This window comes from Rossellomorea sp. YZS02, assembly GCF_033963925.1.
Taxonomy (GTDB): Bacteria; Bacillota; Bacilli; order Bacillales; family Bacillaceae_B; genus Rossellomorea.
Genome location: NZ_JAXBLY010000001.1, coordinates 115,343 through 173,013 on the forward strand (window position 1 = coordinate 115,343; position 57,671 = coordinate 173,013).

The 57,671-nt window shown below is 44.5% G+C and carries 53 protein-coding genes, 1 other RNA gene, 1 pseudogene and 1 other annotated feature (2 of these 56 running past the window's edge); of the genes and pseudogenes, 5 read left to right on the top strand and 50 right to left on the bottom strand.

Annotated features, from left to right (window positions below):
- From SLH55_RS00595 to cymR, 17 genes are all read right to left on the bottom strand, one after another.
- On the bottom strand, nucleotides 1–675 hold the 5' portion of the coding sequence (locus SLH55_RS00595) for a peptidase U32 family protein (protein ID WP_219166927.1). 255 nt of this gene lie to the left of the window's left edge; only the first 675 of its 930 coding nucleotides appear in the window; its start codon is at nucleotides 673–675; its stop codon lies off the left edge, out of view.
- Nucleotides 675–1,319: an O-methyltransferase gene (locus SLH55_RS00600; RefSeq protein WP_219166882.1), complete on the bottom strand. Its 645-nt coding sequence runs from the start codon at nucleotides 1,317–1,319 to the stop codon at nucleotides 675–677. Before SLH55_RS00600 ends, SLH55_RS00595 begins: the two co-directional genes overlap by 1 nt.
- A 195-nt stretch (nucleotides 1,320–1,514) precedes the next feature.
- Nucleotides 1,515–2,657 (bottom strand): endolytic transglycosylase MltG, encoded by a 1,143-nt coding sequence (mltG, locus tag SLH55_RS00605; protein ID WP_219166881.1) that lies wholly within the window; start codon nucleotides 2,655–2,657, stop codon nucleotides 1,515–1,517.
- Nucleotides 2,658–2,821: 164 nt separating this feature from the next.
- The gene (locus tag SLH55_RS00610; protein WP_098439785.1) at nucleotides 2,822–3,112 is read right to left on the bottom strand and encodes a DUF1292 domain-containing protein; all 291 of its coding nucleotides are present in this window, start codon (nucleotides 3,110–3,112) and stop codon (nucleotides 2,822–2,824) included.
- Nucleotides 3,113–3,126: 14 nt separating this feature from the next.
- A complete protein-coding gene (ruvX, locus tag SLH55_RS00615) occupies nucleotides 3,127–3,543 on the bottom strand; it encodes a Holliday junction resolvase RuvX (RefSeq protein WP_219166880.1) in 417 nt (138 codons plus the stop codon).
- Between the two features lie 3 nt (nucleotides 3,544–3,546).
- Complete coding sequence (locus tag SLH55_RS00620) at nucleotides 3,547–3,813, bottom strand: IreB family regulatory phosphoprotein (protein ID WP_034757362.1); 267 nt, start codon at nucleotides 3,811–3,813, stop codon at nucleotides 3,547–3,549.
- Nucleotides 3,814–3,896: 83 nt separating this feature from the next.
- Nucleotides 3,897–6,530: an alanine--tRNA ligase gene (gene alaS, locus SLH55_RS00625; protein WP_320322281.1), complete on the bottom strand. Its 2,634-nt coding sequence runs from the start codon at nucleotides 6,528–6,530 to the stop codon at nucleotides 3,897–3,899.
- 352 nt (nucleotides 6,531–6,882) lie between these two features.
- Complete coding sequence (locus SLH55_RS00630) at nucleotides 6,883–7,959, bottom strand: AI-2E family transporter (RefSeq protein ID WP_320322282.1); 1,077 nt, start codon at nucleotides 7,957–7,959, stop codon at nucleotides 6,883–6,885.
- A gap of 321 nt (nucleotides 7,960–8,280) precedes the next feature.
- Complete coding sequence (locus SLH55_RS00635) at nucleotides 8,281–8,412, bottom strand: YrzQ family protein (protein WP_219166877.1); 132 nt, start codon at nucleotides 8,410–8,412, stop codon at nucleotides 8,281–8,283.
- A 15-nt stretch (nucleotides 8,413–8,427) separates the two neighbouring features.
- A complete protein-coding gene (locus tag SLH55_RS00640) occupies nucleotides 8,428–8,613 on the bottom strand; it encodes a hypothetical protein (protein WP_034757353.1) in 186 nt (61 codons plus the stop codon).
- Nucleotides 8,614–8,804: 191 nt separating this feature from the next.
- Entirely contained in the window at nucleotides 8,805–9,812 is a 1,008-nt protein-coding gene (gene bioB / locus SLH55_RS00645; RefSeq protein WP_320322283.1) for a biotin synthase BioB, read from the bottom strand.
- A gap of 15 nt (nucleotides 9,813–9,827) precedes the next feature.
- Entirely contained in the window at nucleotides 9,828–10,424 is a 597-nt protein-coding gene (locus tag SLH55_RS00650; protein WP_219166875.1) for a biotin transporter BioY, read from the bottom strand.
- Nucleotides 10,425–10,586: 162 nt separating this feature from the next.
- Nucleotides 10,587–12,983: an ATP-dependent RecD-like DNA helicase gene (locus SLH55_RS00655; protein ID WP_320322284.1), complete on the bottom strand. Its 2,397-nt coding sequence runs from the start codon at nucleotides 12,981–12,983 to the stop codon at nucleotides 10,587–10,589.
- Between the two features lie 17 nt (nucleotides 12,984–13,000).
- Nucleotides 13,001–13,672 carry a tetratricopeptide repeat protein gene (locus tag SLH55_RS00660; protein WP_320322285.1) on the bottom strand — a complete coding sequence of 224 codons (672 nt, stop codon included), beginning with the start codon at nucleotides 13,670–13,672 and terminating at the stop codon, nucleotides 13,001–13,003.
- 159 nt (nucleotides 13,673–13,831) lie between these two features.
- A complete protein-coding gene (gene mnmA, locus SLH55_RS00665; RefSeq protein WP_219166872.1) occupies nucleotides 13,832–14,947 on the bottom strand; it encodes a tRNA 2-thiouridine(34) synthase MnmA in 1,116 nt (371 codons plus the stop codon).
- A gap of 42 nt (nucleotides 14,948–14,989) precedes the next feature.
- Nucleotides 14,990–16,132 (bottom strand): cysteine desulfurase family protein, encoded by a 1,143-nt coding sequence (locus SLH55_RS00670; protein WP_320322286.1) that lies wholly within the window; start codon nucleotides 16,130–16,132, stop codon nucleotides 14,990–14,992.
- 13 nt (nucleotides 16,133–16,145) lie between these two features.
- Complete coding sequence (cymR, locus tag SLH55_RS00675) at nucleotides 16,146–16,565, bottom strand: cysteine metabolism transcriptional regulator CymR (protein ID WP_044339554.1); 420 nt, start codon at nucleotides 16,563–16,565, stop codon at nucleotides 16,146–16,148.
- Nucleotides 16,566–16,759: 194 nt separating this feature from the next.
- Between cymR and SLH55_RS00680 the strand changes: the two genes are divergently transcribed.
- Together SLH55_RS00680 and SLH55_RS00685 are read left to right on the top strand one after the other, a co-directional pair.
- Entirely contained in the window at nucleotides 16,760–18,037 is a 1,278-nt protein-coding gene (locus SLH55_RS00680) for a replication-associated recombination protein A (protein ID WP_257474933.1), read from the top strand.
- 425 nt (nucleotides 18,038–18,462) lie between these two features.
- On the top strand, nucleotides 18,463–19,182 hold the full coding sequence (locus tag SLH55_RS00685; protein ID WP_320322287.1) for a protein-glutamine gamma-glutamyltransferase: 720 nt from the start codon (nucleotides 18,463–18,465) through the stop codon (nucleotides 19,180–19,182).
- Nucleotides 19,183–19,265: 83 nt separating this feature from the next.
- On the opposite strand, the gene SLH55_RS00690 is transcribed toward SLH55_RS00685, so the two are convergent.
- From SLH55_RS00690 to SLH55_RS00735, 10 genes are all read right to left on the bottom strand, one after another.
- A complete protein-coding gene (locus SLH55_RS00690) occupies nucleotides 19,266–20,216 on the bottom strand; it encodes an ABC transporter permease (protein ID WP_219166869.1) in 951 nt (316 codons plus the stop codon).
- Nucleotides 20,209–21,135 (bottom strand): ABC transporter ATP-binding protein, encoded by a 927-nt coding sequence (locus tag SLH55_RS00695; RefSeq protein ID WP_219166925.1) that lies wholly within the window; start codon nucleotides 21,133–21,135, stop codon nucleotides 20,209–20,211. Before SLH55_RS00695 ends, SLH55_RS00690 begins: the two co-directional genes overlap by 8 nt.
- Nucleotides 21,135–21,845, bottom strand: coding sequence for an ABC transporter ATP-binding protein (locus SLH55_RS00700; protein WP_320322288.1), 711 nt, complete (start codon nucleotides 21,843–21,845; stop codon nucleotides 21,135–21,137). The genes SLH55_RS00695 and SLH55_RS00700 overlap by 1 nt, the downstream gene beginning before the upstream one ends.
- Before the next feature lie 2 nt (nucleotides 21,846–21,847).
- Nucleotides 21,848–22,222, bottom strand: coding sequence for a GntR family transcriptional regulator (locus tag SLH55_RS00705; protein ID WP_219166867.1), 375 nt, complete (start codon nucleotides 22,220–22,222; stop codon nucleotides 21,848–21,850).
- Between the two features lie 2 nt (nucleotides 22,223–22,224).
- Nucleotides 22,225–23,004 (bottom strand): hypothetical protein, encoded by a 780-nt coding sequence (locus SLH55_RS00710; RefSeq protein WP_219166866.1) that lies wholly within the window; start codon nucleotides 23,002–23,004, stop codon nucleotides 22,225–22,227.
- Nucleotides 23,005–23,446: 442 nt separating this feature from the next.
- Nucleotides 23,447–24,211: a ThiF family adenylyltransferase gene (locus SLH55_RS00715; RefSeq protein ID WP_219166865.1), complete on the bottom strand. Its 765-nt coding sequence runs from the start codon at nucleotides 24,209–24,211 to the stop codon at nucleotides 23,447–23,449.
- A 199-nt stretch (nucleotides 24,212–24,410) separates the two neighbouring features.
- A non-coding RNA gene (gene ssrS, locus SLH55_RS00720) (6S RNA) lies at nucleotides 24,411–24,600 on the bottom strand.
- Nucleotides 24,601–24,670: 70 nt separating this feature from the next.
- Entirely contained in the window at nucleotides 24,671–26,437 is a 1,767-nt protein-coding gene (aspS, locus tag SLH55_RS00725; protein WP_320322289.1) for an aspartate--tRNA ligase, read from the bottom strand.
- A 31-nt stretch (nucleotides 26,438–26,468) separates the two neighbouring features.
- Complete coding sequence (hisS, locus tag SLH55_RS00730; protein WP_226673222.1) at nucleotides 26,469–27,743, bottom strand: histidine--tRNA ligase; 1,275 nt, start codon at nucleotides 27,741–27,743, stop codon at nucleotides 26,469–26,471.
- Between the two features lie 68 nt (nucleotides 27,744–27,811).
- Nucleotides 27,812–28,042, bottom strand: a binding site (T-box leader).
- 70 nt (nucleotides 28,043–28,112) lie between these two features.
- Entirely contained in the window at nucleotides 28,113–28,289 is a 177-nt protein-coding gene (locus SLH55_RS00735) for an RNA polymerase subunit sigma-70 (RefSeq protein ID WP_098353229.1), read from the bottom strand.
- A 246-nt stretch (nucleotides 28,290–28,535) separates the two neighbouring features.
- Here SLH55_RS00735 and SLH55_RS00740 point away from each other — a divergent pair, with 246 nt between their 5' ends.
- Complete coding sequence (locus SLH55_RS00740) at nucleotides 28,536–30,260, top strand: SH3 domain-containing protein (RefSeq protein ID WP_320322470.1); 1,725 nt, start codon at nucleotides 28,536–28,538, stop codon at nucleotides 30,258–30,260.
- A 54-nt stretch (nucleotides 30,261–30,314) separates the two neighbouring features.
- On the opposite strand, the pseudogene dtd reads toward SLH55_RS00740, so the two are convergent.
- From dtd to SLH55_RS00780, 8 genes and pseudogenes are all read right to left on the bottom strand, one after another.
- Nucleotides 30,315–30,746: pseudogene (gene dtd, locus SLH55_RS00745) on the bottom strand (D-aminoacyl-tRNA deacylase); the annotation flags it as partial.
- Between the two features lie 28 nt (nucleotides 30,747–30,774).
- Nucleotides 30,775–32,964, bottom strand: a complete 2,190-nt coding sequence (locus SLH55_RS00750; protein WP_320322290.1) for a bifunctional (p)ppGpp synthetase/guanosine-3',5'-bis(diphosphate) 3'-pyrophosphohydrolase — start codon at nucleotides 32,962–32,964, stop codon at nucleotides 30,775–30,777.
- A gap of 918 nt (nucleotides 32,965–33,882) precedes the next feature.
- Complete coding sequence (locus SLH55_RS00755) at nucleotides 33,883–34,395, bottom strand: adenine phosphoribosyltransferase (protein WP_219166860.1); 513 nt, start codon at nucleotides 34,393–34,395, stop codon at nucleotides 33,883–33,885.
- Nucleotides 34,386–36,749 carry a single-stranded-DNA-specific exonuclease RecJ gene (recJ, locus tag SLH55_RS00760; RefSeq protein ID WP_320322291.1) on the bottom strand — a complete coding sequence of 788 codons (2,364 nt, stop codon included), beginning with the start codon at nucleotides 36,747–36,749 and terminating at the stop codon, nucleotides 34,386–34,388. The genes SLH55_RS00755 and recJ overlap by 10 nt, the downstream gene beginning before the upstream one ends.
- Nucleotides 36,750–37,066: 317 nt before the next feature.
- Complete coding sequence (locus SLH55_RS00765) at nucleotides 37,067–37,402, bottom strand: lipopolysaccharide assembly LapA domain-containing protein (RefSeq protein WP_219166858.1); 336 nt, start codon at nucleotides 37,400–37,402, stop codon at nucleotides 37,067–37,069.
- A 15-nt stretch (nucleotides 37,403–37,417) separates the two neighbouring features.
- Entirely contained in the window at nucleotides 37,418–38,344 is a 927-nt protein-coding gene (locus tag SLH55_RS00770) for a cation diffusion facilitator family transporter (protein WP_320322292.1), read from the bottom strand.
- Between the two features lie 104 nt (nucleotides 38,345–38,448).
- Nucleotides 38,449–40,713, bottom strand: a complete 2,265-nt coding sequence (gene secDF / locus SLH55_RS00775; protein ID WP_320322293.1) for a protein translocase subunit SecDF — start codon at nucleotides 40,711–40,713, stop codon at nucleotides 38,449–38,451.
- A gap of 129 nt (nucleotides 40,714–40,842) precedes the next feature.
- Nucleotides 40,843–41,163, bottom strand: a complete 321-nt coding sequence (locus SLH55_RS00780) for a post-transcriptional regulator (RefSeq protein ID WP_219166855.1) — start codon at nucleotides 41,161–41,163, stop codon at nucleotides 40,843–40,845.
- A 125-nt stretch (nucleotides 41,164–41,288) separates the two neighbouring features.
- Here SLH55_RS00780 and spoVB point away from each other — a divergent pair, with 125 nt between their 5' ends.
- Nucleotides 41,289–42,839 (top strand): stage V sporulation protein B, encoded by a 1,551-nt coding sequence (spoVB, locus tag SLH55_RS00785; protein WP_320322294.1) that lies wholly within the window; start codon nucleotides 41,289–41,291, stop codon nucleotides 42,837–42,839.
- A 47-nt stretch (nucleotides 42,840–42,886) separates the two neighbouring features.
- Here the strand turns inward: spoVB and SLH55_RS00790 are convergent, their stop codons facing one another.
- Together SLH55_RS00790 and SLH55_RS00795 are read right to left on the bottom strand one after the other, a co-directional pair.
- Entirely contained in the window at nucleotides 42,887–43,531 is a 645-nt protein-coding gene (locus SLH55_RS00790) for a DUF421 domain-containing protein (RefSeq protein ID WP_219166853.1), read from the bottom strand.
- A gap of 68 nt (nucleotides 43,532–43,599) precedes the next feature.
- The gene (locus SLH55_RS00795; RefSeq protein WP_320322295.1) at nucleotides 43,600–44,895 is read right to left on the bottom strand and encodes an ArsB/NhaD family transporter; all 1,296 of its coding nucleotides are present in this window, start codon (nucleotides 44,893–44,895) and stop codon (nucleotides 43,600–43,602) included.
- A gap of 162 nt (nucleotides 44,896–45,057) precedes the next feature.
- On the opposite strand from SLH55_RS00795, the gene SLH55_RS00800 reads away from it, so the two are divergent.
- Nucleotides 45,058–45,429: a TIGR04086 family membrane protein gene (locus SLH55_RS00800; protein WP_219166851.1), complete on the top strand. Its 372-nt coding sequence runs from the start codon at nucleotides 45,058–45,060 to the stop codon at nucleotides 45,427–45,429.
- A 62-nt stretch (nucleotides 45,430–45,491) separates the two neighbouring features.
- On the opposite strand, the gene yajC is transcribed toward SLH55_RS00800, so the two are convergent.
- The 13 genes from yajC to nadB form a co-directional block, all read right to left on the bottom strand.
- Nucleotides 45,492–45,764, bottom strand: coding sequence for a preprotein translocase subunit YajC (gene yajC, locus SLH55_RS00805; RefSeq protein ID WP_219166850.1), 273 nt, complete (start codon nucleotides 45,762–45,764; stop codon nucleotides 45,492–45,494).
- Nucleotides 45,765–45,806: 42 nt separating this feature from the next.
- Nucleotides 45,807–46,946 (bottom strand): tRNA guanosine(34) transglycosylase Tgt, encoded by a 1,140-nt coding sequence (gene tgt, locus SLH55_RS00810; protein ID WP_226673232.1) that lies wholly within the window; start codon nucleotides 46,944–46,946, stop codon nucleotides 45,807–45,809.
- Nucleotides 46,947–46,996: 50 nt separating this feature from the next.
- On the bottom strand, nucleotides 46,997–48,022 hold the full coding sequence (gene queA, locus SLH55_RS00815; protein WP_320322296.1) for a tRNA preQ1(34) S-adenosylmethionine ribosyltransferase-isomerase QueA: 1,026 nt from the start codon (nucleotides 48,020–48,022) through the stop codon (nucleotides 46,997–46,999).
- Nucleotides 48,023–48,061: 39 nt separating this feature from the next.
- Complete coding sequence (locus SLH55_RS00820; protein ID WP_219166848.1) at nucleotides 48,062–48,268, bottom strand: DUF2905 domain-containing protein; 207 nt, start codon at nucleotides 48,266–48,268, stop codon at nucleotides 48,062–48,064.
- Nucleotides 48,265–49,266 carry a Holliday junction branch migration DNA helicase RuvB gene (ruvB, locus tag SLH55_RS00825; protein WP_219166847.1) on the bottom strand — a complete coding sequence of 334 codons (1,002 nt, stop codon included), beginning with the start codon at nucleotides 49,264–49,266 and terminating at the stop codon, nucleotides 48,265–48,267. Before ruvB ends, SLH55_RS00820 begins: the two co-directional genes overlap by 4 nt.
- A 24-nt stretch (nucleotides 49,267–49,290) precedes the next feature.
- Entirely contained in the window at nucleotides 49,291–49,902 is a 612-nt protein-coding gene (gene ruvA, locus SLH55_RS00830; protein WP_226673235.1) for a Holliday junction branch migration protein RuvA, read from the bottom strand.
- Nucleotides 49,903–50,113: 211 nt separating this feature from the next.
- Nucleotides 50,114–50,662 (bottom strand): intercompartmental signaling factor BofC, encoded by a 549-nt coding sequence (locus tag SLH55_RS00835; RefSeq protein WP_219166845.1) that lies wholly within the window; start codon nucleotides 50,660–50,662, stop codon nucleotides 50,114–50,116.
- 162 nt (nucleotides 50,663–50,824) lie between these two features.
- Nucleotides 50,825–51,562, bottom strand: a complete 738-nt coding sequence (locus SLH55_RS00840) for a YhcN/YlaJ family sporulation lipoprotein (protein ID WP_219166844.1) — start codon at nucleotides 51,560–51,562, stop codon at nucleotides 50,825–50,827.
- A 102-nt stretch (nucleotides 51,563–51,664) separates the two neighbouring features.
- Complete coding sequence (locus SLH55_RS00845) at nucleotides 51,665–52,534, bottom strand: phosphotransferase (protein ID WP_320322297.1); 870 nt, start codon at nucleotides 52,532–52,534, stop codon at nucleotides 51,665–51,667.
- A gap of 106 nt (nucleotides 52,535–52,640) precedes the next feature.
- Entirely contained in the window at nucleotides 52,641–54,149 is a 1,509-nt protein-coding gene (gene safA, locus SLH55_RS00850; protein WP_320322298.1) for a SafA/ExsA family spore coat assembly protein, read from the bottom strand.
- A gap of 159 nt (nucleotides 54,150–54,308) precedes the next feature.
- Nucleotides 54,309–55,415, bottom strand: a complete 1,107-nt coding sequence (gene nadA, locus SLH55_RS00855) for a quinolinate synthase NadA (protein WP_320322299.1) — start codon at nucleotides 55,413–55,415, stop codon at nucleotides 54,309–54,311.
- Nucleotides 55,399–56,262, bottom strand: coding sequence for a carboxylating nicotinate-nucleotide diphosphorylase (nadC, locus tag SLH55_RS00860; RefSeq protein WP_320322300.1), 864 nt, complete (start codon nucleotides 56,260–56,262; stop codon nucleotides 55,399–55,401). The genes nadA and nadC overlap by 17 nt, the downstream gene beginning before the upstream one ends.
- Nucleotides 56,231–57,671, bottom strand: partial view of an L-aspartate oxidase gene (nadB, locus tag SLH55_RS00865; RefSeq protein WP_320322301.1) — the 3' portion only. It continues 149 nt past the right edge of the window; 1,441 of the gene's 1,590 nt are visible here — the last part of the coding sequence; its start codon lies off the right edge, out of view; it ends in the stop codon at nucleotides 56,231–56,233. The genes nadC and nadB overlap by 32 nt, the downstream gene beginning before the upstream one ends.

Here is a 57,671-nt window from a genome sequence, read left to right on the forward strand (position 1 = left end):
GTTTGGGCTCATGATATGCGTGCCGTTTTCGTCTTCAAAGATTGGGTATTTATTATGGCGCTCTTCATCGTGTAAGAACATATTTCGCTGTTCTTTCCGATTCTCGATTTCCATCGTTTTCCCCCGATATTCGAAATAGTTACCGAGCAGTGAACGTTTTGATTGGAACATACAGGTCATTCCGTGGATTTGCACCTCAATTTCGACCTCTGCATTCTCTTTCATCTCCAGAATTGTCTCCATACTCAATTCCCGTGCCAATACAGCACGTTTAGCGCCTTTTCGTCCCCAGTAATTGCATGTGTACCAGTTTGTGGCCGTCGTTTCCGTATTCCAATGAAGCTTCATCTTAGGAGCTACTTCCCGTGCAGCCATCAACACAGCGGGATCACCGAATACGATGCCGTCAGCCCCCGCTTCATCAAGAGCAGCAATATAATTATCCAGTTCTGGAATTTTATCATTATGAAATAGGGCATTCATCGCCACATACACTTTTTTGTTGAGTTTGTGAGCAACTGTTATCGCTTCACTAACGTCTTCCAGTGAAAACTCTCCGGCAAGTCTCAATCCATACTTCTGTTCACCGATCATGAAGGCATCGGCTCCTGCAGCTGCCAATGGTTCAATGTCGGATATGCTTGTAGGGGTTACGAGTAATTCCGGCTTTTTCATCATGAATCACCTCTTTTCTTACTGATGGCGATACCATCACCGACAGGTAAAATAGATGTATCGAATTGTTCATGATTCATCAGCCAGGTATTATAATTCTGCAGCTTCTTCACCATGTTCCGTATTCTTTTCTGCTCAACCTGTTCCTCGGCAACCAGACCTTTGAATAATACGTTATCCGAGTAGACGACCCCGTTCTCTGTAAGCATGGCAGAGTATAGGTCAAAGAACTTCAGGTACTGACCCTTGGCAGCATCTATAAAGATGGCATCAAACGGACCATGCTTTTCCACTTCTTCAGAGAGCTCTAGCGCATCACCGAAAATCGTAACAATTCTATTGCCATCTTTGGATCGGGAGAGGAAACGTTGCGCAGCCTCGAACCGTTCTTCATCCCGTTCAAGGGTGACAACTGTCGTCTCAGGGAGAGCTTCAGCCATCCTAAGGGATGAATATCCTATAGCTGTTCCGATTTCAAGGATGCGCTTTGGCTGTTGGATCCGTAACATGCCCAAGAGCGCTTCGATTCCGACCAGCTCCATGATGGGAACGCCATGAACTTCTGCATATTGTTCCATCTCTGAAATTAAGGCAGGACGTTCTTTTACAATTGATTCTATATAGCCAATCACTTGTTCATTCATATATTAGCCTCACGATCATGATCATAAATGGGTTCGGGAAACGCTTCTTTCTTAGACAACATGAAAAGAAGAAAGCTGCAATGAGCTTTCTACTTCACACGACTATCAAGATAACGCCCGTATATAAAAATAACTTGTACTATTTTACCACATAGAGAAGAGGAAAGCGAATGTTTCTTTCCTCTTCTCCTGAAGCTATTCTTTCTTGTTGGTGATATATTTTGCTTTTTTCTCGTTATGCTCATCCAGAGTTTCGGAGTAATAAACCGAACCATTGGAAGCAGCCAGGAAATAATAATACTCCGTATCCTCCGGCTGCAGGGCTGCTTCAATGGAAGACACACCTGCATTCGCAATTGGTCCAGGCGGCAGCCCCTTCACCTGATACGTGTTGTAAGGTGAATCCACTTCCAAATCCTTGTATACAGTTTTTGCTTTATGCTTCCCAAGTGCATATAGGACCGTTGGATCTGTCTGAAGGGGCATCCCTTCCTCCATGCGATTATAGAAGACGCTTGAAATTTTCCCTCTGTCCGCTTTTTCCGTTGCTTCTTCCTCAATCAGGGAGGAGAGCGTAAGAAGCTCGTGAGGAGTATAATCGTTTGCCGCCATGGCTTCCTGATACTGCGCCAGTACTTCATTCGTTTGCGCGATCATTTTCTTCAGAATGGTGTCTAAAGAAGGCTTCTTTTCATAAAAAGGGTACGTGGCAGGATAAAGATATCCTTCCAACGGACGCTTAATGTCTTTGTTCAGGATTTCATCTGTGATCAATTCCGGATATTCCTCTTTTAATTGCTCGAGCCATTTCTTATCGTTTAATTTCTTTTCAATCTCTTCTTTTTTATATGGGGACTTTTCTGCAATGATCTCTGCGATCTGATCTAATTGTAGCCCCTCTGGAATGGTAATCTTAAACTCTGCTTTCCTCATGACCTTCCCTGTCTTTAAGCTGTTGACAATTTCATTCAAGGTCATCGAAGGCGTCAAATCATATGAACCTGCCTGGAATCCTGCCTCATTGTTGAATTTCACATAATACTTAAAGACCGTTGAATTCTTTACAATTCCTTTATCCTCCAAGATACTACCAATACTAGTCACACCGGAGCCGATGGGTATATCCACTTTTACGGGCTTTGTATTTTCAGGGTCAACCGGTTTCAAGGCGGAATTCACATACAGGTATCCACCGATTGCCGTTCCCCCTATGACAATGACAAGACAAAGGATGACAAGACCTACTATTTTTCTGATGACCTTTGCCTCCTCTTGTCTTTCAAGCAATTTCTTCATAAGTGTCTCTTTTATCTTTTTCTTTTCTTCCAAAGCTTTCATTTCCCCCTTTCGAGCAAAAAAGCGGGCTATCCGTTATGCGCAATTCGACATCATCTCCACTATTATACAATATTTCGCACAAAGTGAAACAGGGACCTGCAAAAAGGGTGAATTTTTTGTCCCTTTTTGCGGTCCCTGTCTTTATATTATGCTATATCTTCTGCTTATTCAGCGTCTTCTTCTTCGTCAAGGAAAGTGTTTAACATTTCTTCGATCATGTCCCACTCTTCTTCTGTTTCAATCGGCTTTAATTCGCCTTCCTGACCTTCGTCTCCAGCCATGAATGCAGATGCATGAATTTCGATTTCTTCTTCATCGTTCTCATCTGCTCCAAGTGGATAATAAAGAACATAAGATTTATTGAATTTATCTGATTCAAATGTGAAAAGGACCTCGCATAATTGCTCATTTCCTTGTTCGTCAACTACTGTAATTTGTTTTTCTCCGTGTTCCATGAACATTCACCTCATTATTTTTGGCTGTCTAAGTATCCTTGAAGGATCATCATTGCAGCCATTTTATCGATTACTTTCTTACGCTTCTTCCTGCTTACATCGGCTTCTAAAAGGACTCTCTCAGCAGCCATCGTGCTTAGTCTTTCATCCCAATATTTAATGGGAAGGGATAACTCCTGTTGAATCAATTCCCCATAAGCTTTAGACGCTTCCCCACGTGGACCGATTGTGTTATTCATGTTTTTAGGCAATCCGACCACAACGGTACCCACCTGGTATTCTTCGGCAAGTTCCTTTATTCGATCCATCCGGAACACACCGTGATCTTCGTCGATTTTTATGGTTTCAATTCCTTGAGCTGTCCAGCCAAGCTCATCGCTGATGGCGACTCCGACTGTTTTAGAACCAACGTCTAAACCCATTACACGCATCTATTATCCCTCTTTGTGCTGTTTCAAATACGATTTGACTAATTCTTCGATGATCTCATCACGTTCCAAACGGCGGATGATATTTCTGGCATCTTGATGTCTGGGAATGTAAGCCGGATCTCCAGATAATAAGTATCCTACGATTTGATTGATCGGATTGTACCCTTTTTCCTGCAGAGCATCATGAACCTGTAAGAGCACTTCCTTCACATCATGTTCGAACGGCTCCTCTGAAAAATCAAACCGCATCGTTTTGTCAAAAGAACTCATTTTTAGCACCTCTCTTTAGGCTTGTCTTTTTGACAACCGAATTGTTAATCGTTACCTACATTGTACACCACTTTCACCCGGAGTTAAACGGATTTGACCCATTCTTCTACAAATTGAAGGGCTTCTTCCACTTTTTCAGGGTTTTTCCCTCCAGCCTGCGCCATGTCCGGACGGCCTCCACCGCCTCCGCCACAGCGTGTAGCGACTTCTTTGACCAATTTTCCTGCATGATATCCTTTTTCGACTAAATCACTAGTAACTCCTGCAATGATGGTCACTTTATCTTCTCCAGTTGTTGCCAGTACAATAACCCCGGATCCAAGTTTCTGTTTAAGTTCATCCATCATCGTGCGAAGTCCGTTGCTGTCCCCGGCTGCAACCTTCGCAGAAAGGACGTTCACCCCATCGATGACCTTCACTTGATCCGTTAAGCTTCCTGCTTCTATGTTAGACAACTTTGCAGCTAATGATTCATTTTCACGCTGAAGCTCTTTCATCTCAACTAACAATGAATCCACCCGACTGACAACTTCTTTAGGATTTGATTTGAGTTTACCAGCCACTTCTTGCAGCTGGGAAACCTGATCATTCAACACTTTGTACGCATTCTCTGCCGTAACCGCTTCAATCCTTCTTGTACCTGCACCGATCCCGCTTTCAGAAAGGATCTTGAAGAGCCCGATCTCAGACGTATTGGATACATGACAGCCTCCGCATAGCTCTAAACTGTAATCTCCAATCGATACGACACGAACTTCTGAACCGTATTTCTCCCCGAATAATGCCATGGCACCCATCGCTTTTGCTTCGGATAACGATTTAAGGGCGGTGTTCACCGTCATCGCTTTCCATACTTTCTCATTGACGATCGTTTCGATCTGTTCGATTTCTTCCGGTGAAACAGAACCGAAATGGGAGAAGTCAAAACGCAGGCGATCCGGCTCTACTAGTGAACCCGCCTGGTTAACATGATCCCCAAGGACATCTTTCAAAGCTTGATGAAGGATGTGCGTCGCTGTATGGTTTTTCTCGACCTTGGTTCTCGATTCACGGGACACTTTAGCGAGGACCTTCGCATCTTGCTCGAGCGTCCCCTCTTCTACGACTGCCGTATGAAGGTTTTGGCCATTAGGCGCTTTCTTCACGCTCTTTACCCATACTTTTACGCCTTCTGCTTCAATGTATCCTTTATCTCCGATTTGTCCGCCGCTCTCTGCATAGAATGGAGTCTGATCCAGGATGAATTGGCATTCCTGCCCTTTATCAACTTTCGGCTGGCGTTCGTTATCCACCAATAATTCAAGAATCGTTGCCGTGCTTTCCAATGTGTCATATCCCACAAAGCGGCTTTCCACTGTAATATCACTAAGGATTCCACCCTGCACCTGCATGCTTCCTACATCCTGGCGTGCAGATCTCGCTCTTTCTCGCTGACCTTCCATTTCTCTTTCAAAGCCCTCATAATCAACTGTCAATCCTTCTTCTTCTGCATACTCTTCCGTCAATTCAACCGGGAAACCGTATGTGTCATAGAGTCGGAAAACATCTTCACCAGGAATAACAGTGCTTCCTGCAGATTTCTGAGTTTTGATGATGGATGAAAGGATGGATAGACCTTCATTCAGAGTTTCATGGAAACGATCTTCTTCATTTTTCACTACTTTTTGAATGAATTCGGCTTTTTGCTTTACTTCCGGATAGAAATCCACCATGATTTCAGAAACGACAGGAACCAATTCGTACATGAATGGACGATTGATTTCAATTTGCTTGGCAAAACGTACTGCACGGCGAAGCAGTCTGCGTAATACATAGCCTCGACCTTCATTTGATGGAAGAGCTCCATCACCAATCGCGAAGGAAACCGTTCTGATATGATCGGCAATCACTTTGAACGCCACATCGGTTTCACTGTCTTTACCGTATGATTTGCCTGAGATTTCTTCCGTTGCTGCCATGATCGGCATAAATAAGTCAGTGTCAAAGTTCGTCGGTACTTCCTGAACTACACACGCCATACGCTCAAGTCCCATCCCTGTATCGATGTTCTTCTTGGGAAGTGGTGTATATGTTCCATCAGGATTATGATTGAATTGTGAAAATACAAGATTCCATACTTCAAGGTAACGGTCATTTTCCCCGCCTGGATACAATTCCGGATCTTCCGGATTGTCTCCATATTCGGGTCCGCGATCGTAGAAGATTTCTGTATTCGGGCCACTTGGACCTTCCCCGATATCCCAGAAGTTCCCTTCGATGCGGATGATGCGCTCAGCGGGTACGCCCACTTTTTTGTTCCAAATATCAAATGCTTCATGATCTTCAGGGTGGATCGTAACGGAAAGCTTTTCAGAATCAAAGCCAACCCACTTTTCATCCGTGAGGAATTCCCATGCCCATTCAATTGCTTCTACCTTAAAGTAATCACCGATCGAGAAGTTCCCTAGCATCTCGAAGAATGTATGATGTCGTGCTGTCTTACCAACGTTTTCAATGTCATTAGTACGGATCGATTTCTGTGCATTCACGATTCGTGGATTTTGAGGGATCACACGGCCATCAAAATATTTCTTTAATGTCGCTACCCCGCTATTGATCCATAATAGGGATGGATCTTCATGGGGAACCAATGAGGCACTCGGTTCTACACCGTGTCCCTTTTCCTGAAAGAAATCTAAAAACTTCTGACGAATTTCTGCGCCTGTTAATTTGTTCATGTGAAACTTCCTCCTTTATATGTATGGTTAAAAAAGAATACAAAAAAGCCCTCATCCCTAAAACAGGGACGAGAGCTGTTTCTCGCGGTACCACCCTGGTTATGAATAAACATACGTTTATCCATCCCTCAAAACACCTTAACGCGGCTGGACGGCAGGCTTTACCTGCACTCAGGATTAGCATTCCGTTATCCTTCATCTGAATTCCCTTGCAGCCTAAAGGGGATTTCTCTCTGATAGATGGACTATAACGTACTCGGGTCCTTCACTGATTTTATTTATTAGAATACTTGTATATGTTGGATTATAGAAATATTCATTGTATTTGTCAATGACCATTGCCACTTTTCAGCTATTCATCGATCTTTGTATGAAGAAAATGGGTCCTTCCGTGTAAAATGGCCACTTTAATGACGGCAAGAAAGGGCACTGCTACAATCATGCCGATCACACCACCTACCTCGCCTCCCAGGATTAAAGCACCCATGATGAATAAAGGGTGCATATGAAGACTTTTACCGACGATGAGTGGTGATAGAATGTTCCCCTCCAAGAACTGCAGGACCACCACCATAATGACAACATAGATCACCATATTCGTGGAGATCGTACTTGCGATGATGGCTGCCGGAACAGCCCCGATGATCGGGCCGAAATACGGGATCACGTTCGTCACACCAATGATCAAGCCAAGAATCAAGGGATACTTCATCCCGATCAGCCACAAAGTGACAGCTGAAATTCCGCCAATGATCAAGCAAACCAGAAGCTGTCCCCTGATATAGCCACCAAGGGACTCATCCACGTCTCTTAAAAATGAAATGGCACTTTTCCTCCATTTTTTTGGAGTGAGCTGCCACATAAATGTCTTTACCTTTGTGATATCTTTCAATAGGTAGAAAGATACGAAGGGAATGATGGCAACGATAAGCAGGCTGTTCATGAATTTCATGACGGTCGCCAGAACAACGGCCACAAGACCCGTCACCCAGGCCTCAAGGCCATCGATTCGTTTCTCGAGCTGTGACTGGATCCCGTCCGGCCAAGTTGCCGTTTCACTCTGAACAATCTTAAGCCACCCCTGATACTGCTTCGTGAAAACGGGGGCATTCTCCGATAAATCCCTCAGCTGATGGATGATGGCAGGGGTCCCTTTGTATATGGCATAGCCCAATCCCCCAAAGAAGAGGAGATAGATGAAGAGGATAGCGATTCCCCTATGAATGCCAGCCTCATGAAGTTTTTCCACTACCGGATGAAGCAGGTATGCGATGAACCCTCCTATGACGAAAGGAAGCAGGGAAAAGAATAAGACCTCCAGTACGGGATGCCACACCGGCTTCAATAAATACAGAACATAAAGGAATAGTGCAAGAATAAGGGCCATTGAAAGCCTGTATATCCACTTGGCATAGAGTCTCTTCTCCATCAGGGGCACCTCCTACTTTTCTTCTCTATTGTTTGAAAATAGGAGGTGGTTTTATTCAGAAAATGATGTATTTGGTATGTTTAATCGCTGTATTTCGAAAGCATGGAACGTAAGAAAGGATTCATTCCTTTTTTAGGAATGGGGAGGATGGGATATACTTCGTTCTGGAGTTTATTGCGTCAATATTGGGTATGATTGCGTCATTTTATTTTTATTCGCGTCAAAAACAATCGTAATTGCGTCATTTATTCTTGTATTACGTCAATTACCAATTATTTCCTCAAAAAAAGACTGACCCTTAAAGGTCAGCCTCTCTTTAGCTTAAAAAAGTTTCTTTACTTGTTTACGGATTCGTTTCATTTGTTTCTGGCTCATCATATTGGATCTTTGCGAATAAATGGAAGCCGCAACTCCTGCTCCGAAACCGACAATGGATGCAAATGTTTTATTCAAGAAAGACACCTCTTCCTAGCTTAATCGGCGTTCTTCCTCATCAAACAAGTCATCTAAGGAGCTGAGTGATCCATCTTCCTCCACTTGGTGGGTATGAATGACTCCCTTAGATAAGGAAAGCTCTATATAACATCCCCAACAATAATATTGGTTGATGCCGATCTTTCCGATATCTTTGCTCTGACAATTTGGACACTTCATGGGTACGTTCACCTCAGGCTACACCAGAAATGGTGATTATTCCCTACCATCATGTCCGATTCATGCCTGTTTTATACTTGTTTAATGGGAAGAGACGCACAAACGGTGAATCACCGTTCTTATATAGTGTAGGTCATTTTCCCGAAAACATAAGACGAAACCTTTTCCATAGCATCCATTGAATATTTCTCTTATGATAAAGTGAGCGTTTGTCCGCTTCCTTCTTTTACATAATCGATTTCAAATCCTAAATCTTCAAGCATCTGGTGATCGGCCGTCCCTTCCTGTCCTGCCGTCGTCAAGTAATCCCCCACAAAAATCGAATTAGCGGGATAAAGACCAAACGGCTGCAAGCTGCGAAGGTTCACTTCACGTCCTCCTGAAATCCGGATTTCCTTTGTCGGGTTGATGAAACGCATTAAACAAAGCACCTTTAAACAATAACGCGGGTTTAGCTCATTTGTCCCTTCAAGAGGCGTACCATCAATGGCATGTAGGAAATTGACCGGTATCGAGTCGGCGTCGAGGACCTTTAAGCTGTTTGCCATGTCCACCACATCCTGGAGCGTTTCTTTCATACCGACGATAATGCCTGAGCATGGTGATATCCCTTGTGCCTTAGCCTGTTCCACTGTATTGATCCTGTCTTCGTATGTATGGGATGTGGTGATGTTTTCATGGTGGTTACTGGATGTGTTGATGTTATGGTTATAACGATCCACTCCCGCTTCTTTTAAACGTTTTGCCTGATCTCCTTTTAGTAATCCGAGACATGCGCACACTTTCAAATTATACTGATCCTTAATTTCTTTCACCGCTGAAACGACATGGTCCACTTCCCGATTGCTCGGGCCTCGTCCACTCGCTACGATGCAATAGGTGCCGACATTCAGCTTATGTGCATTTTCGGCTCCCTTCATGATCGTGTCTTTATCGACCATGCGGTACTTTTCGATCGGTGCATCAGACACACTCGACTGTGAACAGTACCCGCAATTTTCAGGACACAGTCCCGATTTGGTGTTGATGATCATATTTAATTTGACCTTATTGCCGTAATAATGTTTTCGAATCTGGTAGGCTCCGTGCAATAACTCTAAGAGTTCTTCATCCGGACTTTCCAAAATCGATAATGCTTCTTCGTTTGTTAGTTCCGCTCCCCCAATGACCTCTTCGGCAAGCTCCTTCCACGTTTTCATCTCGTTTCCTCCCCTTTATGCTGCTCGATTTAAGTTTCTGAATGCACTCTTTGAAAGTACCGATTTCTCCAGTCGATGAGCCATCATACCAGCACAGACAGCTAAAATGATGTCTTTAGGCAGCGGCACGACCATCCATGCCCATGCTAATTTATAGGTGAAGCCTTCCGGGGCTTGTGCCCACAACTTATACGCTGCGTACATCCAGTTCGTGCCGAACACATAATTGACTATCATGCCGACTATTGCAGCGAAGATATAGGTCTTGACCCCTTTGTGTTTTTCTACGATTTTCCCCGTAATGTAAGCTGTAAAAATAAATGAAACGATAAATCCGAAAGTAGGGCTCACAATAGAAGATAAACCTGCCCCGAATCTTGCAAAAACAGGAACACCCACTAATCCCACCAGTGCGTACACTGTCATGGATATGGCCCCGACCCTGCTTCCAAGAATGGCTCCTGCTAAAATGGCGAAAAACGTTTGTAATGTAATGGGTACACCGCCCACTACCATAAAAGGTGCGAATGTCGTGATGTTTGCACCTATCGCCATAAGTGCAACAAACATTCCTGCGAGTGTAAGATCGATCGTTCGTAATTTTCTGTTCATCTGTCTTCCCCCATCTGTCGTTTCTTGTACAAGATAAGGATATCGCTTAAAATGATTATATGTCAACTCAAATATTATTTAAGTTAACATAAATAGCTCGTTACATAAAAAAGGTTGACGAATGAACCATTTCCAAATTAGGAAAATCTTCATTCGTCAACCTTATGCTTTCATAAAATCGTATGGTGTGATGCCTTCCATACCAATCATAGGATCTTCATTGAGCAGAAGTTCCTCAATCGGCATGGTTTCGTCAAGTGAATCCTTTTTCGTACTGACTTCAAAATCCAGTAAGCCCCTTAACTTCTCACTCAAGGTCGTCTTTCTAAGAAAATCATCTTCCCTTTCAACGCCCAGTCTAAATGCATCCAGCTCCCCGCAAAGAATGAGAAACTGTTTACTGCGTGTGATGGCCGTATACAACAGGTTTCTTCGCAGCATGCGGTAATAGCTCTTCACAACCGGTAAAATCACAATGGGAAACTCGCTGCCCTGGGATTTATGAATTGAGCAGCAGTACGCATGGGTAATTTGCATGAGGTCCTGTCGGGTATACGTGACCTCATTCCCTTCGTATGAAACGATGATCATGTCCTGTTTTTCAGTGTTTTCTTTTGCGTAAAAAATCGAAACGATTTCACCGATATCCCCATTGAATACATTGTTTTCAGGCTGATTGACAAGCTGAAGAACCTTATCTCCAATGCGGTATTTCACATCCCCGAATGCGAGCTCTTTCCGTGTGCCATCATTGGAATTGAAGATCTCCTGAAGAAGTTCATTCAAACGGTCGATACCTGCCGGGCCCCGGTACATGGGGGCAAGTACCTGTATATCCTTTGGTGTGTAGCCTTTCTTCTTTGCGTTTTCCACCACTTTTTGAACAACGTCGGAAATCTGATTGGTTCTGCACGGGAAGAAGGAACGATCCTCTTGCTGTTTCGTCAAATCGGCAGGGACCTGTCCCTTCTTCATATGGTGAGCCAGTTCAATGATCGAAGAACCTTCTTCCTGTCTATAGATATCCGTCAACCTGACAGTCGGGACCACTTCTGAATTCAGTAAGTCCTTCAATACCTGACCGGGACCGACAGAAGGGAGCTGGTCTTCATCACCGACAAAAATCACTTGAATGCCTTCAGGCAGAGCCTTCAGCAATTGATGGGCGAGCCAGGTATCGACCATTGACACCTCATCCACAATCAAAAGTTTTCCTTCAATCGCCCGTTCTTCATCGCTTTGGAATCCTTCCTGGCCGTTCCATCCAAGGAGCCGGTGAATGGTCATGGCGGGAAGGCCGGTGGATTCAGTCATTCGCTTAGCCGCACGTCCTGTAGGGGCCGTCAGCAATACCGGGAACGGTTCGTCTTTATAGTCCTTCGGATCCAGGGAGCAGCCGTGAAGATCGGCGAACAGTTCGACGATTCCCTGAATGACGGTCGTCTTACCGGTACCGGGTCCTCCCGTCAATAGAAGCATAGGGGACATCAACGCCGTTTCGATGGCCTCTTTTTGGGATGGTGCATACTGTACTCCCAACCTGTCTTCAAGTGCCCCCAATGATAAAAGAAATTCCGATTGGGGGAATTGATCTTTATACTGGGTCTGCGAGAGAAGCTTTTCAATATTTGTCACTATCCCCTTTTCGGAAAAATACAGGGATGGCACATACACCTTCGTTCCTTCCCCCACGACCTTGCTCTCTTCCTCCAGGGAGACTAGTTGACTGGAAATATCAGTGTAGTCGATTTTTTCAGGCTGACTCTTCTCGAGCAGTTCCTTCACCGTTACAATCAGCTCTTCTGCTTCCAAGTATACATGGCCCTGCTTGACGCACGTTTGTTCCAATGTATATAAACAGCCCGCTTTGATTCGGTCCGGGTGGCTGCCTGTCAGTCCAATCTTCGCCCCCAATTCATCCGCCCGGGTAAAGCCGATCCCCTCGATATCTTCCACAAGCTTATAGGGATTATTCTGGATGATTTCAAGTGCCTGTTCCTTATAAGCCTGGTAGACCCTCATGGAGATTTGAGGACCGAAGCCCATGTCATTCAGCATGATCATGACACGCTCAAGGCCCTGATGCTCGGAAAGCGTATCATAGATACTCTTCGCCTTTTCCTTTGGCAGCTTTGGGATTTCATCAAGGAGGCCGGGGTTTTCGAGGATTTTGCCAATGGCATTTTCCCCGATATGCTCCACAATCTTCTCAGCTGTCTTTTTCCCTATCCCTTTGAATAGATCACTGGATAAATAATGGACGACCCCCTGTGTGGTTTGGGGGATTTCCTTCTTGAAATGCTTCGCATGAAACTGCATGCCAAACCTTGGATGCTCCTGGAATCGCCCATAAAACACATATGTCTCATCTTCATGAATCTTAGGGAAGTTCCCGGTTACGACCGCTTCTTTATCCTCATAAGAATCATTTGTTTCATCAACACGAATTCTGACCACCGTGTAGAGATTTTCTTCATTATGAAAAATGGTGACAAGATGCCTTCCTTTAATATAGGTTTCTTCCTCACCAAACAGCTTTAAAGAGTCTTGCTGGCTCAAGGCAGTGAACCCCCTAACTATTCACTTTGTTCATTTTGAAGCTTTTCGATCATCTTGATGCCATAGCCTGCTAGCATATGATCCGGTTGCACTTCGATTGCTTTATTGAAATACTTCTGTGCCGTGTCTGCATCATCCTTGTGACCTGCATAAGCAACCCCTAAGTTGTAGTAAGCATCTGCGTGCTCGGGATCAGCTTCCACTACTGTGGTCAATTGATTGATCGCCTCTTCATATGCTTCCACTTTGGCAAGACAAAGTCCCAATTGGAAACGCGCCTCTACGTCTTCTTCATTCAGTTCCACACTTCGCTGTAAGTACGGCAGAGCCAGTCTCGGCTGCTCTAATTGAAACAGGCTGATTCCAAGCATAAAGTAGACGTCGGCATTCTCCATCCCTTTAGTAATCGCCTTTTCGAATTGATCCTTTGCTTCGTCAAAATGATTCTCATTGAAATACAGATTTCCAAGGGAGTAATAAGCAGCTCCTGCATTATCATCAATAGAAATTGCACGTTCAAAAAACTTTTTCGCTTTTTCGTTGTCGCCAACCGACATCAGTACATTCCCAAAATTGATATATCCAACCGGATCCTTCGGGCTTTCTTCTATGGCTTCTGTAAATAGTTTTACCGCCTCTTCTACCTTTCCTTCTTGCAATAACTCGATTCCTTTTAAATTCTTATCCAATATAAACACCTCTATATAGTCTATTAGTTATGTATATAATCCCACTTATCGTTACTAGTATAACATAAGGGACGCTCCACAATGGAATACATCCATGATGAAAAAAAGGACTGAGAGATAAGAGTTAAGCCCCCTCTATTTCTCAGTCCTTTAATAGCATTAACCTACGTATGTCAGTTTTTTCTCATCTTTGAAAATTGTATCGATCGTTCCTCCACCCAGGCACTCATCTCCGTTGTAGAAAACAACCGCCTGACCCGGTGTGACCGCTCTGATCGGTTCATCAAAGATCACTTTCACCTTACCGTCTTCCAGCGGTACCACCGTGACTTTATTGTCATCCTGACGGTATCGGAATTTTGCCGTGCAAGCAAATTCAGAAGGTTTATCCCCGTTCGATGTCCAGTGAACATCCGTTGCAAGGATGGAATCTGAATAAAGCGCAGGATGTTCAAAGCTTTGACCAACGTATAGGACGTTTCTTTCAAGGTCCTTCCCGATGGCAAACCACGGTTCACCAGCACCACCGATGCCAAGGCCATGACGTTGACCGATAGTATAGTACATGAGGCCGTCATGCTTGCCCATCACTTTTCCATCTAACGTCTCCATCTTCCCGGGTTGTGCCGGAAGATAATTACTCAGGAAATCTTTGAAATTGCGTTCGCCAATGAAGCAAATACCCGTACTGTCTTTTTTAGTTGCAGTAGCAAGACCGGCTTCCTTTGCGATTTCACGCACCTTTTTCTTGTCGATGCCCCCAAGCGGGAACATGACTTTCTCTAATTGGTCCTGTCCCAGCTGATTGAGGAAATACGTTTGATCCTTATTGTTATCGACCCCGCGCAGCATTTTATACTCACCGTCGCGGTACTCAACCTGGGCATAATGACCGGTTGCCAAATAGTCCGCACCTAATTTCAGTGCATGATCAAGGAATGCCTTGAACTTGATTTCCTTATTGCACATCACATCCGGATTCGGTGTTCTTCCGGCTTTATATTCATCCAGGAAATATGTGAACACTTTATCCCAGTATTGTTTCTCAAAATTCACAGCGTAGTAAGGGATCCCTATTTGGTTACAAACTCGAATGACATCATTGTAGTCTTCCGTTGCGGTGCAGACTCCGTTTTCATCTGTATCATCCCAGTTCTTCATGAAAATCCCGATGACTTCATAGCCCTGCTCTTTTAATAATAATGCGGCTACAGAAGAATCCACCCCGCCGGACATTCCAACGACCACTCTTGTATCCTTCGGTTCTTTTTTCACTAACGCCACCTCCTTCATTCCATTCAATCGCCCGTTCGGACGTTATGCTCTCAACCTCTTCACGATCCTTGCCACTTCATGGGCAGTCCATTCAATCTGCTCCTCCGTATTCCCTATACCAAAGCTGAAGCGGATGGAATTCCTTGATCTCTCAGACTGCTTTCCATACATCGCCACAAGGACATGTGAAGGTTCTATAGATCCAGCCGTACAAGCGGACCCGCTTGAAACAGCGATACCTGACATATCTAAATTCATCAACATGGATTCAACATCCGTGCCGGGAAAGCTTAAGTTTAGCACATGGGGTAATCCATGCTCAAGGGATCCGTTCTCTTCGAATTCAATCCCGTCGTCAGTTAAGGTTTCTTTTAATAATTTCTTTAGTTCAGAGAGCTTGCTATGCTTTTCTTCAATTGAATGCTGGGCAAGTTCCACTGCCTTACCAAGGCCGGTGATTGCAGGGACGTTTTCAGTTCCCGCACGGCGTTTTCGTTCCTGTTCACCGCCGTATAATCTCGGCTGAATGTCCACATTTTTATGGGTATAAAGAAAGCCGATTCCTTTAGGTCCATTGATCTTATGCCCTGAAACGGAAAGTAAATCGACCCCCAGTTCCTGCACATTCATGGCCGTCAACCCAAAGGCCTGTACAGCATCTGAATGAAAATAGGCCTGATGGTCCTTTAACAGTTCTCCGATCTCTTTGATGGGCTGAAGTGTTCCTACTTCGTTATTCCCAAACATGATGGTCACAAGGATCGTATCATCACGGAGTTCTTTTTGCAGGTCCTCCATCGAGATTCTTCCTGAACGATCCACCGGCAGGTAGGTGACCTCGAACCCTTTGGATTCAAGAAATGCACAAGCATGTAAAACCGCATGATGCTCGGTTTGTGTTGTAATGATGTGCTTTCCATTTGCCATATTCGCTTCCGCGCTACCGATGATCGCTAAGTTATCCGCTTCCGTTCCACCACTTGTAAAAATGATTTCATTATATTCTGCATGGATGCTCTCTGCAATGATGGTTCGTGCATGATCCACAAGGTGACGTGATGCACGGCCAAATGAATGAATGCTCGATGGATTACCAAAGGTCTCCTTCATCACTGTTGTCATTTCATCAATCACTTCAGGATGCATGGGCGACGTTGCAGCATGATCCAGATACACTCTTTCCATTTATCGTTACCTCCTAGATATAGAACATGTACGCATCGGATTCACCATCATCCGAGTGGCTCGCCAGATCTTCTATCGTTGTATTATCAAGCACTTCTTTGACCGCATCACGGATCCTGATCCACAGCTCACGTTTTGCCGGTTCTTCATCCTCAATTCCTTCTACCGGACTGATGGGCCCTTCAAGGATGCGGATAATATCTCCTGCCGTAATTTCTGAAGGTTCATGGCCTAAGACATAACCACCGTAAGCCCCCCGGATACTCCTGACAAGGCCCCCGTTCCGGAGTGGTGCGACCAGCTGTTCAAGATAATGTTCTGACAGTTCATGTTGCTGTGCGATCGTTTTTAGTGAAGTAGGCCCTTCACCATGGCGTTTTGCGAGTTCAATCATAATCGTTAGTCCGTATCGGCCTTTTGTTGATATCTTCATGTACAGCACCTCTACTATATTTAATAACGTCTTGTTCAGACGTCTATTTCTTCTGCATTGACTTTTGTTATTATAGCATATCCGCCCTCACACTGTGAAAGGGGCGGCTTTACCTTCCATCCACATTATTTCCTTAATGGAGGCTCCTGTGATAAAGTGAATGTAACTAGAACGTCAGTTTGGAGAGATGATTCATGTCGATAAAACCACTTGCCTTCAAGATGAGACCAAGGACAATCGAGGAAATCATCGGGCAGCAGCATTTAGTCGGAGAAGGAAAAATCATCGACCGGATGGTAAAAGCAAAACAACTTTCCTCCATGATCCTGTATGGACCGCCAGGCATAGGTAAAACTTCCATCGCGAGCGCCATCGCGGGAAGTACTAAATATCGCTTCAAAACACTGAACGCCGTGACGAATAATAAAAAAGATATACAGATCGTGGCGGAAGAAGCGAAAATGTCGGGTAAGGTCATTCTTTTATTAGACGAGGTCCATCGCTTGGATAAAGGGAAACAGGACTTTCTTCTTCCTTATTTAGAGAACGGGATGATTACGTTAATCGGTGCTACAACGAGCAACCCCTATCACGCCATCAATCCAGCTATACGGAGCAGATGCCAGATTTTCGAATTAAAGCCGCTGTCAATCGAGGAAATGAAAACAGCGCTGATTCGTGCAATCGAGGATAAAGAACGGGGATTGGGAGAGTATTCACTCCATGTAACGGACGAAGCCATCGAGCATTTTGCCAGCAGCAGCTTCGGTGATGTAAGAAGTTCACTGAATGCCCTGGAATTGGCTGTACTTTCCACCTCACAGGATGAAGACGGTGTGATTCATATCGATGTCTCCATAGCAGAAGAATGCCTTCAGAAGAAAAGCTTTTCACACGATAAAGACGGAGACGCCCATTATGATGTTGTGAGCGCGTTTCAGAAATCGATTCGCGGGAGTGATGTGAATGCGGCACTTCACTACTTGGGTAGGCTCGTTGAAGCCGGAGATCTACCGAGCATCGCACGGAGGCTGCTCGTGATTGCCTATGAAGATATCGGACTTGCCAACCCTCAAGCAGGACCAAGGACACTGGCAGCGGTGGAAACCGCTGAAAAAATCGGTTTTCCGGAAGCCAGGATTCCGTTGGCAAACGCAATCATCGAACTTTGTCTTTCACCCAAGTCAAACTCTGCGATCACTGCCATTGACCTTGCCCTTTCTGATATACGGAAAGGCAAGAGCGGCGAGGTGCCGGATCACTTGAAAGATGCACACTATCAAGGGGCAAAGGAATTGGGCAGAGGCGTGGAATATAAATATCCACACAGCTATGAATCAGGTTGGGTCAAGCAGACTTACCTGCCGGATAAACTAAAAAAAGCTCAATACTACACCCCGAAAGCGACAGGTAAATTCGAACAGGCCATCGCTCAGGTGTATGAGAAGATTAATAAACAGATGAAACCCTAAAGCGGAGGCGGCCTGGGTAGCCCCGACAAGCATAAGACGAGCCACCGGAAAGGCGCTTTTTGCCTTTTTGGTGGCTCGTCTTTTGTATAAGGGAAATGTTGAGCCAACAATGGGGGATACTCACGTTTGGCCATCTTTCGGGTGGAAATCATGCGAGAGTCGGAAGGAATCACACGAATAATCAGATAATCGTGCGGGATATAGATTTTTCATGCGAGATTTTGAGTTATCATGCGAAATTTCGAATAATCGTGCCTACCTGTCGAATTTCTTTATCTTCCGTTTTGCTCAGCTCACTGTCATTTCTGGAAGTCCACTTGAAACCAACTTTTTGCAGCTCTCTTCGGACAACACTTTTTCTCTATATGTATACCATTTCCATTCATCCAAACATACATTAATAAAAAAGCCCGGAGGTGTATGGATTGATCATCATAGAGAATGAAACAGCTCCCAAGGATTTACCTAATCTGACATCCGTTCAGGAACGAATCTTCACTTCATTGAAAGAGAGCCCTACCGACTATCGTTATCTCAATCTTACTGAGCTTAAATATGAACTAAAAGTAAGAGAGCGGATCATCGCGAATGCAAAAGACATGAATGAGGGCGATGCCACTTTTTCTGCTTTCGAGCATTCTAAATTCAACCCGATTTACTGGATTAAAACGCCTTTCGGTTACCAACTTAAAGATTCTAAGCTTCCTTCAGATGCCATTGAAGATGTTTTTACAAACAGCTCCGCTTACAGCTTCGAATGTGTCACTAGCATCGTTCTGATTTATTATAAGTCGATTTTGGATACGATCAGCACACCTTATTTCAATCGATTATATTCATCACTCCTTGTGTGGGGACACAACTATGATGATGATCTTCCGATGGTCACGTACGAAGGGCTCGATTATATCCCGGGAGATGTTTATTACTTCTTCAACCCTGATTTTGAGGACCCTATCTGGATGGGTGAAAACTCAGTGTTCATCAAGGAGGATCAGTATTTCGGTCACGGTGTGGGGCTCATGACTCATGACGAAATGATCGAGGCCTTGAATACGCTGCGCAAAAAGGAAGCAACGAAATCCGCTTACCTCCTTGAGCAGGTCACACGCCTGAAATTTTCTGATTTGTACCGATACACATAAAGAGGGACGGACTATGATAAGGTCCGTCCCTCTTTGTGTAAAGTCTTTCTGTATCTCTTTTCTATTTGTCTAGTTCCGCTTTTCTATGCTGCTACATCCCTCTTATTAAAGACGATGAAAGCGAGCAGTTGGAAAATGAGGAAGTAGATGATGAGCATGGTGATGGAAAAGCCCATGGTCATACTGTCCACAAGTGGCGGTGTGAAACCTGTGTATTGAGTCAGGTCTGTGTTGGCAAACAGGCTGTATTTGGCCCAATCGAATTTCAGTGCAAGCAGGCTTGTGGCATTTCCTCCGACGAATAAAAGGAATAATGAAATCCCGATCGCCAAGGAACTGCTTCTGAAAACAGCTGAAATCATGAAGGCCATTGTAGCCATCATGACAATATTGATGGTTTGTAACAAGTAGTGCTTGATCAGGTATCCTACGATACTCTGCTCGACCACTTTCCCATCTACAAATGCGAGATGAGTGGATTGATCCGTTCCCCCGAACAATATGAGCCCAAGGAGGAGCGATACGACGAAGAGAATTAATAGCATACTCATTCCATATAAAATGACGGTTAAATATTTTGAAAGGAGAATCTTGGTCCTTGAGATTGGCCTGATGAGCAACAGCTTGATGGTTCCCCAACTGAATTCACTCGCGACGATACCCGCCGCCACAATGATGGTAAAAAGCCCAACTACCAGAACGATATTGGCATTCATTTCGACAAATGTCCATGCCGATTCTTTCGCTTTTGGCTCAATATCTTTTTCAATACGATATTCATTTATCGCAATACTTCGTTCTTTATCATTTTTTATGAATTTATTCAAATTTGGATTTTCAGCCAACATCTGCTTATCCGATTCCACCTGTGCGGAAAGTTCCTGCTTCCAGTTATCCATTTCTTTCACTTTCATATCGCTATACTTCGTAAAAGCCCCTGTCACCCCAATAATGAGAATCAACAGCCCAAGCATCACATACGTTCCGACGCGCTTGAAGATTTTTGTCCACTCATTTCTGATAAGACTAAGCATGCACGACCTCTCCTTTGTCATTTGTAATTTCCAGGAATCTGTCTTCTAATGTTTTGGCTACAGGCATGACGCTGTATATTTGCACATCAGCTTCTACCAGTGCCCTTATGACGTCCGGCACTTGTTCTTTTGTCAGGGCAACCTGAACCTGCGACCCTTGCGATTCGAATTTGATCCCTGAATCGATTGCGTTAAGAACAGCTGTGATTTTATCAACATCATTGATTTCAAAGTGATATACCTGTTCAGATCCTTCCACAAAGTCCCTTACCTGTTGTACATCGACAAGTTTGCCGGACTGGATGATACCGATTCGGTCACACATCATTTCCATTTCGGATAATAAGTGACTCGATACGATGACCGCCATGCCCTCTTCCTGGGCGAGCTTTCTGATATACGCACGGATTTCACGGATTCCCGCCGGATCCAGACCGTTTGTCGGCTCATCGAGGATGAGCAGCTTCGGTTTATGAAGCAGACATTGGGCAAGACCCAGACGCTGTCTCATTCCAAGAGAGTACGTTTTCACCTTATCATTGATGCGATCCGTCAGACCTACCAGTTCAATGACTTCTTTCATTCGTTCATCGGTAATTCCTTTTTGCATGCGGGCGAAGTGCTTTAAGTTCTGATATCCTGACATGAATTTATATAGCTCAGGATTTTCAACAATTGCCCCCACATCTTTAATGGCACCTTCGAAGTCTTTCTTGATGCTTTTCCCGGTAATCAGTACATCTCCTTTTGAAATATTCATCAATCCTACAATCATACGGATTGTCGTCGTTTTTCCCGCTCCATTCGGTCCGAGGAACCCAAAGACCTCTCCTTCGTACACATCAAACGTTAATTGATCAATAATGGTCTTGCCTTTGATGACCTTTGAAACACCTTGTAATTGCACAACCGGCTTCATCATTTCATCTTCCTTTCTGATTTTGTGCTCTTTTTCAACCACTGCAGGACAGACAAACCATCTGTTTCTCTCAGTTCCTCCACGATGCAGTGTCCCAGTATTTGACCATTAGAGATGATAAAAGCTTCATCCAGAATGGCTTCAATCTCATCTATTTCATGGGTTGCGATGATTACGGTCTGATTTCCGAAATCAATATACGACAGAAGGCCTTTTACAATTGTGTCCCTCACCATTGGGTCCAGTCCCGAGAATGGTTCATCCAGAAGCAATACTTCTGTGTTACGGGAAAGGGCCAGTACCAGCTTCAGTCTCCCCCTGTTTCCTTTTGACAGATGTTTGATTTTCTTACTCTGGTCGAGTTCCATGAAAGAAATCAAATCTTTTGCTCGATCTGAATCAAAGTCAGGGAATTGGGAGGCGTAGAAACAGATCATTTGTTCAACAGTGAAAGCTTCATAAAACATATCCAGTTCTGTCAAATAAGCTACTTCACTTGCTATTTTCCGGGTGACCGTTTTTCCATTCAAGGTGACATTCCCTTTGTTCGGAAGCACAAGCCCTGCGATCATCTTCAATGTAGTGGACTTACCGCTGCCGTTCGGTCCAAGGAGCCCATACACCTTCCCCTTTTCAAAGTGAAAGGATGTTTGATTCAATGCTGTTTCGTTACCATATTTTTTGATGACACCATCAAATTTCACCACCATCTCTATTCCTCCCTTCCTTGACCAAGGTATTTTTCAACACCCTGGATCATCTGCTCTTTTGTCAGACCCAGTTCTTTCATATTTCGAATGAAGGACTCAATCACTTCTCTCTGGACCTTCTCATTCAGTACGGTCAAAACTTCTTCCCTTTCTGTCACAAATGTCCCCTGTCCTCTCCTTGTCTCCACAATGTCCATCCTTTCCAACTCACTGTATGTCCGTTGAATGGTATTCGGATTCACCCCGGATTGAACGGCCATTTCCCGGACAGAAGGCAGTTTATCACCCGGAGATAATTCATTCCTGACGATTTCACGTATGATGCGATCGGCTATTTGAATGTATATAGGCTTGGAGGCTGTATATTCTTCTGTCATAGCTACACCTCTACCTTGCGATCCAGCAGTCTGCAGGAAATGATAAACACGATGATCACGATCATCCCTTCAAACAGGAATGGCAGGACCGGCAGAGGAATCATATCAAGATTGAAACCGGCATTCGTCTCATTCGCATTCACCGAGAAAAAGAAACCTGAACTTACCTTTACAGTGAACGTTTCAAAGAAAAGTTTTTCCACCCAATCAATGCTCATCAGGAAGGCCACCAGACTTTGATACAAAATGATGAATCCTGCAATAAAGATCCAACGTATATGTTTGATGGACGGATATTTTGAGAGTGAATGATAGAGCGTCCACAGGAATATCCCCCAGCCTGAAAAGTAAAGGCCACCTATTGTCACTCCCAGATTAAAAAGGATCCCCTCTTTTATCGGCCAATAAGAAAATAGGGAATCATCGGGATAAAGGAACATCATCAAAACGCCCAACCCATCCACCAACAATAGTGATAATGTAGAGTACAGGGATGCAATGATCAGCTTCGGCATTATGAGCATAAACCCGCTGTGGGGGCTGTGAAGCCAAAGCTGAGTTTTTCCTTCTAAACGCAGCATGGATAACACCATTCCCGGCAAAAAGGCAAAATGAAATACTCCGATCATGATCAGAAATATTTGTATAATACCTGGTTCGTGTACATAATTTCCAATCACCAGTCCTATGATAAACAGCAGAACAATGATGGCAATCCAACCATAAAACCAAATACTTGAGGTTTTAAAGTCTTTCCAGAGAAGACCTTTAAACGCATTCATGGTTACACTCCTCCGTAACGTGTTTTAGTGTTCTAGTTAGATAGTACACTATCACACGTAAGGAGGTCAATCCTTTTTTTACCTATTAATGGAATTAAATTAAAAAGAGGCTGGGACATAACTAAATCCCTTCACTCAAAAGACGAATAATGTGTATTTTTTTAAAGATCGCGTGTATATACCGCTGTTGATTTCCGTGCAAGACTTCGCTTTCCACGGGCGGAAGGCGAGCCTCCTCGTCGCTGTCGCTCCTGCGGGGTCTCACCTATTCCGCTTTTCCCGTAGGAGTCTTCGTCTTGCACTCCAATCAACAGCTGGAAAGTGCTAAATACAGAATTAACTTTTGTGCTCAAATAAAAAATCCGAACTAGTGAGATTCTCATCATATCACTAGTTCGGATTTTTCTTTGGCTGAAACCTTTTTGTCCCAGCCTCTTAACTATCATTTATCTTTTACCCTTTTGATTTCGATGTCTTTCAACAGCTGGTTCATGACATGACTTGCTGCAATCAGACCTGCCACTGAAGGAACGAATGCATTAGAAGATGGTGGTAGTTGGGCTTTGCGGATCTTCGCGTCATCCTTCCCTACTTCCTTTCTGATATCTTCACGGATCACGATAGGACTCTCATCAGAGAATACGACCGTCACACCTTTCTTGATCCCCTCTTTTTTCAGGCGGGTACGGATCACTTTCGCAATTGGATCTGTATGCGTCTTGCTGATATCAGCAATTTTGAATCGCGTTGGATCGGTTTTATTCGCCGCTCCCATGCTCGCGATTAAAGGAATATCCCGTTTTAGGCATTCCTTCATCAAATGAATTTTATAGGAAATCGTATCAGAAGCATCAATGACATAATCCAACCCTTGATTGAAGAATTCCTCGTATGTTTCTTCTGTATAGAACATCTTCAGGGCAATGACTTCACATTCCGGATTGATATCCATTATGCGGTCCCTCATCAAATCGACCTTTGGCTGGCCCACTGTAGAGAGAAGTGCATGAACTTGACGATTTACATTTGTAATATCCACATCATCTTTATCCACTAATACAAGACGGCCTACACCTGACCGGGCTAAAGCTTCAGCTGCGAAGGATCCCACTCCCCCGATACCCAGTACGGCCACCGTACTATTCTTTAGGGTTTGAAGACCTTCTTTACCGATCGCTAGTTCGTTTCGTGAAAACTGGTGTAGCAAAATAATCAACTCCATTATAAGTATTCAACTAGGTTTATACTGAATTAGAATAAAGGAAAGGGGGCAGAAAATCAATATGAAATGTTGTCCTTCTCTTTCGTTTACCCCATTTAGAGTAGATTTAGTCCCAACAAAAAAGTCAGGCTTCTATGAGCCTGACTTTCAATCTATGAGATCTTCATTCATATATCATGATTGGACGAGTCCCAATCGTGCCGTCGCCATCATTTCCTTCGTTTTGAACCCGCTCTCGGCAGGTGGGTGCTTTATTCCACTATTTGTTAGTCCCCGGTACGGGGCATGAACGCCTAGCAGAAACATCAAGCTCCCAAAGTTTGAATTGTTCGGTCAAAACTGTTAGGTAAAAACGTCGCACACATCAGGACTCGTTTGTGATTGTTTAAATAATATCATATCACCATGCGTATTTCAACGAATGACCCCCGGTATTTACTTACATTATTCTACATCGAGCGACAAAGATAACTCTTTTAATTGAGCTTCACTGACTCCCCCTGGCGCATCAGTGAGTACACAGCTTGCGCTCGCCGTTTTCGGGAAGGCGATCGTATCACGAAGATTTGTGCGGCCGGACAACAACATCACCAACCGGTCAAGTCCTAAGGCAATTCCACCATGTGGAGGCGTTCCGTATTCGAAGGCCTCTAATAGGAAACCGAACTGCTCTTCCGCCTCTTCCTTGGAGAATCCAAGCACTTTAAACATTTTCTCCTGAATGTCACGTTCATAAATACGGAGTGATCCTCCTCCAAGTTCATACCCGTTCAGTACCAGGTCATATGCTTCTGCACGAACAGCTGCCGGGTCTGTTTCGAAGAGTTCAATGTCTTCCTTCACAGGCATCGTGAACGGATGATGGGCCGCATAGTAACGGTTCTCCCCTTCGTCGAACTCAAGAAGCGGCCAGTCTGTCACCCACAGGAAGTTGAATTTCGTTTCATCGATCAGCTTCAGGTCTTTTCCTAATTTCAAGCGGAGAGCACCAAGGGCATCTGCCACGACTGATGTCTTATCAGCGACGAATAACAGTAAGTCTCCTGCTTCTGCATCTGCTGACGTTGAAATTGCGGACGCATCTTCTTCAGTCACAAATTTCGAAATCGGTCCTTTCAAGCCTTCTTCTTCTACCTTCAACCAGGCCAGTCCTTTTGCTCCATAACGGGAAACAAATTCCGTCAATCCATCAATATCTTTACGGGAATATTGGGATGCACCGCCTTTAACATTGACCAGCTTCACCTGACCACCGTTTGCGACAGCACCTGCAAATACTTTAAACCCTGATTCCTTCACGATTTCTGATACATCGATCAGTTCCATCCCGAAGCGTGTGTCCGGTTTATCTGATCCATAACGGCTCATGGCATCGTCATACGTCATTCTTGGGATTGGCAATGAAACATTCACGTCTTTTACATCACTCATCAGCTTCTTCATCATATCTTCCACAAGTGAGATGATCTCTTCTTTATCCATGAAGCTCATTTCCATGTCAATCTGGGTGAATTCAGGTTGACGGTCGGCACGAAGGTCTTCATCACGGAAACAGCGGGCGATTTGATAATAACGGTCGAAGCCGGACACCATCAAGAGCTGCTTAAAGATTTGCGGTGACTGAGGCAGCGCATAAAATTCACCTTTGTGGACACGGCTCGGTACCAAATAGTCACGTGCACCTTCTGGCGTACTTTTGGTTAAGATCGGTGTTTCGACATCCAGGAATCCGTTATCGTTTAGGAAATTACGGAAAGAAGTCGTCACATTGTGGCGCATCTTGAACGTTTCCATCATCGCCGGACGTCGAAGATCTACATAACGATATTTCAATCGGACGTCTTCTGACACTTCCATTTGGTCATCGATCATGAATGGTGGCGTTTTGGCTTCATTGATGATTTCGACCTCGTCTGCGTGGATTTCCACTTTCCCTGTCTTCAGGTTCGGGTTTACCGTTCCTTCTCCCCTTGCGACGACCGTACCAGTCACACTAAGGACATATTCATTACGGATTTTTTCCGCAAGAGCGAGTGCCTCCCCTGATAGATCAGGATTAAACACGACCTGGACGATTCCCTCTCTGTCACGAAGGTCGATGAAGATAAGTCCTCCCAAGTCCCTTCTTTTTTGTACCCAGCCTTTGATCGTGATTTTTTCACCGATGTACGATTCTGTTATGTCTCCACAATACGCCGTTCTTTTTGTCATCATATTCTCCTCCTTGTCAAATCAACAGGTTCTATTTACCAAGCTTGGTTTTCATTTTGTCAACAAAGTGATCAAGGTTGATTTCTTCCTGCTCACCCGTAGCCATATCTTTCAGGTTGATCTTATTTTCCTGTAATTCGTTATCACCGATCACAGCTACATATTTCGCTTCATATCGATCAGCCGCCTTGAATTGTCCTTTCACCTTGCGATCCAGATAATCCTTTTCCGAAGAAATACCTGATGCTCTAAGGTTGTGAAGAAGCTTTACAGCATAGTCCTTCGCTTCATCCCCCATTGATACGATAAAGCATTCGACTCCCTGCTCAATCGGGAGCTCGACCCCTTCTGCTTCAAGTGCAGAAAGGAGTCTTTCTATACTAAAGGCAAATCCGATCCCGGGTGTTTCAGGTCCGCCGATCATTTCGACCAGGCCATTGTAGCGTCCGCCCCCGCAAAGAGTTGTGATCGCCCCAAAACCTTCTGCGTCACTCATGATTTCAAATGCCGTGTGGTTATAGTAGTCCAGTCCCCGGACAAGGGTGGGATCGACTACAAACTCCACATCCATATCTGAAAGATGAGTTTGAACTTTTTCAAAATATTGCTTTGATTCGTCATTTAAGTAATCAAGAATCGATGGTGCGGTAGACATTAGTTCGTGGTCACGGTCCTTCTTACAATCAAGGATTCGTAATGGATTCTTCTCTAATCGATTCTGGCAATCCCCACAAAATTCATCGATTCTCGGCTTGAAATGATTGATCAGCGCCTCTCTGTGCGCATTTCTGCTTCCGGCATCGCCAAGGCTGTTGATGACAAGCTTTAATTGCGTCAGCCCCAACTTCTTATAGATCCCCATTGCGAGTGAGATCACTTCAGCATCGATTGCGGGATCTTCACTTCCGAGAGCTTCAACCCCGAACTGAACAAATTGACGGTACCTGCCGGCCTGAGGTCGCTCATAACGGAACATAGGTCCAGAATAGAAAAGCTTTGTCGGTTGATTTGGGTGGCCGAACATTTTATTCCCTACAAAGGAACGGACGACAGAAGCAGTACCTTCTGGACGAAGCGCAAGGCTTCTTCCTCCGCGGTCCTCGAACATATACATTTCTTTTTGGACGATATCCGTTGTATCTCCCACTCCCCGTGTGAATAATTCACTTGCCTCGAAAATAGGGGTGCGAATTTCTTTATATTGATAGTTATGGCAAAGAGTCTTTGCTACTTCCTCTACATACTGCCATTTTTCCACTTCACCTGGCAGAATGTCCTGTGTACCTCTTGGAATCTGAATGGACAAGATGATTTCCTCCTTCTATGTGAATGATTATATGTAAATAAAAAAAGCCCTCGTCCCTTGTATCATATACAAGGGACGAGAGCTGTTATTCCCGTGGTGCCACCCTAATTGAAGTCTATTAAGACTTCCACTTAGCCAGTTAACGCCTGGTACGTTCTTCTCCTACTAACAGTACGTTTTCAGAGAGAAACCTCCTGAGTGTTCATTCACTAAGTCACTTTGTAGAAATGCTCTCAGCCAAGGCATTTCCTCTCTTTACACGTGGGGTTTTAGCTACTATGCTCGATCAACGGTTTTTGTAAATGTTATTTTATTTCTATAATGATACGGTTGCCGTTAGTCCATGTCAAGTGGTTAAAGAAAATTTCGTCAGGATCTCTCCATTTTCTTTTTTAACAACTTGACTTCCCGTAATGATAATCCGAATTCGGAAGCAAGTTCCACGTTCAAAGCATCCTTCTCACGTTCTAAAAACTGGTGAAAATCAACTCCAAACAACTGGTTGTCACCATTTGCGTTCATGAATCCTTTTTCACTTGACCTCATGTCCTCTCATCCTTTCAAAAAAACATTCCTACTCTTATCATTTCCAATTACCTATTTTTCTTTCGGTTTAGAGGAATTTAATTTTTTTTATCGTAATTAAACCATAAGGATTTTTGAAAGTGAGCACCAAATTCTTATAAGAATTGTCATATGGTGTTCAACAGTTGCATGAATAATCCGATATTACTATAGGGATTTGTACACATCATTCTGGAGGTGAAGAAGATTAAAAAAGTATTGGCATCAATGTTGATTGTGCTCTTATTGCTCCCGTTTCAGACTGGTGGGGGCAATGTCCATGCCGAAACGGGCAAGGTCACGATCAGCGTGTCGACCTTGAATGTCCGTACAGGACCAGGATTAAGCTACTCCGTTCTAACGAAGGTACATAGAGGGGAAGAGTACAAGATTGTAGACACTCAAAAGGATTGGTATAAAGTAAAGACGGATAGTGGGGAAGGCTGGGTGGCCGATTGGCTCGTTTCAGCTGAGACTGCCGTTTCTGAGGACTCTTCGACACATGAAGCGCGTGTCAACACTGATGGACTGCGGGTCAGAACCGGTCCAAGCACGTCCGATGGAGTTGTGACCGTCTTACACAATGGAGATGCGGTGAACGTGACGGATGAAGACGGAGAATGGCTACACATTGAATCTGGAGGCACCAGGGGATGGGTCCACAGTCAATACGTATCCGGAAAAGATTCCACATCCTCCACACCTTCCAAAAAAAGCGAAAACGAACAGGGAATCATCACGGATAATGCCTTAAATGTCCGGAATTCCCCTTCTCTTCAAAGTTCCGTCCTCGGTGTGCTGAACAAGGGGGATAAAGTGGAAGTGACAGGAAGCGTCACCGGCTGGTATGAAATTGAATTCGGTAACGACAAAGCCTGGATCAGCGAATCATATGTTGAATTCTCTGCTGGCGCGGCTGATGCAGGCTCTGATGAAGAAAGTACATCACCCCCTGAAGATCTGGTCGGGATTATCACGGTTCACGGCTTAAACGTCAGAGATGAGACATCCCTGAACGGCCGTATCGTCGGCAAAGTGTCCAAGGGCGAGAAATACAAATTAATGAAAGAGAAGAACAACTGGTACCAAATCAAGCTTGAAAATGGGAATAAAGGGTGGATTGCCGGCTGGTATGTACAAAAAACGGTGACGGCCGCTGCCCATGAAACGAATAGCACCAATGAAAATGTTACGATTTTATATAATGGAACCAATATCCGCAGTGAAGCAAACACAGGGGCAAGTGTCTTAAAGCGTGCAGCAAGCGGAGAATCATTTCCAGTGAACAGTAAAAACGGAGACTGGTATGAAGTGGAATTACCCGATGGCAGTGCTGGTTTCGTTGCAGGCTGGGTCGTTTCGGTCCGATCTGCCGCTGGGGAAAATACCACCCCCACCCGTAAAAAAAGCGGAGGGATTCAAGATAAAGTAATTGTAATCGATCCTGGCCACGGCGGAAGAGACAGTGGGACTACAGGAGCAAGCGGGACACTGGAGAAGTTATTGACAATGAAAACCGGGGAACTCCTCGCTGAAAAATTGAAAAGTGCCGGAGCAAAAGTCATTATGACAAGAAAAACAGATGAATATTTATCTTTACCTTCAAGGGTATCATTATCTCATTATTATCAGGCAGATGCCTTTATCAGTATTCACTTTGACAGCATTATGGACTCTTCCATCGCAGGTCATACCACATATTACTATCATAATCAGCAGAAGGAGCTGGCAGACGACATCCACGGAAGCCTTTCAGACCGATTACCTACCCTGGACCGCGGTGTCCGCATCGGGGACTATCATGTCATCCGTGAAAACAACCGGCCAGCCGTCCTGTTGGAATTAGGTTTCCTCAGTAACCCTACTGAAGAAGCCAATGTAAACACTCAGTATTTTCAAGATCTGGCGGCCACCGCCATCTATCATGGTTTAGGTGATTATTTTTCAGAGTGATGTCCGGCGCCATTCCATTAAAAAGGCAGATCCCGAAACGTCGGGATCTGCCTTTTATGATGATTTACTTTCGATCAATAGGGTAACAGGGCCATCATTCGTGAGATTCACATCCATCATCGCTCCAAAAACACCTGTGGCAACCCTCACACCTTTGTCTTCCAGTAAAGTATTGAAATAGTCATAGATCACTTCTGCATGGTCCGGTTTGGCTGCATTCATGAAGTTCGGTCTTCTGCCTTTACGGACGTCGCCATACAGGGTGAATTGGGAAATGGAAAGGATCTCTCCCTCAACATCCAGCAGTGAATGGTTCATCTTACCTTCATCATCTTCGAAGATTCGCAGGTTTACAACCTTATCCGCAGCATAACGTGCATCCTCTTCCGTATCTTCATGGGTGATTCCTACAAGAAGGACAACACCTGAACGGATTTCTCCCTTTACTTCTCCATCAACAGTGACGGAGGCTTCTTTACTTCTTTGCTAAACAACTCTCATAAAGAAATCTCCTTTAGTTCATGATTCTTCTTACGGCATAAATATCTGAAATCTGTTTGATTCTTTCTACCACTTTGTGCAAATGGGAAATGTTTTGAATTGAAATCGACATATTGATGGTAGCCACTTTGTTCCGATCCGATTTCCCACTAACGGCTGATATATTTGTCTTCGTTTCATTCACCGCCTGAAGAACTTCATTCAGAAGGCCTCTGCGATCATAACCGGAAATTTCAATATCAACATTGTATTCTTTCCGGTCATTCCCATCACTTTCCCACGATACAGGAATGAGACGCTGCTCCACTTCATCTGCCATGACGTTCGTACAATCAGCACGGTGCACAGACACACCACGGCCCTTCGTAATAAAGCCGACGATTTCATCCCCTGGAACCGGACTGCAGCAACGGGATAATCGGATGAGGAGATTATCGATACCCTCCACCTGTACACCCGCATCTTTTTTGCGCTTGACAGGTTGAGCATTCAATTCCTTCATCGTTTCTTCCAGGCTGTCTTCCTGTTCACGCTGCTTCCGGTGTTTTTCTGTTAAACGGTTGGCGATTTGTGCGGCTGTGATTCCGTTATAACCAACCGCTGCATACATATCATCCTCGTTGGAGAAATTGAATTTCTCGGATACCCGTTTGATATTTTCCGGATTCAGGATTTCCTTCACATCGAAATCCTGATTTTTGATTTCTTTTTCGACCAGCTCACGGCCCTTTTCAATATTTTCTTCCCTGCGCTGCTTCTTGAAGAACTGCTTGATCTTATTCTTCGCCTGGGAAGTTTGGGCAAGCTTCAGCCAATCCTGGCTCGGGCCGTATGAATGTTTGGACGTGAGAATCTCAATGATATCCCCCGTCTTCAGCTTGTAATCAAGCGTGACCATTTTTCCGTTGACCTTGGCACCAATCGTTTTATTCCCGATCTCGGAGTGGATCCGGTAGGAAAAATCGATGGGAACCGATCCCGACGGCAATTCCAATACGTCTCCTTTAGGAGTGAATACAAAAACCATATCGGAAAAAAGATCGATTTTAAGAGACTCCATGAATTCTTCAGCATTAGCAGATTCATTCTGGAACTCCAATATTTCCCTGAACCAGGAAAGCTTTTTCTCAAAGGAAACAGGTTCGTTGGCTTCTTTTCCTTCTTTATAGGCCCAGTGTGCCGCTACCCCGTACTCAGCGATCTGGTGCATTTCAAGAGTCCTGATTTGCACTTCAAGGGGGTCACCCTTGGGACCGATGACCGTCGTATGAAGCGATTGATACATATTCGGCTTCGGCATGGCAATATAATCCTTGAATCTGCCGGGCATAGGTTTCCAGCATGTATGGACAATACCGAGTACGGCGTAACAATCCTTGATGCTGTCAACAACGACACGTACGGCGAGCAGATCATATATTTCATTGAATTGTTTATTTTGAAGGGCCATTTTACGGTAGATGCTGTAGATATGCTTTGGTCGCCCTGAGATTTCGGCCACGATTTTCACGTCGCCCAATTTATCCTTCACCTCATTGACGACTTCTTCCAGATACTCTTCACGCTCAGCACGTTTTTTCTTCATGAGATTGACAATCCGATAATACTGTTGAGGATTCAAATACCTCAGCGACGTATCTTCTAATTCCCACTTAATCTTTGAAATTCCCAGACGATGCGCCAATGGAGCAAAGATTTCAAGGGTTTCATTTGCAATTCTACGCTGCTTCTCTTGTGGTAAATGCTTCAATGTCCTCATGTTATGAAGGCGGTCTGCCAATTTAATGAGGATGACCCGGATATCCTGAGCCATCGCCACAAACATTTTCCGGTGATTTTCAGCCTGCTGCTCTTCATGGGACTTGTATTTAATCTTCCCTAGCTTTGTCACCCCATCTACGAGCATGGCCACTTCCGCATTGAACGCTTTCTCAATTTCACCAAGAGAAATACCCGTATCCTCCACTACATCGTGAAGAAACCCGGCTGCGACGGTTGCTGGATCCATCTCGAGATCCGCAAGTATCCCCGCTACCTGAATGGGATGGATGATGTAGGGTTCACCAGACTTACGGTATTGCTCACTATGAGCGTCCCTTGCGTACTCATATGCCTTCTGGACCATTTCTACATGCTCATCGTTTAAATATGCTCTTGTCTTATCAATAACCTGTTCAGGGGTTAGTACTTGATCTTTAGCCATGATCAAAATCACCTTTGTATTTAAATTTAGTTCATTATTGTTCGATTTTTAATGATTGTTACTATTATCAAAAAAAAAAGAGCTTCTGTAAAGTGTTTAGAGAAAAATTCTCAGAATCCATCTAATTTTGTCGAGATATGTCAAATGTATAGATGATTTATTAATTAAAGGCTGTTTTCGTAAACATTGTTGCTTTTGGATGTAGCGAGTGCTGGTTGATTTCCGCTACAGGTGCTCGCTTTCCGCGGGGCTGGCGGTGAGCCTCCTCGGCTGCGCCTGCGGGGTCTCACCTGTCCAGCTACGGCGGCTAGCCCCTCGAGGTCATAAGCTAAATGGCCCAAGAAGGCAAAAGAACGCCTTCTTAGCCCATTCATCTTATGCTTGTCGGGGCTAAACAAGCCGCCTCCGCTTTTCGAACTGTCCAGCTTTTCCCGCAGGAGTCGATCACCTGCAGCGAGAATCAACTATCCAGAAGAAATGTTTTACTATCATAAAGGAAATGTGGAGATTGCTTATACCGCTGTTTTTTCATTCGTTTTAGTGAACGATTTTATTTAATCATACTTACTTTAACCTTCCATAACCGATGTTCACGTTCTATTTTGCTCTGTCAACACTTACTACTTTAGAGGGTGAAGGGAACTGCTTAGACTCCTACGGAAAACGGGCGTGCCGAGACCCCGGAAGCGGTTTTTGCTGAGGAGGCTCGGCCGAACGTCCGTGGAAAGCGGAGCAGTTCCCTTCACCCTCCTGCATCACAACTTAAATGACAGAACATCCTAAATCTTAGTTTGTATGAAAATACAACAATCATTGCGAAATGATTTAAATAAAAAAATAAGGGCTGACACGTTTTCCAAATGTCAGTCCCTTATTTCAGTATATCACAAATTGTATATGTTTATTAGATTTGAAAAATTAGTATTGCATTAATGTCATGATATCATAGTTGTCTAGCTTGTCGCGGCCGTCAAGGTATGTTAATTCAATTAAGAATGCTGTACCCGCAACGATTCCGCCCAGTTCTTCTACAAGCTTGATCGTTGCTTCGATTGTTCCACCGGTAGCAAGTAAGTCATCCGTGATGAGTACACGCTGGCCGGGCTTGATGGCATCTTTATGGATCGTCAGTGCATCTTTACCGTATTCCAGGCCGTATTCCTTCTGGATCGTTTCACGTGGTAATTTACCAGGTTTACGCACCGGGGCAAAACCTACTCCCAAAGCGTATGCGACTGGGCAGCCGATGATGAATCCGCGTGCTTCAGGTCCAACGACAAGGTCGATTTGTTTTTCTTTTGCATATTCGACGATTTGATCTGTTGCGTATCTATATGCATCACCATTATCCATCAAGGTCGTGATGTCTTTAAATTTGATTCCTTCTTTAGGCCAGTCCTCAACGATTGTAACATATTGTTTTAAGTCCATGCTTTTACTTCCTCCTCAATTGTAACAGACTCTTCCATCCTTTCATTAAACCAAGTCTTCAACTCTTGATAGGAAGAATATAACAATTCGTTTTCAAGCTCGTATTGTTGTTGTTTCTTCTGATATGTTCGAGATTCTGAAAGATCTTTCTTGGTTTTCTCAGGATTGAGAGAAATAAATCCATTCACTATTGTAACAAACTTCAAATCAAAAAACACCTGTGACATGAAATCGATTGTTTCTTTTGACCATCCTTTGTACTTGGCAAGATCATCCCCATGTTTATTCAGGTCAAATGATCCCCGTTTGGACAAAAATCCATAATACCATTTGAAATGGTCACGGGTCGGCATCGTACTGAAGAAATGATCTTCCTCTTGAAAGAAATGAGCATAAATACGATGTGGCTTACCCTTTTTTAACAGGTCTTCAAGTAATGGCTTGGAAGTCGGGAGATCCAAAAGCACGAGACTTGCCTTATTCATGGATACACCTTCCAAACTCGAATGATCCTCCAATAAGAACACTTCATCTTTCGAGAGATTCAGTTTGTCCAACGTGGATGGATGAAAGCAAACCAGCCTCTTATTTTCTTCAGGAATGAGGGCGTTCCACTTATGGACCTGTTTGATGCCCCGCACATCGAATAACTGCCAATGATCGATTTTTACATCATGCAGAAACACCTGTGGTTTTTTTCGGTTATTCCACTCATTTATGGATAATTCACCAATTACAGAAGCGTTCGAAAATGGTGTCATATGGTCTGCCAGTTCACCGAGACCGAAACCAACACCGTCCAATTGAATACCATTGTTTTCAAGGACCAGCTTCAAGTGATTCTGTTGTGATCCGATTTTTTTATAATGTCCGATGCTTACATCTTCAAGAATCCATTTCGGCTTTGGATTCTTCATCCCGAACGGTGCCAGGAGTTGAAGCTTTTCAATGGACTCCACTGAAATTTCGTCCACGGTGACGGTAGCATCTAGCTGTGTGACCGGGATGAAGTCATCCGGCGAAAGTTCTGTCTCTGCCAGTTCATTCAACCGGTTCCTTAGCTGGTCGACATCTTCTAGTTGCAGGGTCATACCCGCAGCCATCGGATGGCCACCAAAGTGGGGGAGGATATCCCTGCACGTGGAAAGATTCTTGAATAAATCAAATCCGACGATGCTTCTCGCCGATCCCTTTGCAGTCCCTTTTTCAGAATCATAGCTGAGCACGATGGTCGGTCGATAAAACTTATCCACAAGTCGCGATGCAACAATTCCCACGACCCCTGGATTCCAGCCTTCTTTCCCGATGATGAGAACAGCGTTATCCTTCAGGGGAAAGTCGTTCTCCACCATCTCAACTGCTTCCTCGGTCATTTGAGCAACGATTGATTGCCTCTCCTTATTCAAACCATCGATTTCTTCCGCAAGAGCTTTTGCTTCCTCTGTATCTTCTGTCAGCATAAGATCGACAGCAGGGTCCGCATCCCCTAAACGACCAACCGCATTGATTCTTGGAGCAATCATGAATCCAACCGTCTCTTCCGTTATCTCATGTTGATGGGCATTGCCAATTTTGCATAATGCTTTAATCCCCAATCGGTTTGAAACCCGAAGCTGTGCAAGACCTCTTTTAGCCAGGATGCGGTTCTCTCCTCTTAAAGGAACGAGATCGGCAATGGTTCCAATTGCTGCAAGATCAAGTAAATGGGTCGGTAATTCACCGTACAGGGCATGGGCCAGTTTGAAAGCGACCCCCACTCCCGCAAGTTCCCCAAATGGATATGAAGTGCCTTCGACTTTCGGATGAAGAAGAGCATATGTTTCTGGTAATTCAGGTCCAGGTTCATGGTGATCCGTTATGATCAGGTCCATTCCAAGCTCTTTCGCCAATTTCGCTTCGTTGACAGCAGATATTCCCGTATCTACTGTGATGATAAGTGAGAAGTCCTCATCCTTTGCCCAGCGGAATGCTCCTTCGTTCGGTCCATATCCTTCTGAAAACCGGTTGGGGATATAGAATTCCACCTCTGCCCCAAGATCTCTCAGGACCGTCATCATAACCGACGTCGAGCTGACCCCGTCCGCATCATAGTCACCGTAAACAAGAATTCTCTCTCCGTCTTGGATGGCTTTATGGATTCGTTCCGTTGCTTTTTTCATATCTTCAAATAAAAAGGGATCGTGAAATAAGTCGCCTGTATCAAATAAAAAATTCCGGGCTTCTTCAACATCTTCCAAGTCCCGGTTCAACAATAATTTTGCTACAAGCGAGGGTACTTTTAGTTCATTTGCAAGTTCTGTTATTTTATGTTCGTCTGATTCTGTCATAATCCAACGTGTTTTTGAATGTAACATACGTTCACCCCTCAACCTTACTCATTATACAAAAGTGGAGGAGTTGTTTCAATGTTAATGACAGTCTGGGAAAAGAAGAACGTTGAGTATACTTGGATGCGGGATGCCCCTCTGGTTAAAACGGGCCATTATTGGTGAGAAACCAGACGAAGTGGGAATAATCCGGCCGTTTCCTTCCCTAATTCAGCGGATTTTGCTGAAATCCGGCAGAAATCAACCTTCATCCAGCTAAATTACATTTTCATCCAAACAAATCCCAACAACTTACGCTCCTCTAATACAAAAAAAAGCCCGGCGGCAAAAGCCACCAAGCTCATTCATTCCCCCACGTCCCCTACTGAGTCAGGAGCGCGCTTTTTTAACGGGATATCTTCGGTCTTTTGTTTATGGATCCCTTCTGCCTGTTCCCTCAATAACATATTTTCTTTTTCAAGGGATTTGACCTTTCGCTGGATGACGAATAGCCGAAACAGTCCAACGGAACCTACAATGATCCCGCCCATGAAGACAGATCCAAGTATAACTAAAATAAGAGGCCAGTCTGACTCACCGAATAAATAGTTGACGGTGACGGGATCTACGTTGATGACAGCGAATATCGAAACCACCAGCGCAAAGAATATACCCAATAATAAAGTCCATTGAAATTTCATGAGGAGTCCCTCCCTTTAACTTAAGTCTATTTGATCATCACTTTCTTCAGAAGCAGGATTGAATGGATTGATATGAATAAACACATCGTTTACATTCGATTCTTCCAAAAGCTTCTCTTTCACTTTCTTCCCTACCCGGTGACCCTCTTCTACCGTCATAAAAGGATCAACGCTGATCTTTAGATCGATGATGACGTAGTGCCCATGCTCCCTTGCATGAAGCTCGTTGATTTCTTTCACTTCCGGGACGGACTCCACGATCTTTCGGAACGGCACGATGTCTTCCTCGTGCATAACGTGATCGAGTGTCGTATGTATCGATTCCGCCCCCAAATGCCAAGCCATCTTAAGAACAAGGAGGGAAACGAATATTCCCGCGACGGGATCTGCATAAACCAGCCAGCCTATATCGAACTTTCCTCCAAGGATGGAAGCTGAAATCCCTACGAGGGCTGCAATGGAAGAAAACACATCCGAACGATGCTCATACGCATTAACGATCAGAGCATCACTCTTTATTCTTTTACCCAACCGATATTTATATTGAAACATCGCTTCCTTTACGACAATGGAGACAATGACCGCATAAATCGCAATGGATGTAGGAGGACTAAGGGGATGAAAAAATGATTCAATCGATGACTTCCCGATTTCAATTCCTACCAGGAACAATAGGACAGCCACGATAATCGCCGCGATGGACTCCGCTTTTCCGTGACCATAAGGATGATCCTGATCAGGAGGCTGCTTGGCGGCACGCAGACCGATAAAGACGGCAAGGGACCCTGCAACATCCGATGCAGAATGGACCGCATCAGCAATGAGGGCCCTACTATTCCCGAGTATTCCTGCAGCCCACTTTATTATCGCCAACAAGATATTGCCCACCACACCAATCATGGCGGCAAATTCTGCTTTCTTAAAACGATCCTCATGGTTCATATATGACGCCTCCCTTATAACTCCTATTATTGTAACCCAATGCCGTAAAAAAACAAAAAAGAACAGGTCCGGGAAGATATACTCCCCTGACCTGTTCTTCATCATTATACTTGCGGTTCATCCGACCAGGTTTTCTTTTCTCTTACAGTTTTGATGGTACCTTTTTTCTTCAATTCTTTCTTCTTCATGACAAGCCATACTTGTGATGCGATGAAAACAGAAGAATAAGTACCGGAAATCAATCCGACAAGTAACGCGATGGAGAAGTTACGGATGGACTCACTTCCGAAGATCATGAGTGCAAGTACCGTAAATACAACGGTAAGGACGGTGTTAACTGAACGCCCCATCGTTTGCCTGATACTCTGGTTCACCACGTCTTCAATGTCTTTATCCGTCTTCAATCTACGTTTCTTATGCAGGTTCTCCCTGAGCCTGTCGAAGGTGACGATCGTATCATTAATCGAGTACCCGACAATCGTCAGGACGGCTGCAATGAACGTGATATCCACTTCAAGCCTTGTGAGACTGAAGAACGCGATGATGAAGAATGCATCATGCAGGAGGGCAAGGATCGCACCCATTGCCATTCTCCATTCAAATCGGATCGTGACGTAAATGATGATTCCGACAGAAGCAATTGCCACAGCAATCATGGCGTTTTGTGCAAGCTCTTTCCCAATGACGGGAGAAACGGTGCTGATACTCGGTTCAGCTCCGTAAAGCTTATTGAAGTGGTCCTTTAGTGTAGCGATATCATCCTTATTCAGATCATCCGTATAGCGGACGACCGCAATATTATCTTTATCTCCTGAGATGACGACATCCTCAGAAGGCAGATTAATTTCCTTCAGTTCGTCCTGAATCTGTTCGGTCTTCAGGCTTTGATCAGCCAGAACTTCCATCCGGGATCCGCTGACAAAGTCAATTCCAAGATTTAATCGGAAAATGGCCAGGATGATGATACCTGCCGTAATGAGTACCGCTGACAAAGTAAAGAATTTCTTTCGCTGTGCTGCGAAATCAAAGCGGTCAAACCGGGTAGGGAGATCCAGTGTATCGTAGTTCTCCGCCAAGTCCTTGATTTCGGATTTTTTTACGCCGAACCATCCCGGCTTTTTATTAAAGATACGGCTGTTCACCCAAAGGCCGAGTAACAGTCGTGAACCCCATACCGCCGTAATGAAGCTTGTCAGGATACTGACAATCAGCATCGTTGCGAATCCTTTGACCGAACTTGTCCCATAGAAGAAGAGAACGGCCGCTGCAAGGATGGTCGTTACGTTGGCATCCAGGATCGTCAGGAAAGAAGATTTATTACCTGCCTGGAAGGCCGAACGTATCGGCTTCCCGACCCGCATCTCCTCTTTGATCCGTTCATATGTGATGATATTCGCATCGACGGCCATTCCCACACCAAGGATAAGGGCTGCAATTCCCGGCAGGGTCAGGACCCCGTTCATCATATCGAAAATTAACAGTATCAAGTAAATATAAACTGAAAGGGTGATCGTTGCGATCAGTCCCGGGAAACGGTAATACGCAATCATGAATAAGAAAATGATCGCGATCCCGATGATCCCTGCAGTGACTGTCTTATCCAGTGCCTGCTGACCGAATTGTGCTCCAACGGATGTTGAATATTTTTCATCCAGTTTAACCGGAAGTGCACCTGCATTTAAAAGGGACGCAAGATTCTGGGCACGCTCAACCGTGAAGTTCCCTTCAATGATGACTTCATCCGAGTTAATCGGCTTACTCACCGCCGGGTCAGAGATGAATTTCGGATCCGCTTTCCCTGTTTCAGCTTTGTAAGAATCTTTTCCTTCCTCGAAATCAAGCCAGATAACCAGCTGATTCTGAGGATACATAGCTGAGATTTCCTTCGTTAATTCATAGAATTTAGAGCGATCTTTCAACTTTAATGAAACAATCGGATTGTTTTTGTCATCAAATGTCTGTTTCGCAGATCCAGACGCAAGATCCGAACCGTCCAGACGGACTTTATCGTTTACGTCACGGAACGTCAGATTGGCTTGAGTGGAAAGGATTTCCCTTGCCTCGTTCTGATCCTCCACACCAGCAAGTTGAACACGGATGCGGTTCCCGTCTTCAATTTGGATGTTGGGTTCACTGACTCCCAATACGTTGATACGCTTGTCGAGTGCATCCGCTGTATTGGCGACGGTCTCTTTCGTGATTTCCTGACCTTTTTTGATAGGCTGAACTTCGTAAAGAACTTCAAACCCTCCCTGAAGGTCCAATCCCAGTTTGATGTTATCGACTATGCTCTTCGTAGTTCCTCCCATAGTACCTGCAAGCAATACCACAAGTATAAAGAAGGCAATTATTCGGCCACGCTTTACCATTATGTATAGATCCTCCTTGCCGTTTTAAAAACCATACAAACTATGTGCTTAAAAAAGTAATATAATTCCTGAATTCTTCAACATTCTCATTATCTACGAGAAAGAAAAGAGTGTCAATTTCTTTTCGGACTATTTTCCATTCTTATTCGGGCGAAGCAGCTCATTCAATTCATCTTCATTCACTTCGGCAAACCAATTGGGAGACCGATATGCTTCAATGGTCTCAAAGCTCATATACTCTCCAGGCTTGACCGTTAACACATCACTCACCAATTGAAAGAATTTCATATCCACATCAGGCTTTTTCCATTTTTTCTTCGTTAAGTAGGCCCATAGGCGGTCAGTGTCTGCCTTTCCGTAGCCAAGCACTTCGAATTCTTCTACTTTGCTAACAAGCGCTGGTACTAATGATTCATAAAAACGGTCATAAGGATGCTGATTGTTCTTCATACCCCGTTCACCCCATCTGGGCTATATTTAGCCGGAATTGTTCACTACTTGTCATGCTTTGTCCACCCTTGTGCATATACATCATTGTATACGATTATACCAATTTTGAGAAGGCAGGGAATTTTATGTCAAAATTTCTGAAAGGCACCATGATCTTAATGATGGCCGCCTTTATTACTAGAATATTAGGATTCGTCAATCGGATCGTCGTTGCCAGGTTCATCGGGGAAGAGGGCGTCGGGCTATTTATGATGGCATTCCCTACACTCATTCTCGTCATCACCATCACTCAACTTGGACTTCCTGTCGCCATCTCGAAAAATGTAGCTGAAGCAGAATCAAAGGGTGATATCCGGAAAGTAAAAAAAATATTGGTGGTGTCTTTATCCCTTACCATGGGATTATCGATTATCTTCACCCCGGCTCTCATTCTACTTGCCCCTTACTTAACAGACGTATTGTTCACCGATGACCGGATCTATTATCCGTTGGTCGCCATCGCCCCGATCATTCCGATCGTAGCGGTCTCATCTGTCATCAGGGGGTATTTCCAGGGCCGTCAGAACATGAAACCGTCTGCTTATTCCCAGGTTATCGAGCAAGTGGTCCGGATTACGCTGATTGCCTTATTGACCAAAACCTTCCTGCCTTACGGTATTGAATATGCAGCCGCCGCTGCCATGGTGGCCTCGGTACTTGGAGAACTCGCTTCCCTTCTCTATCTGTTCGCAAGCTTCAAGGTTAAAAAGAAGTTCAAGATCAGACGCAACTTCTTCACCTCGATCCGGAATGGTCGGGAAACGTTCAATGAGCTCATGAGTGTGGCCCTGCCTGCGACAGGCAGCAGGATGATCGGGTCGATTGCCTGGTTTTTTGAACCGATCGTGGTAGCCAACAGTCTTGCCCTCGCTGGAGTGGCGGCGGGAATGGCGACGAAGCAGTATGGTTCATTGACAGGATACGCACTCCCCCTTTTGTTCCTTCCATCTTTCGTAACCTTGTCATTATCTCAATCTCTTGTACCGGCCATAAGCGAAGCCAATTCTCAAAAAAACTTCAGCTTAATCGAGCACAGACTTCAGCAGGCTCTAAGATTCTGCCTGATCACCGGTGGGATATCAGTTGTCATCCTTTACATTTATGCGGAGCCACTCATGCAGGTCATGTACGGCAATGAAAACGGGGCAGGTTTCCTCATGATCATGGCACCCTTCTTTTTATTTTATTATTATCAGGGACCATTACAGGCCGTTTTGCAGGCATTGAACCTTGCCAGGGCCGCCATGATCAACAGCCTCATAGGTGCCGTCGTCAAAACCGGCGTCATTTTTGTTCTTGCGTCACAGCCTGCTTTCGGTATTAACGGGGCTGCTCTCGGAATCGTGACGGGATTCATGCTCGTGACCCTGCTTCACTTCATGACGATCTTGAAATATATCCCGATGACGATTTACGCGAGGGATTATGTGAAGACAATCATCGTCCTTTTGGTAACCGGAATATGGGGCCACTACTCATACCTTCACCTGTTTGATGACGAGTCGGCAGTATTCCGCCTGCTATTCGGGGTCATGACTTCCACAATTTTGTACACACTGCTCTCCATCGGCCTGAAACTCATCGTGAAAAACGACCTTGCCAGGATACCGTTCATCAAACGATTCATCACTCCTTAGTCTCCCAAATAAAAAATACTCCTTAAATGTTTAAGGAGTATTTTTTATTACTGGTTTTTTTCATCAATATAAAACTGTCCATTTTGAAAGCTGCAAAAGGAGATTTCCTGAATGTTTTTGAACCCCCGTTCCCTCAATTCCTTCCGTAACCAAAAGGCTGTTTTGCCGATCATATCAAGATGGGTGGTTTGGACCTGCCCATCCAGGATCAAAGGCAGGGTAAGGGAGTGAGGAGTCTTTTTATCTTTCTTTAACACCGATAATTTCCCCGAAGGTTCCAATATGGCGAATTCAACATCAGCCAGATTAAAGATATCCTTTTCCCTTAACTGAAGTAATAAATCATCGTAATTATACCGCTGTTTCTTCATGGCTTTGTCATCGATTTTTCCATTATGAATGATGACGGAGGGCTTTCCGTCCAATAACTCCCGGAAGGATTTAGAGCGCAGGGAAAACCATGCAAACAGAATCTGTATAAGGACGATGACCGCCATAGGAAGAACCGTATGAATGATCGGGTCATCGGGCTGTTCGATGGCCATGACCGCCATCTCTGCAATCATCATGAATACGACCAGATCCAGAATGCTTAATTCCCCGATCTCCCTCTTACCCATGATTCGGAATATGAATATGATCAAAAAATAAAGAAAAAGAGTGCGTGCAATGATGATAACGTATTCCTCCATTGCTTTTCCCTCCCTACACATGTCATTATGTAGTATCGACAGAAGGACAAAATAAATCGGAGGAATATTTATCCACCAAGAAACGGGCGAATATACTTGAAATACACATAGAGTGTGGAAACAGCAAGGGATATGATTGTGACGGGAACACCGATAAGCAAATATTGATAAAATTTGATATGTACATTTTCCTTCGATGCAAGTCCTGCGATGACCAGGTTAGAAGAAGACCCAAGAAGCGTCCCATTCCCACCAAGGCAAGCCCCGAGAGCCAATGACCACCATAATGGGTCCATATTGACCATGCCGAACTCACCGAATTCCTGAATGACGGGAATCATGGCCGCCACAAACGGGATATTATCCACTACTGCAGAAAGTAAGCCGGTTCCCCATAGGATGACAAACGCCGTTTTCTTCATATCCCCATCCGTCGCCCGCAGTATTTCACGTGCGATTTCATCAATGAATCCTGCCTCTTCAATCCCCCCTACAAGTAGGAACAGGCCCATAAAGAAAAAGAGCGTTCCCCATTCCACCTCTCTAAGGACCGATTCAGGCGGGTGAATTTTCTCCAGGAGCAGGAGGAGCAGGACGGCCCCCGCCAGGGATACTGTGGTCACATCAAGGTGAAAAATTGGATACACTGAAAACCCCACGAGAACCAATGCCAGTACAAATATGGACTGGAACAATCCCCTATTCTTCTTTAAATACTCGGCAGGATCAATGCCCTTCAGCAACAGCTTCCTATCCTCTTTCACATGAAGCACTTCCCTGTACAGGACACACATGATCAAAAGTGTCACACCATAGACCATCAAAACGACAGGTAACAAATTTTCCAGAAAGGCATTGAACGTAAAGTGCTTCACTGCCTGGCCGATCATCATATTAGGGGGATCACCAATAAGCGTTGCCGTCCCGCCTATATTACAGGCAAGGATCGTCATGATCAGAAAAGGGATGGGCGGAAGTTCAAGAAGCCTGGTCAGTTTGAAAAGGATCGGTACCAGCAGCATGGCAATCGTGACGTTTGCCAAAAAAGCCGAACCCACTGCAGCGAGAGAAGAAAACACGATTAGGAGCGCCAGCCCATTCCCGTTCACCCATTTGGCGACCTTAATGGCAATAAACTCGAATACCCCCGTTTTGCTTGTGATCGTTACGATCAGCATCATGGAAAACAAAAGAGTAATGGTTTTCCAATCAATGTAGGTGAATAGAGCCTTTTCAATTGGAAATGCGCCTATCAGAAGCATGGCGACCCCACCTGCCATGGCAGCAAGTACACGATTCCACTTTTCAGTCATTAAAAGCATATAAACAGTAACGAATACAATCAATACAATCATCGGGGACATGGTCACTCACTCCTTATCCTAAAAGGAAGTTTCATACTAGTCTATGAGGCTTGACCACTGAAAATTTCTAGTCTTTTTTACAATGGACAGGAATATGCTTGTACTAATACGGAATAAAATTATCGAGATAGAAGGGAGAGGACCGTCATCGAAGCAAAAAAAATGGGTGGTGCCGTCCTTTATGGAGCGACTACCATATTTGTCATAGCGATTGTTGCAAGCTTATTATTCTCTTTACTGCTCAGGTTCACTAATCTTACCGAAAGCTCCATCACGCTATTTGTCACCATCATTTCGTTCCTATCATTGTTTGTTGGTGGATTCATGTCAGGTGGAAAGGGAAAAACAAAAGGATGGATGCTGGGAGGGTCGACAGGACTCATTTATACGCTTGTCATCTTCTTATTTCAATACCTCGGTTATGACAGCCTCTTTTCAATGGAACAGCTTATTTATCACGGCTGCTACATCCTCACAGCCATGATGGGAGGAATACTTGGTGTGAATATGAGTGGCGGTACAAGAGAAGATTAGAACAGAAATAAAAAGGGTTCCTCTCAAAGTGCCGAGGCACGATGATGAGGAACCCTTTTTAATTAAACCTGCTCAGCTCTAACGACTTCCCTGATCGCATTACGATCATATGTAAGACGGCTGCCGTCACCACAAAGGATGACTATTTTACCTTCTTCAATGGCATCGATTGATCCGTGTAAACCGCCAATCGTGATGATTCTATCACCCTTCGCAAGCTCATTTTGCATTTTTGAGATCGCTTTTTGACGCTTTTGCTGAGGACGGATCAGTAAAAAATAAAACAGAACAAACATTAAAATCAAAGGTAGTATTGTTCCTAAACTTCCTCCCATTCTTTTCCCCTCCTTTCACTGAATTATTTATAGCATGCTTTTTTAGAAGTTTTTCGCATCTGGACGGTTGAAGCCGTACTGCTCGAAAAATTCTTCCCTAAAGTCTCCTAGACGATCTTCACGAATCGCTTGTCTGACTTGCTCCATCAATTTTAACAGAAAATGAAGGTTATGATAAGTCGTAAGGCGAATTCCGAACGTTTCGTCACATTTGATTAAATGACGGATATAGGCACGGCTGTAATTTTTACACGTGTAGCAGTCACAATTTTCGTCTATCGGCCTGAAATCCCTTGCAAATTTGGCGTTTTTCACAACAAGACGCCCTTCACTTGTCATAAGGGTACCATTACGGGCAATTCGGGTTGGAAGCACGCAATCGAACATATCGATTCCTCGCATTGAACCATCGATCAATGAATCCGGAGATCCAACTCCCATAAGGTATCGAGGTTTATCTGAAGGAAGATGAGGAGTCGTGAAATCAAGTACACGGTTCATGACGTCCTTAGGCTCTCCGACAGAAAGTCCACCGACGGCATAACCCGGGAAGTCCATGGAAACAAGATCGCGGGCACTTTGCTTACGTAATTCTTCGTATTCCCCTCCCTGTACAATTCCAAATAACCCTTGATCCTGTGGTCGCTGGTGAGCTTCCAGACAGCGTTCAGCCCAACGTGAGGTGCGCTCCACAGAACTCTTCATATAGTCATATTCTGCAGGGTAAGGTGGACATTCATCGAATGCCATCATGATATCCGAGCCCAATGCATTCTGAATCTCCATCGCTTTCTCCGGACTGAGGAAAAGTTTATCCCCGTTCAGATGATGACGGAAATGGACCCCTTCCTCTTCAATCTGGCGAAGCTTACTTAAACTGAACACTTGGAAGCCGCCTGAATCGGTCAGGATGGCACGATCCCAGTTCATGAATTTATGAAGGCCCCCCGCTTCTCTTATGATTTCATGGCCCGGACGTAGCCAAAGATGATAGGTATTACTAAGGATGATGCCGGATTCCATGGATTTCAGATCCTCAGGGGACATCGTTTTCACCGTAGCCATCGTCCCCACAGGCATGAAGGCAGGGGTTTCAAATGAACCGTGTGGTGTATGGACCCGGCCCAATCTTGCACCGGTTTGTTTACATGTTTTAATCAATTCGTATTTTATTGCAGTCAACTTGGGAATTCTCCTTCCAATTTCCATTGGGTTTTCTTATATTTCAATCATTATTTAATCAACATGGCATCGCCGAAGCTGAAGAAGCGATACTTCTCTTTAACGGCCGTTTCATAGGCATGCATCACGTTTTCCTGACCTGCAAACGCACTGACCAGCATGATCAGGGTCGACTTCGGCAGATGGAAATTCGTAATCAGACCATCGATCCCTTTAAACTCGTATCCAGGATAGATGAATATATTCGTCCAGCCATTCTCTTCCACGAACGTGCCGTGTTTTGAAGCAATGGTCTCAAGTGTCCGGGTGGATGTCGTTCCGACTGTAACGATGCGCCCTCCATTTGCCCTTACTTCATTTAATAGGCGGGCAGTCCCCTCAGAAACCTGATAGAACTCAGCATGCATGTCATGTTCCTCGATTGTGTCCACAGATACCGGTCTGAAGGTTCCGAGGCCAACATGCAGAGTAATGAATGCAATATGAACACCTTTATCCCTCAGCTCATCCAACAGTTCCTCGGTAAAGTGAAGGCCCGCGGTTGGAGCAGCAGCTGAACCTCTTTCTTTGGCAAACACTGTTTGATAGCGGTCCTGTTCTTCCAGGCGTTCCCGGATATATGGAGGCAAAGGCATTTCCCCCAATTCATCCAGCACTTCATAAAAAATCCCTTCATACGAGAATTCAAGGATCCTCCCGCCATGTTCTTTCATATCGACACAGGTTGCTTTTAACTTCCCGTCACCGAACACGATCTCCGTTCCGACCCGGATCCGTTTAGCCGGCTTCACCAGGGTCTCCCACTGGTCCCCATCTTCCTGTTTTAAGAGGAGCACTTCTATATTGGCCCCTGTACCTTCTTTTTGCCCAAAAAGACGAGCCGGCAATACCCGTGTATCATTCAAGACGAGGCAATCCCCTTCTTCCAGGTAATCGGTAATTTGTTTAAAACGGATATGATCCATGGAACCATCTTCTTTATCCAGCACCATCAATCTACTCTCGGAGCGGTTCTCAAGAGGGGTCTGGGCAATTAGTTCTTCAGGTAAATGAAAATCAAAATCTTCTACTTTCACCATTTTTCACCTAGCTTATGTAAATCTCACTATTGAGTCCTATTTGAATCTCCCGATTATATAAAAGATAACGGAAAGTATAACACTAATCAGAATAGAAGTCATAAGTGGAAAATAAAATGTTGTGTTTTCTTTTTTGATGATAATATCACCAGGGAGCTTCCCTATTTTAATGAATTGCATGAGGAAGCCAATCACCAGTATGATTCCACCGATGATCATGACGAACTTGGGCAATCCGGTCATTTGTTCGGCACCTCCAATTGGAAATGGTCATATACAAGATGTGTGACGACCCTTCCCCTTGGTGTCCTCTGGATGAACCCGATCTGTAATAGATACGGTTCGTAAACATCTTCAATCGTATGGGACTCCTCACCGATACTTGCAGCGATGGTATCAAGCCCCACAGGTCCTCCCCTGAAGCGTTCAATGATTCCTTTAAGAAGCTTATGGTCGATATGATCAAGACCCAGCTTATCGACTTGAAGAAGTTCCAGGGCTTCCCTTGAAAGTGAGGTGGTAATATCACCATTCCCTTTCACCTGGGCAAAATCCCTTACCCTTCTGAGTAATCGATTCGCGATTCGGGGTGTCCCTCTTGATCTCCGGGCCAATTCTTCAGAAGCCTTCGCTTCGATCTTCGTGTTCAGTATGGCAGCGGTCCGCTGAACAATTTCGTTCAGCTGCTCTTCATTATAATATTCCAACCGGCATAAAACACCAAATCGATCTCGAAGCGGAGCCGACAGTGCGCCGGCACGGGTCGTCGCCCCCACCAGCGTGAAAGGAGGGAGATCCAAACGGACTGATCGTGCACTGGGACCATTCCCGATGACGATATCCAGACAAAAGTCTTCCATGGCCGGATAAAGAACCTCTTCTATGGCCCTGGGCAGCCTGTGGATCTCATCGATGAACAATACATCACCAGGCTCAAGTGCCGTCAGTACCGCTGCCAAGTCTCCCGGCCTCTCGATGGCAGGTCCTGAAGTGGTCCGCAGATTCACTCCCATTTCATTGGCTATGACCGCGGCAAGGGTTGTCTTACCCAACCCGGGTGGACCGTAAAGCAGGACATGATCGAGAGTTTCCTCCCGCATTTTTGCCGCTTCGATGAAAACCTCCAGATTATGCTTCACCTTATCTTGCCCTATATATTGTTTTATTGTCTGAGGACGCAAGGAATATTCAAAGGAATCTTCATTTAATTCTGATTCGCCTGATACGATTCTGTCTTCCATTTAGACTTCCTCCTTCCTTTGGCTTTATTTCAATAGAAGTTGAAGGGCTTTTCGGATGATTTCGTCTGAAGAATGCCCTTCCCCTTTCAATTTAGGAGTGATTTTCTTTATTTCACGTTCAGAGTAGCCAAGGGCTTTAAGGGCAAGGATTGCTTCATCAAAGGCCTCGTCCTTCACGCTTGATACTGCTGTTTCCTCATGATTCGAAAATAGACTGGGAAAATAATCCGGAACAACATCCTGAAGCTTTCCTTTTAGATCCAGGATCATTTGACGGGCAGTCTTCTTCCCGACACCGGGAAACTTTGTCAGGAAGCTTTCATTCTCTTCTTCGATGGCTGAAATCACCTGCTGAGGGGCACCTGATGCCAAAATCGCCAAAGCTCCCTTTGGACCAATCCCTGAAACATTTAATAGTTTCATAAATAGCAGCTTCTCTTCAATGGCAAGAAACCCGTAAAGGGCAATAAGATCTTCTCTCACATGCTGATATGTAAAAATCTGAATCTCTTGATTCTGATATTTTGAATAAACAAAAGGATTGGCTGTATACAACTGATAGCCTATTCCATTATTCTCCACCACTACGTATTCTGGACCCACTTGACTGACTGTCCCTCTTATATATTCATACATTCCATTCTCTCCCTATTTACATCTCACTGTTTCGTCACTCATCCACCATCCAATGGACATATAAAATCTATTGTATCATATCACTATTTAAAGGGATGGGAAAGAGAGATCAAAGAGAAACACTTGTTCTAATTTTAACAAATATCGTTATTCTTGGGCAGGGGAAATTCAGCAATAAAAAAACCAGTGATCTATGCACTGGTTTTCATTCTTATTTAGGAACGGAATAGGCCTTAAATTGTTCGAGCACCTCTTCATACTCCTGCTTCGACTTGATGGGGATGCCTTTGACAAGATCATCATGGCGTTTACTCTCAAGCTTCTCTACGTCTATCTGAAAGAAGGACTGAATGATCTCCGCCTGTCCAGGTTTGCCGTTGAATATAGACAGTACACCTTTATCTGATATACCGAAGTATCCATTGGTTTTTAAAAGGGGTGAAATATCATCCATTTTTTTCTGGAACACGATTTGTTCTTCCGTCATATCCATCAGCTGCCAATCATCATATGCAGCCCAAAAGTCTTCCATGCTCCAAATCGTTTCCTGAACGATTTCCTCGCTCACTTCACCATCCAGATATACTCTCTCCAGTATAACCGTGACCGTATGGGCAGATGCGACCTCAGCAGGCGTATCGTTCAGTGTCTCCAGGGAACTGCCGTCAGCAGCCTGCTTTTCCTCCGTATAAAAAAACGTGAAATAAAATGCACCGACTAACAACAACACCATAAACACGATTCGAACCTTCATCGTCATCGTGATCACCTCGAACTTGATTTATGTAAATCTCTATCCACTAGTCTTGCCAAAGCCTGTTAAGAATATCCAAACTCCTTCAAACTTTTTAGGGACGGACTTTCCCGGATTTCAAAAAAAAAGACTGCTTAAAGAAACGTTTCTTTAAGCAGCCCACTTTCATTAACGGCTCATGCGGTCCTTCACTGATCGGAACATATCATGAATGTCAAAGTTGATTGCTTCCCTTGGACCACCGTCACGTAAATCATTATCAATGTTTCTCACCCGACTGAATGTTCCCTCATCTGTCACCACAGAAACCGTTCTTCCATGGAGATAAGGCTGTACTGCTTCTTTCACACGGGCTTTTGTTTCCTCGGCTTTACTATGGTCATCCACTTCTATTGCTATGAGGACATCCGAACCATAGGCGACGGCACGAACATCACTGACATTCTTGACATTCCCTGTCACGTCCCCTATCTTCTCAGCCAGATCTCCTTCATATGCTGTATAATACGATCTCCTTGCGTCACGGGTATTATCATCAAGATGACCGTGATAATTGGCATCTCCGTGGCTCGCACGGCCATCCCTTGCTAAGAAATTCTCATCATAATTGGCAAGCGGCCGTGAAGGATTCTTTGGATTTCCGCTCTCATCTCTCACTTGTAAGAATTGGCGCTTCTTCTGACGGATATCCTGCCCTTCTTTTCCAACAGAATGATCATACATTTCAGTTAGAGGTCCGTCCCTCTCATCCCGGTTGTCTCCCCCGTGTCCATCGTTGGAGTAGAAGCCGAGTGGCTCGTAGGAGTCTGTATAACGGTCTTGAGCTTTTTCTTCTCCACTATTACATGCAGCAAGACCCAGGGTCATGACGGCTGTTAACGGTACCATGAATAATCGTTTATTCAATGGTGATTCCTCCTTCAACCCAAACTTTGAGCATAATATCTGCTCACCATTAGGTTGTGAAAAGAGGAATCAAATCATTCGAACAATGTTTGGAGACATCCCCTACAATTGGCTATTGATTCTCTTCACTTCCCCATGTAGCTCCTGATTGAATTGCATCCTCATGTGGAATTGTTGAAGAGTCAAATCCGTTAAATATCCCCACACATTCTGCTTGTAATATTGATCTTCCCTGATGAATCGATTCCATTCCCTAAATACATCCGATGGATACATCAATCCAATATAAAAAATCAGGTTATCATGATAGGAATCAAAGCACGTCATCTTTTTGATTTCACTCAATGACCAATTTAAATAAGGGGAAATCCGGTTGCAAAATTGAAGATCATCCGTCATGGCCGTAGAACGGGACATAAGATCAAAATCAATTAAGTACACAATCCCGTTTTTCCCTCTCAAGAAATTATGATGCGCCACATCTCCATGAGTGATGCAGTCACTATTTTCATGGACACCGATGGATTTCATTTCTTTTAATGCCCATCTGCCCCATTCTAAATAAGTATACAAATAATAAGGCTGAATGAATGCCTGTAAGTAGGGAAGATTATATTGAAACTGCAGCATTCGCTTTTTCCATTTTTTTAACCATCGATACTGTGGGACCTCTTCTGTCCAGGAACCCCTGATTGTTTTGGAAATAGCATGGAATTTCTTCAAAACCATTAATGTGTCTTCCCGGTCATTACGTTGATCATAGCTGATTGGACCAGCCGTATCCAACCATGTCGTGATTCCGATTGGCATTCCTTCAAATAATAATATCTCTTTGTCATGAATAGGATGAAACGGAAGCACATGATAGAACCTTTCCCGTATCAGGGTTGAAATCAACCGTTCCTGGAGCAAGAATTTCAATTGGCTGGGAAAACGTTTCACAAACCACTTCATGCCATGGCTTTTAAGCATCCACTTTCCTTCTTTTATACTTTTCAAAGATGCACCGGGATCCTTTAATTTATATTGCAAAAAAGAAAGGAGACGATGTGAATAATCGTCCCCTCGTGCGAGCATATTATCCCTCAAAATCATCGTCATTGTAATTTGGCATGCTAAATGCTCTTGGACCAAACATTCCCGGTGATCCCATCTGCATTCCCTGACCTTGAGGTCCCATTGGCATTCCTTGACCCTGTGGCCACATTGGCATTCCCTGACCAGGCATCCCTTGCATCCCTTGCATCCCTTGCATTCCTTGACCCGGCATTCCCTGGTTCATCATTCCTGGACCGAATCCTGGCTGCTGTTGCATTCCTTGTGGCATTTGCTGTGGCATCATTGGTTGATGCATCATTGGACCATATTGAGGACCGCCACATCCGCAATCGCCTTGATCACTAGCTCCCATTACATTGGATGGCTGACCCATCGGCATTTGGGCTCCCATCACTCCAGTCGGCTGACCCATCGGCATTTGATAACCGCTTGGAGACTCTTCAGACATTGCTCCCTGTACCTGGCCTCCTGGTCCCATTGGATATCCGCCCGGCATGCCACCATGGAATCCAGGTCCCGGCATGACTGGGGAAACTGGGTAACAGTTTCCTGGATACGGCATATACGGTGCCTGCTGCTGCGGCATTTGAACAGAAGGATAGTTCTCATCAGATGCACCCATTACGCCGGATGGCTGACCCATCGGCTGTTGCATCGGCATTTGCATTGGTTGCTGCATTGGTTGCTGCATCGGCATTTGCATCGGCATCTGTGCATGCGGCATGTAAGGCATGACTGAAGAAGATTCTTCCTCATATCCCATTTGTGGCATCATCGGCATGTTCTGCATTCCAGGCATCATTTGTGCACCTTGTACCTGACTGCCTGGTCCCATCGGCATTCCTTGGCCCATAGGCATTCCATATCCTGCTCCCGGGTGCATACCGTGCGGCGGACAGAATCCTGACCCTGGCATGACAGGTGATACAGGTACACAATTATTTGGGTTATTATACATAGGCTGGGTGTTCCCTCCTTGTGGTTGTGATGGCATCTGTAAGCTCTCTTCCTCTTGAACACCTTTTACGGCTTCTTGTTTTGGCTTTGGCTGTTCTTTCGCTTTAGGGAGTACATTGGTAGGTTTAGGCGGTGTTTTGGGTTTAGGCATTGGTTTTGCCTGTTGCTTCGGTTGCTGAACTTGCATATTTGCCATGTTCATCATGTAGTAGTTATTGATGTCAATTTCCGGGACCACTGGTTGAGGCATTTTAGGCGTAAATGGCTTTTGAACTTCTTTTGGCATTTCTTTCTTTGCTTCTTGCACTGGCATGGCCATGGGCTTCTGTTCCTTGAAAGGATGCTCGGCTTTTGGCATTTCCTTCTTCGGCATTTCCTTGGATCCGTATTTGATCTGTGTCTCTTTCTTTACGGTTCCGCCCGCAGTAGGCACTTTAATTTTCATGCCAGGCATGATCATATCAGGGTTTGAAAGCTGGGCATTCATTTGTTTTAATTCTTCGAAATTCACGCCATACTTCTTGGCGATTTTCCAAAGAGTATCCCCTTTTTGAACAATATGGATTTTCACTCTGTTTCCCTCCTCAGGCATAAGTCTATATATCCTATGACAAGATAGGCAAATTGCTAATCATCTACATAAAAACTTATGAGATATCAAAAAAAAATATACCGTCCCTCGGATGGGGACGGTATATTTCAGCTTGTTCCATATGATTTCTTCTATGCTTTAAGCACGGGCCAGCATGCGTTCCAATGCATAAATCGCATTTTCTGAAACAACTTCATCCACTTTGATGATATTTTCAGGATTTCCTTCCATTATGTTTTCCAATGACCAAAGGAGATGGGGTAAATCAATTCGATTCATCGTCAAGCACGGGCACATATATGGATTCAGTGAAACGATTTTTTTATCGGGGTGCTGATTCATTAATCTTTTGACAAGATTCATTTCCGTCCCGATTGCGAAAGACGATCCGGGTGGAGCCTGTTCAATCGTTTCTATGATATATTTAGTGCTTCCATTCAAGTCGGACTGCTCGACTACTTCGCGTCGGCATTCCGGGTGGACGATGATTTTCATGTCAGGATGATTATGCCGGATGTCTTCTATATTCTTCTCTGTGAAATTCTCATGCACCGAGCAATGACCCTTCCAGAGGATCACTTTTACTTGTTCAACGTCACCATCATAAATTAGTTCGTTTTGAATGGGGTCCCAGACAGCCATCTCATCTAAGGGTACTCCCAGGTCGGCAGCCGTATTACGTCCTAAATGCTGGTCAGGCAAGAATAGGATTCGCTCCTTCTCCGAAAGTGCCCACTTCACCATTTTATGAGCGTTGGATGACGTAACCGTAGCTCCTCCATTTTCCCCTACAAAGCTCTTGATCGCTGCAGTCGAGTTAACATAGGTAAGGGGGAGGATACTGTCTCCGAAGACTTCTATCAGCTTTTGCCATGCTCTTTCAGTCTGATAAATATCCGCCATATCCGCCATGGAACACCCTGCCCTCATGTCAGGCAAAATGACCGCTTGATGATTTTCCGTTAAAATATCGGCCGTTTCTGCCATAAAATGCACACCACAAAACACGATATATTCCGCTTCCTTATTCTCCGCCGATATTTGGGCGAGCTGAAGGGAATCCCCCACGGCATCAGCAAATTGAATCACTTCGTCTTTTTGATAATGATGCCCGGGTATGAAAAGCTTCTTCCCCATTTGCTGCTTGATTTCCCTTACTCTGCTTTCCATCTCATCGGTAGAAAGGCTCGTGATCGACTCAGGTAAAACGCCCGTTTCTTTCGTTAATTCATCCAATAATCCCATGTTCAAACCCCTTCCCTACTCCTGCTTTTGCACTAATATCAAGTGATTTCACGGAATGCGTCAAATATCCAAGGGAGATATACTGAACTCCTGTTTCCGCATAAGCCCTTAGATTCTCCCTCGTAATTCCCCCCGATGCTTCAGTAGCAATATGAGAAGGCACAAGGGGAGCCCACCTTCTGATTGTGTCCGGGCTGCAGTTATCGAACATGATGACATCAGCCCCGCTTTCGATTGCCTCCATCAACTGCTCTTTTGTTTCAATTTCCACTTCCACTTTCACCATATGACCGATTTGATTTTTCACTTGCCTGACTGCCTCTTTGATGGAGCCTGCGAAGTAAATATGATTATCCTTTAGCATGATGGCATCATAGAGACCATTACGGTGATTGAAACCACCACCGATTCTGACGGAATACTTCTCAAGCATCCGTAATCCCGGTGTCGTTTTCCGCGTATCGCAGAGCCTTACCCCTGTGCCCTTTACCAGTTCGACGGCACGGTGCGTTTCTGTTGCAATTCCGCTCATGCGCTGAATCAAATTCAGGATTACTCTTTCCCCTTGCAGTAAATCCCCCATGGGACCCTTAATATCAGCAATCCTTTGTCCTTCTTCCACGTAGTCCCCATCTTCCACATACAACTGAACCTGAATCGAAGGGTCAAACAAAGAAAACCCGATTTCCACTACATCCCTGCCACAAAATATCCCATTCTCTTTCACCAAAAGGGAAAAGGATCCTTCATGACCTTTTCTAAACAGTATCTCAGATGACAGATCCCCGTCCCCGAGGTCTTCCCGGTAAAACCCTTCAAGCATAGATTTTAGTTTCATTTTGTTCATGATATTCCACCCTCAATCGACCTTCATTGTTTTGGAGAATGATTTTTCGTTTGAACCATTCATCGTTATTTTCCTTTGGGAAATCCGCCCGGATATGTCCTCCCCTGCTTTCAGTCCGTAATAATGCTGACTCTGTGATCATTCTGCTGACGATCCACATGAAGTACGTCTGAATTTCTTCTCGTGAATTAAAATCCAGGTGCTCTTGAAATGTAAGCGGCTGATTCTTTAACCATTTCAAATGAGTAAGCAAATCTTCATCATTCCGGATGATTCCAACACCATTCATCATTCCTGCTCTTATATCATCCGTTTGGAAAGGAACGGAAAGCGATATTCCCTCTTTCACTTCATCAACAGGGGGAGTGAGATGAGTGGAGCATTCCGCCCCCTTTGCCAGTAAGAAATCCCCCAGTCGGTCACCGTACACCAATCCTTCCAGTAATGAATTACTTGCCAGTCGATTGGCTCCGTGAATACCGCTGCACGCAACCTCTCCAATGGCATACAGCCCGAGGACATTGGTCCGTCCTGCATCATCCGTCACGATACCTCCCATGATAAAATGACAACCTGGCGAAACAGGAATCATCCCGTCCTCGATTGAAATATCATGTTTTAAGCATAAACTGGAAATGGAAGGGAATTTCAAGGGGAAATCTTCTATTCTTCTAATATCCAAGTACACATTTCTTCCCATCTGACGTTCTTTGTAAATGCACTCAGCCACAACGTGCCGGGGAGCAAGTTCCATAAGGGGATGGACTCCCTTCATGATCCTATTCCCCCCATCGTTTACGAGAAGGGCACCCTCTCCTCTTACAGCTTCTGAGATGAGTCCGCATGTTTTCCCGTTCAGCCAAAGCAGGGTCGGATGAAATTGAATGAATTCCATATCTGATAGCTTTGCCCCTGCAAGAAAGGCTAGCGCCATCCCATCCCCGGTAACGGCAGGATGATTGGATGTAGAAGGATATATACCACCGATCCCTCCAGTGGCGAGAACGACATGGGGAGCATAATAATGACGGATGCTATCTTCCTTATCCTTCGTTTTCACCCCACAGCATTGGCCCCTGTCATCCTTGACAAGCTCGTAAACCATTTCTCCTTCTACGAATTCGACCTTTTCCCTTGAAAGGGAATTCAACAAATATTCCACTAAGTATTTCCCGGTCTGATCCCCACCACTGTGAAGAATGCGATGTTCGCTGTGGGCACCTTCCATTCCAAGAGACAGGCTACCATTCTCTTTTCGATCAAATGGGGCACCATCTTTCACAAGTGATTCCACCATTCTTTTTCCATCTTCTATGAGTCGCTTCACGCCATCTTCATCCTGATGATAGCGTCCTGCTTCCAATGTATCTTTAAAATGGGCATGGACAGAATCCTTCAACCCTAAAGGT

Excerpts from the sequence above, each read along its gene's own strand:
- SLH55_RS00765 (WP_219166858.1), bottom strand. The coding sequence starts at position 37,402 with ATGAAATTTCAATGGACTTTATTATTGGGTATATTCTTTGCGCTGGTG.
- SLH55_RS00600 (WP_219166882.1), bottom strand. The coding sequence starts at position 1,319 with ATGAATGAACAAGTGATTGGCTATATAGAATCAATTGTAAAAGAACGT.
- secDF (WP_320322293.1), bottom strand. The coding sequence starts at position 40,713 with ATGGTAAAGCGTGGCCGAATAATTGCCTTCTTTATACTTGTGGTATTG.
- SLH55_RS00835 (WP_219166845.1), bottom strand. The coding sequence starts at position 50,662 with ATGACGATGAAGGTTCGAATCGTGTTTATGGTGTTGTTGTTAGTCGGT.
- ruvB (WP_219166847.1), bottom strand. The coding sequence starts at position 49,266 with ATGGAAGACAGAATCGTATCAGGCGAATCAGAATTAAATGAAGATTCC.
- bioB (WP_320322283.1), bottom strand. The coding sequence starts at position 9,812 with ATGAAAACGTGGAAGGAGCTTGCCGAAGAGGTCATTGGGGGAGCGGAA.
- SLH55_RS00750 (WP_320322290.1), bottom strand. The coding sequence starts at position 32,964 with ATGGCTAAAGATCAAGTACTAACCCCTGAACAGGTTATTGATAAGACA.
- SLH55_RS00640 (WP_034757353.1), bottom strand. The coding sequence starts at position 8,613 with ATGAAGTGTCCAAATTGTCAGAGCAAAGATATCGGAAAGATCGGCATC.
- SLH55_RS00770 (WP_320322292.1), bottom strand. The coding sequence starts at position 38,344 with ATGAACCATGAGGATCGTTTTAAGAAAGCAGAATTTGCCGCCATGATT.
- SLH55_RS00845 (WP_320322297.1), bottom strand. The coding sequence starts at position 52,534 with ATGCTTAAAAGCCATGGCATGAAGTGGTTTGTGAAACGTTTTCCCAGC.
- SLH55_RS00795 (WP_320322295.1), bottom strand. The coding sequence starts at position 44,895 with ATGTCCCCGATGATTGTATTGATTGTATTCGTTACTGTTTATATGCTT.
- SLH55_RS00690 (WP_219166869.1), bottom strand. The coding sequence starts at position 20,216 with ATGCTTAGTCTTATCAGAAATGAGTGGACAAAAATCTTCAAGCGCGTC.
- SLH55_RS00820 (WP_219166848.1), bottom strand. The coding sequence starts at position 48,268 with ATGACCGGATTGCCCAAGTTCGTCATGATCATCGGTGGAATCATACTG.
- SLH55_RS00650 (WP_219166875.1), bottom strand. The coding sequence starts at position 10,424 with ATGAACAGAAAATTACGAACGATCGATCTTACACTCGCAGGAATGTTT.
- mltG (WP_219166881.1), bottom strand. The coding sequence starts at position 2,657 with ATGAAAGCTTTGGAAGAAAAGAAAAAGATAAAAGAGACACTTATGAAG.
- SLH55_RS00670 (WP_320322286.1), bottom strand. The coding sequence starts at position 16,132 with ATGGAAAGAGTGTATCTGGATCATGCTGCAACGTCGCCCATGCATCCT.
- SLH55_RS00800 (WP_219166851.1), top strand. The coding sequence starts at position 45,058 with ATGGGTGGTGCCGTCCTTTATGGAGCGACTACCATATTTGTCATAGCG.
- ruvA (WP_226673235.1), bottom strand. The coding sequence starts at position 49,902 with ATGTATGAATATATAAGAGGGACAGTCAGTCAAGTGGGTCCAGAATAC.
- SLH55_RS00610 (WP_098439785.1), bottom strand. The coding sequence starts at position 3,112 with ATGGAACACGGAGAAAAACAAATTACAGTAGTTGACGAACAAGGAAAT.
- SLH55_RS00695 (WP_219166925.1), bottom strand. The coding sequence starts at position 21,135 with ATGAAGCCGGTTGTGCAATTACAAGGTGTTTCAAAGGTCATCAAAGGC.
- SLH55_RS00700 (WP_320322288.1), bottom strand. The coding sequence starts at position 21,845 with ATGGTGGTGAAATTTGATGGTGTCATCAAAAAATATGGTAACGAAACA.
- SLH55_RS00620 (WP_034757362.1), bottom strand. The coding sequence starts at position 3,813 with ATGAGTTCTTTTGACAAAACGATGCGGTTTGATTTTTCAGAGGAGCCG.
- recJ (WP_320322291.1), bottom strand. The coding sequence starts at position 36,749 with ATGTTACATTCAAAAACACGTTGGATTATGACAGAATCAGACGAACAT.
- aspS (WP_320322289.1), bottom strand. The coding sequence starts at position 26,437 with ATGACAAAAAGAACGGCGTATTGTGGAGACATAACAGAATCGTACATC.
- nadA (WP_320322299.1), bottom strand. The coding sequence starts at position 55,415 with ATGGGATTATTGGATGAATTAACGAAAGAAACGGGCGTTTTACCTGAG.
- nadC (WP_320322300.1), bottom strand. The coding sequence starts at position 56,262 with ATGAACAAAATGAAACTAAAATCTATGCTTGAAGGGTTTTACCGGGAA.
- SLH55_RS00705 (WP_219166867.1), bottom strand. The coding sequence starts at position 22,222 with ATGACAGAAGAATATACAGCCTCCAAGCCTATATACATTCAAATAGCC.
- SLH55_RS00755 (WP_219166860.1), bottom strand. The coding sequence starts at position 34,395 with ATGGACTTAAAACAATATGTTACAATCGTTGAGGACTGGCCTAAAGAA.
- SLH55_RS00740 (WP_320322470.1), top strand. The coding sequence starts at position 28,536 with ATGTTGATTGTGCTCTTATTGCTCCCGTTTCAGACTGGTGGGGGCAAT.
- alaS (WP_320322281.1), bottom strand. The coding sequence starts at position 6,530 with ATGAACAAATTAACAGGCGCAGAAATTCGTCAGAAGTTTTTAGATTTC.
- SLH55_RS00735 (WP_098353229.1), bottom strand. The coding sequence starts at position 28,289 with ATGAGGTCAAGTGAAAAAGGATTCATGAACGCAAATGGTGACAACCAG.
- ruvX (WP_219166880.1), bottom strand. The coding sequence starts at position 3,543 with ATGCGTGTAATGGGTTTAGACGTTGGTTCTAAAACAGTCGGAGTCGCC.
- cymR (WP_044339554.1), bottom strand. The coding sequence starts at position 16,565 with ATGAAGATATCAACAAAAGGCCGATACGGACTAACGATTATGATTGAA.
- SLH55_RS00780 (WP_219166855.1), bottom strand. The coding sequence starts at position 41,163 with ATGAAGAACAATCAGCATCCTTATGACCGTTTTTATGAATCATTAGTA.
- SLH55_RS00680 (WP_257474933.1), top strand. The coding sequence starts at position 16,760 with ATGTCGATAAAACCACTTGCCTTCAAGATGAGACCAAGGACAATCGAG.
- yajC (WP_219166850.1), bottom strand. The coding sequence starts at position 45,764 with ATGGGAGGAAGTTTAGGAACAATACTACCTTTGATTTTAATGTTTGTT.
- SLH55_RS00630 (WP_320322282.1), bottom strand. The coding sequence starts at position 7,959 with ATGGAGAAGAGACTCTATGCCAAGTGGATATACAGGCTTTCAATGGCC.
- SLH55_RS00710 (WP_219166866.1), bottom strand. The coding sequence starts at position 23,004 with ATGAATGCGTTTAAAGGTCTTCTCTGGAAAGACTTTAAAACCTCAAGT.
- SLH55_RS00790 (WP_219166853.1), bottom strand. The coding sequence starts at position 43,531 with ATGGAGGAATACGTTATCATCATTGCACGCACTCTTTTTCTTTATTTT.
- spoVB (WP_320322294.1), top strand. The coding sequence starts at position 41,289 with ATGTCAAAATTTCTGAAAGGCACCATGATCTTAATGATGGCCGCCTTT.